Annotated in this window: 53 protein-coding genes (1 of these 53 running past the window's edge); 27 read left to right on the forward strand and 26 right to left on the reverse strand. The window is 58.1% G+C overall.

Annotated features, from left to right (window positions below):
- Positions 1 to 221: 221 nt before the first annotated feature.
- The 3 genes from hrpB to ACQZ5Y_RS14635 all read left to right on the forward strand — a co-directional run bounded on the left by hrpB (position 222) and on the right by ACQZ5Y_RS14635 (position 4,697).
- Positions 222 to 2,708, forward strand: a complete 2,487-nt coding sequence (hrpB, locus tag ACQZ5Y_RS14625; RefSeq protein ID WP_174050264.1) for an ATP-dependent helicase HrpB — start codon at positions 222 to 224, stop codon at positions 2,706 to 2,708.
- Between the two features lie 29 nt (positions 2,709 to 2,737).
- On the forward strand, positions 2,738 to 4,045 hold the full coding sequence (locus ACQZ5Y_RS14630; protein WP_211380936.1) for an ActS/PrrB/RegB family redox-sensitive histidine kinase: 1,308 nt from the start codon (positions 2,738 to 2,740) through the stop codon (positions 4,043 to 4,045).
- A gap of 67 nt (positions 4,046 to 4,112) precedes the next feature.
- Entirely contained in the window at positions 4,113 to 4,697 is a 585-nt protein-coding gene (locus ACQZ5Y_RS14635; protein ID WP_003516258.1) for an ActR/PrrA/RegA family redox response regulator transcription factor, read from the forward strand.
- Positions 4,698 to 4,756: 59 nt separating this feature from the next.
- On the opposite strand, the gene ACQZ5Y_RS14640 is transcribed toward ACQZ5Y_RS14635, so the two are convergent.
- Positions 4,757 to 5,242 carry an MmcB family DNA repair protein gene (locus ACQZ5Y_RS14640; RefSeq protein WP_013635204.1) on the reverse strand — a complete coding sequence of 162 codons (486 nt, stop codon included), beginning with the start codon at positions 5,240 to 5,242 and terminating at the stop codon, positions 4,757 to 4,759.
- Positions 5,243 to 5,425: 183 nt separating this feature from the next.
- Between ACQZ5Y_RS14640 and ACQZ5Y_RS14645 the strand changes: the two genes are divergently transcribed.
- Positions 5,426 to 6,127, forward strand: a complete 702-nt coding sequence (locus tag ACQZ5Y_RS14645) for a L,D-transpeptidase (protein ID WP_003516268.1) — start codon at positions 5,426 to 5,428, stop codon at positions 6,125 to 6,127.
- A gap of 152 nt (positions 6,128 to 6,279) precedes the next feature.
- Here the strand turns inward: ACQZ5Y_RS14645 and ACQZ5Y_RS14650 are convergent, their stop codons facing one another.
- The 4 genes from ACQZ5Y_RS14650 to hslV all read right to left on the reverse strand — a co-directional run bounded on the left by ACQZ5Y_RS14650 (position 6,280) and on the right by hslV (position 11,643).
- Positions 6,280 to 8,448: a malate synthase G gene (locus ACQZ5Y_RS14650; protein WP_174050260.1), complete on the reverse strand. Its 2,169-nt coding sequence runs from the start codon at positions 8,446 to 8,448 to the stop codon at positions 6,280 to 6,282.
- Positions 8,449 to 8,569: 121 nt separating this feature from the next.
- Positions 8,570 to 9,535, reverse strand: coding sequence for a DUF1402 family protein (locus tag ACQZ5Y_RS14655; RefSeq protein ID WP_003516272.1), 966 nt, complete (start codon positions 9,533 to 9,535; stop codon positions 8,570 to 8,572).
- A 188-nt stretch (positions 9,536 to 9,723) separates the two neighbouring features.
- On the reverse strand, positions 9,724 to 11,031 hold the full coding sequence (gene hslU / locus ACQZ5Y_RS14660) for an ATP-dependent protease ATPase subunit HslU (RefSeq protein ID WP_003516274.1): 1,308 nt from the start codon (positions 11,029 to 11,031) through the stop codon (positions 9,724 to 9,726).
- A gap of 87 nt (positions 11,032 to 11,118) precedes the next feature.
- A complete protein-coding gene (gene hslV, locus ACQZ5Y_RS14665; RefSeq protein WP_019565925.1) occupies positions 11,119 to 11,643 on the reverse strand; it encodes an ATP-dependent protease subunit HslV in 525 nt (174 codons plus the stop codon).
- A 203-nt stretch (positions 11,644 to 11,846) separates the two neighbouring features.
- Between hslV and hisB the strand changes: the two genes are divergently transcribed.
- Genes hisB through coaA form a run of 7 tightly spaced genes read left to right on the forward strand, consistent with a single transcriptional unit; the run spans position 11,847 to position 16,469 of the window.
- The gene (gene hisB, locus ACQZ5Y_RS14670; RefSeq protein ID WP_003516285.1) at positions 11,847 to 12,443 is read left to right on the forward strand and encodes an imidazoleglycerol-phosphate dehydratase HisB; all 597 of its coding nucleotides are present in this window, start codon (positions 11,847 to 11,849) and stop codon (positions 12,441 to 12,443) included.
- Between the two features lie 23 nt (positions 12,444 to 12,466).
- The gene (locus ACQZ5Y_RS14675; RefSeq protein ID WP_174050258.1) at positions 12,467 to 12,961 is read left to right on the forward strand and encodes a DUF2628 domain-containing protein; all 495 of its coding nucleotides are present in this window, start codon (positions 12,467 to 12,469) and stop codon (positions 12,959 to 12,961) included.
- Between the two features lies 1 nt (position 12,962).
- The gene (gene hisH, locus ACQZ5Y_RS14680; RefSeq protein WP_003516289.1) at positions 12,963 to 13,613 is read left to right on the forward strand and encodes an imidazole glycerol phosphate synthase subunit HisH; all 651 of its coding nucleotides are present in this window, start codon (positions 12,963 to 12,965) and stop codon (positions 13,611 to 13,613) included.
- 1 nt (position 13,614) lies between these two features.
- Positions 13,615 to 14,358 (forward strand): 1-(5-phosphoribosyl)-5-[(5-phosphoribosylamino)methylideneamino]imidazole-4-carboxamide isomerase, encoded by a 744-nt coding sequence (hisA, locus tag ACQZ5Y_RS14685; protein ID WP_013635199.1) that lies wholly within the window; start codon positions 13,615 to 13,617, stop codon positions 14,356 to 14,358.
- On the forward strand, positions 14,355 to 15,131 hold the full coding sequence (gene hisF, locus ACQZ5Y_RS14690) for an imidazole glycerol phosphate synthase subunit HisF (protein WP_003516294.1): 777 nt from the start codon (positions 14,355 to 14,357) through the stop codon (positions 15,129 to 15,131). The genes hisA and hisF overlap by 4 nt, the downstream gene beginning before the upstream one ends.
- Positions 15,132 to 15,147: 16 nt before the next feature.
- Positions 15,148 to 15,471 carry a phosphoribosyl-ATP diphosphatase gene (locus ACQZ5Y_RS14695; RefSeq protein WP_003516295.1) on the forward strand — a complete coding sequence of 108 codons (324 nt, stop codon included), beginning with the start codon at positions 15,148 to 15,150 and terminating at the stop codon, positions 15,469 to 15,471.
- Positions 15,468 to 16,469, forward strand: coding sequence for a type I pantothenate kinase (coaA, locus tag ACQZ5Y_RS14700; protein WP_019565929.1), 1,002 nt, complete (start codon positions 15,468 to 15,470; stop codon positions 16,467 to 16,469). The genes ACQZ5Y_RS14695 and coaA overlap by 4 nt, the downstream gene beginning before the upstream one ends.
- Before the next feature lie 48 nt (positions 16,470 to 16,517).
- On the opposite strand, the gene lysM is transcribed toward coaA, so the two are convergent.
- The 3 genes from lysM to ACQZ5Y_RS14715 form a co-directional block, all read right to left on the reverse strand.
- Complete coding sequence (gene lysM / locus ACQZ5Y_RS14705) at positions 16,518 to 16,967, reverse strand: peptidoglycan-binding protein LysM (protein WP_003516300.1); 450 nt, start codon at positions 16,965 to 16,967, stop codon at positions 16,518 to 16,520.
- Between the two features lie 85 nt (positions 16,968 to 17,052).
- Positions 17,053 to 17,487 (reverse strand): alternative ribosome rescue aminoacyl-tRNA hydrolase ArfB, encoded by a 435-nt coding sequence (gene arfB, locus ACQZ5Y_RS14710; RefSeq protein ID WP_019565930.1) that lies wholly within the window; start codon positions 17,485 to 17,487, stop codon positions 17,053 to 17,055.
- Between the two features lie 112 nt (positions 17,488 to 17,599).
- Positions 17,600 to 19,210 (reverse strand): phosphoenolpyruvate carboxykinase, encoded by a 1,611-nt coding sequence (locus tag ACQZ5Y_RS14715; RefSeq protein WP_003516305.1) that lies wholly within the window; start codon positions 19,208 to 19,210, stop codon positions 17,600 to 17,602.
- Between the two features lie 339 nt (positions 19,211 to 19,549).
- Between ACQZ5Y_RS14715 and chvI the strand changes: the two genes are divergently transcribed.
- From chvI to trxA, 12 genes are all read left to right on the forward strand, one after another.
- Positions 19,550 to 20,278, forward strand: a complete 729-nt coding sequence (gene chvI, locus ACQZ5Y_RS14720) for a two-component system response regulator ChvI (protein WP_003516307.1) — start codon at positions 19,550 to 19,552, stop codon at positions 20,276 to 20,278.
- 52 nt (positions 20,279 to 20,330) lie between these two features.
- A complete protein-coding gene (gene chvG / locus ACQZ5Y_RS14725; RefSeq protein WP_013635194.1) occupies positions 20,331 to 22,121 on the forward strand; it encodes a two-component system sensor histidine kinase ChvG in 1,791 nt (596 codons plus the stop codon).
- Positions 22,111 to 22,575: an HPr kinase/phosphorylase gene (locus ACQZ5Y_RS14730; RefSeq protein ID WP_013635193.1), complete on the forward strand. Its 465-nt coding sequence runs from the start codon at positions 22,111 to 22,113 to the stop codon at positions 22,573 to 22,575. Before chvG ends, ACQZ5Y_RS14730 begins: the two co-directional genes overlap by 11 nt.
- A gap of 125 nt (positions 22,576 to 22,700) precedes the next feature.
- Positions 22,701 to 23,102: a PTS sugar transporter subunit IIA gene (locus tag ACQZ5Y_RS14735; protein ID WP_003516318.1), complete on the forward strand. Its 402-nt coding sequence runs from the start codon at positions 22,701 to 22,703 to the stop codon at positions 23,100 to 23,102.
- A 12-nt stretch (positions 23,103 to 23,114) separates the two neighbouring features.
- Entirely contained in the window at positions 23,115 to 23,390 is a 276-nt protein-coding gene (locus tag ACQZ5Y_RS14740; protein ID WP_003516321.1) for an HPr family phosphocarrier protein, read from the forward strand.
- Positions 23,391 to 23,519: 129 nt separating this feature from the next.
- Entirely contained in the window at positions 23,520 to 24,920 is a 1,401-nt protein-coding gene (ahcY, locus tag ACQZ5Y_RS14745) for an adenosylhomocysteinase (protein WP_003516323.1), read from the forward strand.
- A 208-nt stretch (positions 24,921 to 25,128) separates the two neighbouring features.
- Entirely contained in the window at positions 25,129 to 27,711 is a 2,583-nt protein-coding gene (locus tag ACQZ5Y_RS14750) for a sensor histidine kinase (protein WP_003516327.1), read from the forward strand.
- The gene (gene tsaE, locus ACQZ5Y_RS14755) at positions 27,708 to 29,213 is read left to right on the forward strand and encodes a tRNA (adenosine(37)-N6)-threonylcarbamoyltransferase complex ATPase subunit type 1 TsaE (protein WP_174050256.1); all 1,506 of its coding nucleotides are present in this window, start codon (positions 27,708 to 27,710) and stop codon (positions 29,211 to 29,213) included. Before ACQZ5Y_RS14750 ends, tsaE begins: the two co-directional genes overlap by 4 nt.
- Positions 29,214 to 29,236: 23 nt before the next feature.
- Positions 29,237 to 29,974, forward strand: a complete 738-nt coding sequence (locus ACQZ5Y_RS14760; protein ID WP_174050254.1) for a nucleotidyltransferase family protein — start codon at positions 29,237 to 29,239, stop codon at positions 29,972 to 29,974.
- Entirely contained in the window at positions 29,971 to 33,156 is a 3,186-nt protein-coding gene (addB, locus tag ACQZ5Y_RS14765; protein ID WP_174050252.1) for a double-strand break repair protein AddB, read from the forward strand. Before ACQZ5Y_RS14760 ends, addB begins: the two co-directional genes overlap by 4 nt.
- Positions 33,146 to 36,703, forward strand: a complete 3,558-nt coding sequence (gene addA / locus ACQZ5Y_RS14770) for a double-strand break repair helicase AddA (RefSeq protein ID WP_174050250.1) — start codon at positions 33,146 to 33,148, stop codon at positions 36,701 to 36,703. Before addB ends, addA begins: the two co-directional genes overlap by 11 nt.
- Before the next feature lie 77 nt (positions 36,704 to 36,780).
- Positions 36,781 to 37,101 carry a thioredoxin gene (gene trxA, locus ACQZ5Y_RS14775; RefSeq protein WP_003516334.1) on the forward strand — a complete coding sequence of 107 codons (321 nt, stop codon included), beginning with the start codon at positions 36,781 to 36,783 and terminating at the stop codon, positions 37,099 to 37,101.
- Between the two features lie 49 nt (positions 37,102 to 37,150).
- On the opposite strand, the gene ACQZ5Y_RS14780 is transcribed toward trxA, so the two are convergent.
- The 8 genes from ACQZ5Y_RS14780 to ACQZ5Y_RS14815 form a co-directional block, all read right to left on the reverse strand.
- A complete protein-coding gene (locus tag ACQZ5Y_RS14780) occupies positions 37,151 to 38,530 on the reverse strand; it encodes a bifunctional folylpolyglutamate synthase/dihydrofolate synthase (RefSeq protein WP_174050248.1) in 1,380 nt (459 codons plus the stop codon).
- Between the two features lie 85 nt (positions 38,531 to 38,615).
- Positions 38,616 to 39,509: an acetyl-CoA carboxylase, carboxyltransferase subunit beta gene (gene accD / locus ACQZ5Y_RS14785; RefSeq protein WP_013635186.1), complete on the reverse strand. Its 894-nt coding sequence runs from the start codon at positions 39,507 to 39,509 to the stop codon at positions 38,616 to 38,618.
- A 27-nt stretch (positions 39,510 to 39,536) separates the two neighbouring features.
- Positions 39,537 to 40,376, reverse strand: coding sequence for a tryptophan synthase subunit alpha (trpA, locus tag ACQZ5Y_RS14790; protein WP_112153941.1), 840 nt, complete (start codon positions 40,374 to 40,376; stop codon positions 39,537 to 39,539).
- A 4-nt stretch (positions 40,377 to 40,380) separates the two neighbouring features.
- On the reverse strand, positions 40,381 to 41,601 hold the full coding sequence (trpB, locus tag ACQZ5Y_RS14795; protein WP_019565940.1) for a tryptophan synthase subunit beta: 1,221 nt from the start codon (positions 41,599 to 41,601) through the stop codon (positions 40,381 to 40,383).
- A 1-nt stretch (position 41,602) separates the two neighbouring features.
- The gene (locus ACQZ5Y_RS14800; protein WP_065688736.1) at positions 41,603 to 42,265 is read right to left on the reverse strand and encodes a phosphoribosylanthranilate isomerase; all 663 of its coding nucleotides are present in this window, start codon (positions 42,263 to 42,265) and stop codon (positions 41,603 to 41,605) included.
- A gap of 102 nt (positions 42,266 to 42,367) precedes the next feature.
- On the reverse strand, positions 42,368 to 43,135 hold the full coding sequence (locus tag ACQZ5Y_RS14805) for a M48 family metallopeptidase (protein WP_174050246.1): 768 nt from the start codon (positions 43,133 to 43,135) through the stop codon (positions 42,368 to 42,370).
- Positions 43,136 to 43,203: 68 nt separating this feature from the next.
- A complete protein-coding gene (locus ACQZ5Y_RS14810; protein ID WP_019565942.1) occupies positions 43,204 to 44,436 on the reverse strand; it encodes a polyhydroxyalkanoate depolymerase in 1,233 nt (410 codons plus the stop codon).
- A 125-nt stretch (positions 44,437 to 44,561) separates the two neighbouring features.
- Positions 44,562 to 45,404 carry a fumarylacetoacetate hydrolase family protein gene (locus tag ACQZ5Y_RS14815; RefSeq protein WP_038489218.1) on the reverse strand — a complete coding sequence of 281 codons (843 nt, stop codon included), beginning with the start codon at positions 45,402 to 45,404 and terminating at the stop codon, positions 44,562 to 44,564.
- A 127-nt stretch (positions 45,405 to 45,531) separates the two neighbouring features.
- Here ACQZ5Y_RS14815 and ACQZ5Y_RS14820 point away from each other — a divergent pair, with 127 nt between their 5' ends.
- On the forward strand, positions 45,532 to 46,134 hold the full coding sequence (locus tag ACQZ5Y_RS14820) for a nitroreductase family protein (protein WP_013635180.1): 603 nt from the start codon (positions 45,532 to 45,534) through the stop codon (positions 46,132 to 46,134).
- A gap of 103 nt (positions 46,135 to 46,237) precedes the next feature.
- Here ACQZ5Y_RS14820 and gyrB read toward each other — a convergent pair whose 3' ends face one another.
- From gyrB to ACQZ5Y_RS14845, 5 genes are all read right to left on the reverse strand, one after another.
- Positions 46,238 to 48,673 (reverse strand): DNA topoisomerase (ATP-hydrolyzing) subunit B, encoded by a 2,436-nt coding sequence (gene gyrB / locus ACQZ5Y_RS14825; RefSeq protein WP_112290200.1) that lies wholly within the window; start codon positions 48,671 to 48,673, stop codon positions 46,238 to 46,240.
- Positions 48,674 to 48,828: 155 nt separating this feature from the next.
- Positions 48,829 to 49,194, reverse strand: a complete 366-nt coding sequence (locus tag ACQZ5Y_RS14830) for a helix-turn-helix domain-containing protein (protein WP_003516346.1) — start codon at positions 49,192 to 49,194, stop codon at positions 48,829 to 48,831.
- Entirely contained in the window at positions 49,191 to 49,760 is a 570-nt protein-coding gene (locus ACQZ5Y_RS14835; RefSeq protein ID WP_013635178.1) for a Smr/MutS family protein, read from the reverse strand. Before ACQZ5Y_RS14835 ends, ACQZ5Y_RS14830 begins: the two co-directional genes overlap by 4 nt.
- A complete protein-coding gene (gene mltA / locus ACQZ5Y_RS14840; protein ID WP_111796797.1) occupies positions 49,757 to 50,869 on the reverse strand; it encodes a murein transglycosylase A in 1,113 nt (370 codons plus the stop codon). Before mltA ends, ACQZ5Y_RS14835 begins: the two co-directional genes overlap by 4 nt.
- The gene (locus tag ACQZ5Y_RS14845) at positions 50,866 to 51,564 is read right to left on the reverse strand and encodes a Tim44/TimA family putative adaptor protein (RefSeq protein WP_003516349.1); all 699 of its coding nucleotides are present in this window, start codon (positions 51,562 to 51,564) and stop codon (positions 50,866 to 50,868) included. The genes mltA and ACQZ5Y_RS14845 overlap by 4 nt, the downstream gene beginning before the upstream one ends.
- 141 nt (positions 51,565 to 51,705) lie before the next feature.
- Between ACQZ5Y_RS14845 and ACQZ5Y_RS14850 the strand changes: the two genes are divergently transcribed.
- Together ACQZ5Y_RS14850 and secB are read left to right on the forward strand one after the other, a co-directional pair.
- Positions 51,706 to 52,263, forward strand: coding sequence for an FxsA family protein (locus ACQZ5Y_RS14850; RefSeq protein ID WP_111796796.1), 558 nt, complete (start codon positions 51,706 to 51,708; stop codon positions 52,261 to 52,263).
- Positions 52,264 to 52,362: 99 nt separating this feature from the next.
- Positions 52,363 to 52,845: a protein-export chaperone SecB gene (gene secB, locus ACQZ5Y_RS14855; protein ID WP_003516359.1), complete on the forward strand. Its 483-nt coding sequence runs from the start codon at positions 52,363 to 52,365 to the stop codon at positions 52,843 to 52,845.
- A 120-nt stretch (positions 52,846 to 52,965) separates the two neighbouring features.
- On the opposite strand, the gene dnaQ is transcribed toward secB, so the two are convergent.
- From dnaQ to ACQZ5Y_RS14880, 5 genes are read right to left on the reverse strand one after another with little or no spacing between them, the layout of a single operon-like run.
- Positions 52,966 to 53,667 carry a DNA polymerase III subunit epsilon gene (gene dnaQ, locus ACQZ5Y_RS14860; RefSeq protein ID WP_003516361.1) on the reverse strand — a complete coding sequence of 234 codons (702 nt, stop codon included), beginning with the start codon at positions 53,665 to 53,667 and terminating at the stop codon, positions 52,966 to 52,968.
- Complete coding sequence (coaE, locus tag ACQZ5Y_RS14865) at positions 53,660 to 54,268, reverse strand: dephospho-CoA kinase (protein ID WP_174050244.1); 609 nt, start codon at positions 54,266 to 54,268, stop codon at positions 53,660 to 53,662. The genes dnaQ and coaE overlap by 8 nt, the downstream gene beginning before the upstream one ends.
- A complete protein-coding gene (locus ACQZ5Y_RS14870) occupies positions 54,268 to 55,128 on the reverse strand; it encodes a shikimate dehydrogenase (protein WP_025594718.1) in 861 nt (286 codons plus the stop codon). The genes coaE and ACQZ5Y_RS14870 overlap by 1 nt, the downstream gene beginning before the upstream one ends.
- Positions 55,121 to 55,720 (reverse strand): Maf-like protein, encoded by a 600-nt coding sequence (locus tag ACQZ5Y_RS14875; RefSeq protein ID WP_174050242.1) that lies wholly within the window; start codon positions 55,718 to 55,720, stop codon positions 55,121 to 55,123. Before ACQZ5Y_RS14875 ends, ACQZ5Y_RS14870 begins: the two co-directional genes overlap by 8 nt.
- 31 nt (positions 55,721 to 55,751) lie before the next feature.
- Positions 55,752 to 56,573 (reverse strand): pyruvate, water dikinase regulatory protein, encoded by an 822-nt coding sequence (locus tag ACQZ5Y_RS14880; protein WP_003516369.1) that lies wholly within the window; start codon positions 56,571 to 56,573, stop codon positions 55,752 to 55,754.
- A gap of 407 nt (positions 56,574 to 56,980) precedes the next feature.
- Here ACQZ5Y_RS14880 and hemE point away from each other — a divergent pair, with 407 nt between their 5' ends.
- On the forward strand, positions 56,981 to 57,671 hold the 5' portion of the coding sequence (gene hemE, locus ACQZ5Y_RS14885) for a uroporphyrinogen decarboxylase (protein WP_174050240.1). It continues 344 nt past the right edge of the window; 691 of the gene's 1,035 nt are visible here — the first part of the coding sequence; the start codon lies at positions 56,981 to 56,983; the stop codon falls past the right edge of the window.

Here is a 57,671-nt window from a genome sequence, read left to right on the forward strand (position 1 = left end):
CCGCAAGGGAGGCATAGAAAGGACGGAATCCTCGTCTCTTTTGGCGGCGCATGCGGGAACCCCTTCCCACCCTTCACGACAGATAGCTTGCGAAGAACCGCAATTTTGCCGGAAGAGCTCTTGCGAAACCCTCTCCGCCGGCTGTCAAAGCACCGGGCCGTGCTTTAGAAACGGCAAAAGAGACGCTTAGACATCAACCCGATTGCCCCAGGCCTGTTTGCATGACCAGAACGCCAGCCCATATAAAGATCGATCTGCCCGTACTTCCCGTCAGCGACGTTCTGGCCGAGATTGCCCAAGCGTTGGACGGGTCAAAGCGTGCCGTTCTCTCGGCTCCTCCGGGTGCGGGCAAAACGACGCTGGTGCCGCTTCATCTCCTGCGTGAGGAATGGCGGGGCGACGGCAAGATCATTCTTCTCGAACCACGCCGGCTTGCCGCCCGGGCCGCGGCTGGACGCATGGCTGATCTTCTTCAGGAGAATGTTGGAGAAACCGTCGGCTATCGTATGCGGCTCGACAATCGCATCTCCTCAAGAACCCGGATTGAAGTGGTGACTGAGGGTGTCTTTGCCCGGATGGTTCTGGACGACCCGGAACTTGCCGGCGTTTCGACGGTGATTTTCGACGAGTTTCACGAACGTTCACTCGATGGCGATTTCGGACTGGCACTTGCGCTCGACGTTCAGGAGGGACTGAGAGACGATCTGCGCATCCTCGTGATGTCCGCCACCCTTGATGTGGAACGCATCAGTGCGCTGATGGGCGATGCCCCTGTCATTCAGAGCCTCGGCCGCACATATCCAATCGACATCCGCTACGAGGACCGCTGGCAGGGTGTGCCTGTCGAAGAGAAAGTCACAAAGGCGATTACCGAAGCTCATGCATCGGAAACCGGCTCCATTCTCGCCTTCCTTCCGGGGCAGGCAGAAATTACTCGCACGGCCAACCGGCTGGAGGGGCGTTTTTCCGACGATACAGATATCATCCCGCTTTACGGCAATCTTTCGCAAAAGGAGCAGGATGCGGCGATCAAGCCGGCACCGGCCGGACGGCGCAAGATCGTGCTTGCCACATCGATCGCAGAAACATCGATCACCATAGACGGCGTGCGTGTGGTGATTGACAGCGGGTTGCAGCGACTACCGGTTTTCGAACCGGCAACGGGAATCACGAGACTGGAGACAGTGCGGGTTTCGCGCGCCTCCGCCGACCAGCGGGCGGGCCGAGCCGGACGAACGGAACCCGGCGTTGCGATCCGCCTGTGGCATCCGGGACAGACGGCAGCGCTCAACGCCTTCACGCCACCGCAAATTCTGGCGAGTGATCTTTCCGGCCTTGCACTCGACCTTGCCCATTGGGGCGTTCATGATCCTTCCGCGCTTTCATTTCTGGATGCCCCTCCCGAAGCGGCATTGAAGGAATCGATCGCGCTTCTCAAAAATCTGGGCGCACTCGATGAAAGCGGCGCGCTCACACGACGCGGCCACCTGATGCGCAGCCTCTCACTACCGCCACGGCTTGCGGCAATGGTAATTGCAGCGGGGAGCGAAGGTGCGGGAAAAAAGGCGGCGATGCTCGCCGTCATGCTGACGGAACAGGGACTGGGCGGAACCGACATTGATCTCGATGAAAGATTGCGGCGCTTTCTTTCCGAGAGAAGCGAAAGGGCGCAAGCGGCGCGCAAGCTGGCGTCTAGACTTCTAGATGCGATCGGCGATGCGCAAACTATGAACGAACAGCCAAGCGAGGCTGGCCCCTTGCTGCTGCACGCCTATCCGGACAGGATTGCGCTTCAGCGAGGAGCGCGCGGTCGTTATGTGATGGCGAACGGCCGGGGTGCAGAACTTGCCGAAACCGAACGGCTGGCGGCGAGCAGGATGCTGGTGGTTGCCGATATTACCGGGCGTGCGGCACAGCCGCGCATCCTTTCGGCAGCAAGCATCGAGCGCACCGATATAGAAGAGCGGATGCCGCATCTTATCGTGCAGCAGGACCAGCTGCTGTTTGACAAGGCAAGCGGTCAGGCGCGTGCACGCCGTGTCACGCGCCTAGGCGCCATCATCCTCGACGAAACGCCCCTGCCCCGCCCGGAGGGTGAACAGGCGGCGCAGGCACTTGCCAACGGCGTTCGGGAATTTGGTGTCGGAATTCTTCCGTTCAAAAAAGAAACCCAGCAGTTGCGCGACAGGATAGGCTTTCTGAATGCCAGCATCGGCGACCCCTGGCCGGATGTCAGCGATGCTGCATTGCTTTTACGGCTGGATGAATGGTTCGTGCCCTTCCAGCACGGCGCCCGCAGCCTTCAGGATATCCGGCCCGGCAGCCTTTCCGAGGGACTTTTAGCCCTGGTGCCTTATGAGGTCGCACGCGATCTGGGCAGGCTTGCGCCGACGCATTTCGAAGCGCCGACGGGCCAGCGGCATCCTATTCGTTACGATGCCAGCGAACCGACGCTTTCCATTCGTGTGCAGGAGCTTTTCGGGCTGACGGCTCATCCCGCCATCGCGCAGGGGCGGTTGCCGCTGCTGCTGGAATTGACCTCGCCGGCGCACAGGCCGATACAGACGACACGCGATCTTCCGGGTTTCTGGGCAGGATCGTGGAAAGATGTACGGGCGGACATGCGCGGGAGGTATCCGCGCCATCCATGGCCTGAGGACCCGGCATCGGCATTGCCGACCAGCCGCGCAAAACCGCGCGGAACGTGATGACGATGAAAAGCACAAAGGAGATGAAGGTGGCTAGCCATCCGATCGAAACAACAAGGCTTGGCCGCGCCAGCCGCAGGATAAGGCTGCAAACCATCGTATGGTTGCGCTGGCTGGCGGTGGCCGGGCAAAGTGCGACGATCCTGCTTGTTGCTTTCGGCTTGAACTTCCCCCTGCCACTTCTGGCTTGCAGCCTTTTGATCGGTGCACTGGCGCTTGCCAACCTGTTTCTCACTGCGCGTTTTCCCTCCACCTATCGTCTGGAGCCTTGGGAAGCGACATTGCTGCTGGCATTCGACCTGCTGCAATTGACGGCGCTCATCTACATCACCGGTGGTCTTTCCAATCCTTTCGCACCGCTGATCTGCGTGCAGGTCATCATCGCCTTCGCGTCGCAGCCCCTTCGGCACTCGCTAATTCTGCTCGCATTTGCCGTCATCTGCTCGACGGCAATCGCTTTTTCGCCGTTTCCAGTTCCGTGGTATCCCGGTGAGGTGCTGCCGATCCAGCTTCTGCTGCATGTGGGCACCTGGGTCGCGATCATTGCCACGACCTCTTTCGCGGCCTTTTATGCCTATCGCGTTTCACACGAGGCCAATCAGCTGGCCGATGCGCTGGCTGCGACCGAACTGGTGCTGGAGCGGGAAAAACATCTCTCGCAGCTAGACGGTCTGGCCGCCGCTGCGGCACACGAGTTGGGCACGCCGCTGGCGACAATCAGCGTCGTCGCCAAGGAAATGGAACGGGAACTCGGAAATGATGAAAGGTTTGGCGAAGACATAGCGCTGCTGCGCAGCCAGAGCGAAAGATGCCGTGATATTCTGCGCCGCCTTACATCGCTTTCCACCGATGATGAGGAGCATATGCGCCGCCTGCCGCTCTCCTCGCTGATTGAGGAGGTGATGGCGCCGCACCGGGAATTCGGAATCCGTCTCGATCTCGTCGAAAAGAACAACCGGATCGACGAGCCGGTTGGCATCCGGAATGCCGGCGTAATTTACGGGCTGGGCAATCTCATCGAAAACGGCGTGGACTATGCGCGGGAAAAAGTGACCGTGACCGTGGAGTACGATTCGCAGAATGTCGCCGTCACCATTGAGGATGATGGACCGGGTTATGCCCATGACGTGCTTGCCCGCATTGGTGAACCCTATGTGACCGAACGTCACAACGATACCCGGGCGGGAGGGCTGGGACTCGGGCTTTTCATTGCAAAGACATTGCTGGAACGCTCCGGCGCCACCGTTACCTTCGAAAATCGCGGTTTGAGCGGAACCGGAGCGCGGGTCACAATCGTCTGGCCTCGAGCGCTTATGGACGATAAAAGAGACCGTTGACTTTACCATTCACGTGGAAGCGGCGATAAGAAGAAAAAGCCGACTAAGTTGCCGAAAGGCCTGAGACATGACGACAGAAGACCAGACCCCCATCAGCGCGACAACGGATGACGACGACCCGATCGGAGCTGACAGATCGCTGCTGATCGTCGATGACGACGGTCCCTTCCTGCGCCGGCTTGCCCGGGCCATGGAAACACGCGGATTTATCGTCGATACCGCCGAGACGGTTAGCGAAGGCATTGCCCGTTCCAAGGCTGCGCCGCCCAAATATGCGGTCGTTGATTTGCGGCTTACGGATGGCAATGGTCTCGAGGTCATCGAAGCCATCCGGCAGTACCGGGACGATACGCAGATTGTCGTCCTGACCGGCTACGGCAATATCGCAACCGCCGTTACCGCCGTGAAGCTTGGGGCGCTGGATTATCTTGCCAAACCGGCCGATGCGGACGATGTCTTCAATGCGCTGACGCAGCGCAAGGGTGAAAAGACTGAAGTGCCCGAAAACCCGATGTCGGCCGACCGGGTGCGTTGGGAGCATATTCAGCGCGTTTATGAAATGTGCGAGCGCAACGTCTCGGAAACCGCCCGCCGGCTTAACATGCACCGGCGAACGCTGCAGCGCATTCTGGCGAAACGCGCGCCGAAGTAGAGCATTTACAGTACAAGTGAGAAGCGGTTTTACATCCGGATACGGTCTGGAACCGGGCATTACTCTCCGAAGCTGCGCCCGGTCGTCCACTCCGCCAGCATCAGCCGGGTTGCAGCGGTTCTCGAGAAATCCAGCATCACCGATTTGCGGGTTGCGGGCGGTAATTTATGCTCCGGCGCATCGCGAAGCATATGGGCGCCATAGCCATCCGACAGGATAAGCCCACATTCTTCCGGAAAGATTTCGACCGGCACTTCCGGATGGGTGGCAAAAAAAAGCCGGTCGCAATGCAGGCGGTATTCCGGCCATTTGCGATCGACGCGGAAGTCCTCGATCGAGGATTTGATTTCGATAATCCAGATTTCACCCTTTGCCGAAAGGCTGATGAGATCGGCCCGTCGTCCGCTTGCAAGCGGCAGTTCCGGCAAAACCGAATGTCGCATCTCGTGCAAAAGCACCTGAACGCCGCGGCGCACCAGCATCGCCTTGTCCGACTGGCGACCGTCGATTAACGGATTATTGTTGGTAAGCGAAAGAATAGTCATGGATAAAGGCTACTGAGGCGTTTGGCCTATTGTTGCAAAAAGGCAATCAACCGGCAATTTTAAAGTCACATTCGTCCTGCAGCAGCGTATCGGCTTGCCAAGAACGGCTTAATGGAAAATAACCGATTTATCCAATTAAGCCTACTCCTTCGCACAATTTGGCGAATTTTCCGCGAGAACGATATGCGCATCCGTACCTCATTGACTGCACTCGGTCTGACGGCAGCACTGGCTCTGGCCGGCTGCGCCGAAACCACATCCCAATCATCCGGCCAGGTAGCGGCGTCAGTGCCGGTCGCTAACCCGGTTCCGGCAAAGGTCGAAACCGTCCAGATCTTCAACGATGTTTACGGCCCTGTGACCGACGCGGGCTATGCGCTGCCCGCCATCCCGATCAATCGTGTGAACGAGAAGTTCCGTCGTCAGATCGTCGAATTCCAGAATAACGAACGGCCGGGCACGATCATCGTCAATACGCGTGAGCGTTTCCTTTATTATATCCTGCCCGGCAACCGCGCAGTTCGTTACGGCATCGGCGTTGGCAAGGCTGGTTTTGCCTGGGCCGGCGAAGCCTATGTCGCCTGGAAGCAGGAATGGCCGATGTGGCATCCGCCGAAGGAAATGGCCGACCGCAAGCCGGAAGTCGCAAAGTATGTCGAGGCAGGCATGGGTCCGGGTCTTTCCAACCCGCTCGGCGCGCGCGCCATGTATCTCTTCAACGAAAAGGGACAGGACACGCTGTTCCGTATCCACGGTTCGCCTGAATGGGCATCGATCGGCACCGCCGCCTCTTCAGGCTGCATCCGCATGATCAACCAGGACGTCATCGACCTTTACAGCCGCGTCCGTCCCGGCCGCAGCACCAAGGTTGTCGTGATCCAGTAAGATCAGATACCAGACAAAGAAAAAGCCGCCGTGGAATTCCCGGCGGCTTTTTTGTTTCTGGAGCATTCCCAGTAAAAGTGCATAGCGGTTTTAAGGTAGAGCACGTCGAACATTGCGTTCAGACAAGACGTGCTCTGGAGTGCCTGTCGGCCTCAAGCCGCCTGCTTCGCCTTCAGTTCGAGGCGACGGCGGTGCAGAACCGGTTCCGTATAACCGTTAGGCTGCTCCCGGCCTTTCAGCACAAGTTCGACGGCGGCCTGAAAAGCGACCGATCCTTCAAAGTTGGACGCCATCGGCAGATAGGCCGAATCTCCGGCATTTTGGCTATCGACCACGGCGGCCATGCGTTTCATGGTCTCAACGATCTGCTCTTGCGTAACCACGCCATGGCGCAGCCAGTTTGCCATATGCTGCGCGGAGATGCGCAGCGTGGCGCGGTCCTCCATCAGTCCGACATTGTTGATATCAGGCACCTTGGAGCAGCCGACGCCCTGATCGACCCAGCGCACGACATATCCCAGAATGCCCTGCGCGTTGTTGTCGAGTTCGCGCTGGATTTCCTCGGGCGTCCAATTGGGACGCGGCACGACCGGCACCGATAGAATATCGGAGAGTTTTGCCCGGCCCCGGCTTTTCAGGTCGTCCTGAACGGCTGCGACATCGACCTTGTGATAATGCGTGGCATGCAGCGTCGCAGCCGTGGGTGAAGGTACCCAGGCGGTGTTGGCGCCTGCCTTCGGATGCGCGATCTTCTGCTCCAGCATGGCGGCCATCAGGTCAGGCATTGCCCACATGCCCTTACCGATCTGCGCATGGCCGGAAAGGCCGCATTCCAGACCGATATCGACGTTCCAGTTCTCGTAAGCCGCAATCCAGGCCGCCTGTTTCATATCGCCCTTGCGGATCATCGGACCCGCTTCCATCGAGGTATGAATTTCGTCGCCCGTGCGGTCGAGGAAGCCGGTATTGATGAAGACGACCCGGTCTTTTGCCGCGCGAATGCTTTCCTTGAGGTTGACCGTGGTGCGGCGTTCCTCGTCCATGATGCCCATTTTCATGGTGTTCGGCGCCATGCCGACAAGCTTTTCGGCCCGCGTGAAAATCTCGTTGGCGAAGGCGACTTCCTCCGGCCCGTGCATCTTCGGCTTGACGACATACATGGAACCGGCGCGGGAATTCTGGCGACGGCCGGAGGGGCCGACATCGTAAAGCGCAATCAGCGCTGTGACGACGGCGTCCATGATACCTTCCGGCACCTCGCGGCCATCCTTGTCGAGGATCGCCGGATTGGTCATGAGGTGACCGACATTACGCACCAGCATCAGGGAACGCCCCGGCAGAGTAAGTGCTCCACCATCGGGGGCGGTGTAATAACGATCCGGGTTGAGACTACGGGTGAAGATGTTACCGCCCTTGGAAACCTTCTCCGTCAGGTCGCCGCGCATCAGGCCAAGCCAGTTGCCATAAACCAGCACCTTGTCCTCGGCATCAACAGCGGCAACGGAATCCTCGCAGTCCATGATGGTTGTCAGCGCCGATTCGAGAATGACATCCGAGATGCCCGCCTTGTCACCCTTGCCGATTTCCGTCGAGGGATCGATGACGATCTCGGTGTGCAGACCATTCTTGCCAAGCAGGATCGTTGCCGGCTTTTCCGCATCGCCGGTAAAGCCCTTGAATTGCTCGGCATCTTTCAGGCCCGTTTTGCTGTCACCGATTGCAAGCTGCAAGAGGCCGTCAACGATCTTGAAGCCGGTCACATCCGACCAGCCTGCCGTTTCGAGCGGAGCTGATTCGTTGAGGAAGTTCCGCGCCCAGGCAATGACCTTTTCGCCGCGTTTCGGATTATAGCCCCTGCCCTTTTCCGCACCATCGGCGTCAGAAATGGCATCCGTGCCGTAAAGCGCATCGTAAAGCGAACCCCAGCGGGCATTGGCGGCGTTCAGCGCATAACGGGCATTCATGACCGGCACGACAAGCTGCGGGCCTGCGACAGCGGCAATTTCCGAATCGACGTTGCTGGTTTCGACCTTAAAGCCGGGTCCTTCCGGCAGCAGATAGCCGATTTCCTTCAGGAAGCCCTCATAGACATCAAAATCCGTCGGGGCGCCATTCTGCCGGTACCAGCCATCCAGTTTTTCCTGCAAGGCGTCGCGCTTTGCGAGCAATTCACGATTCTTAGGGGAAAGCTCGTGGACGATGGCGGAAAAGCCTTCGAAGAAGGTTTCTGCATCAAGACCCGTGCCCGGCAGAACGTCATCCGTCAAAAAAGCATAAAGCCTGTCATCAATGGAAAGACCGAATTTATTGGTGCGGCTCACATGCGCCTCCTCTTTATCTTAAGGGCGCAGATTGGACGCTGAGGCAGGCGCTCGTCAATTGCGAGAGGCAACCAAATATTATTTCCGTTTTGGAAAGAATGCCGACGATAATCGTCTTTTTCTACAAAAGCGCCTGCAAATCCTTGATGCGATCGTTCACCAGCCAGCCGTAATAGTTTTCTTCCGGCAAAAGCGGCTGTTCTCCACCTGCGGCGCGCTGACGATTTTTCTGGGCGAGAGCGGCAGCGCGCTGCGCGGATCCGCCGACATTATAAAGCGTGGACGTTACACCAGGATTTTTGGAAACATCCATGTCGGCAATCGACCTGTAGTCGTCGATCGATTTGCGGATGGAAGCTGCCATGAAGGCGAGCGAGCGATCCGGGTCCATGATCGCGGTATAAACGGCGGTCGCATCGTTTTCGTCGAGCTTCTCATAACCTGAGGTTTTCGACACCATGTCGGACAACATCAATGCCGTGAGCGGATTGATCTGGCCGAGACCGAAGGTCTGTCCGGCATAAAAGGGCTGGAAAAATACAGCGCTGAAACGATTGTTCGGATAGGCAACGCCATCTACCGTCTTGCCGCGGAAGCTGTCGTCCCAGACGTCTTCCCGACAGTTCCAAAGGCTATAGGAATCCTTTTTCGACTGGCACCTGGCGAATTGCGAATGCGTCAGAAACTGCGCGATGGTTTCGTCCTTGTAGCCGAAACGGAAGCTGCTGCCGGCATAGGAGGCGGCCTTGACGTAGTAGGATTGCAGGCGGTCATAGGCGTCGACGTTATAGGTATGCTCGCCGACAATCGCCCCGATCATGTGGATCGGATCGATACCGTAGCGCCCGGCGGTAGACTTGATCTTGCCGATCAGTGCCTTGTCGGAAGACAGGAGGTCGATCACCTTCTGGTATTTACGCTCGAAAGACGTATTGGAACCCTTGGTTCGACGTGCGGAAGCCCCCGGAATGCCCGGCTGTTCGGCATTGCGATTGCCAGGCGGGACGACCGTCGCGGCCTCGGCATAAGAAGACGAGACGACGGTGAACGTCAAAGCGGCGGCAAATGCCAGAAGAGTTTTGCGCACGAGCGAATGCCTTTTCTCAAGCCGACCTCTCCCGAACCAAGAGAAAACCGGACCATTCCATAAAGCGGTTCCAACCGGAATGCAGCCTTTCCCATAAACAAAAAGGGGGCTGAATGCGAGACAAGGCCGTAAAATAAAAGAGTGCGGCAAATGTGGCCGCACTCTCGTGTCTTTGCTCTCCAAGATATTCAGAGAATATAGCGGGACAAATCCGTATCGGCGGCAAGATCGCCGACGTGCTTTTTGACATATTCCTGATCGATCTTGACGGCAGAGCCACCACGATCGGGTGCGTTGAAGGAAATCTCGTCGAGAACACGCTCCATCACTGTCTGAAGGCGGCGCGCACCGATATTCTCGACCGACGAGTTGAGATGAACAGCCACGTCGGCCAGAGCGTCGATCGCATCGTCCGTGAAGTCGAGATCGAGTTCTTCCGTCGCCATCAGCGCCTTGTACTGGCGGATGAGGCTTGCTTCCGTCTCGGTCAGGATACGGCGGAAGTCCTCCTTCGTCAGCGGCTTCAGCTCGACACGGATCGGCAGGCGGCCCTGAAGCTCCGGCAGAAGGTCGGACGGCTTTGCCACATGGAACGCGCCGGATGCGATGAACAGAACGTGGTCGGTTTTCACCGGCCCGTATTTCGTCGAGACGGTCGTGCCTTCAACGAGCGGCAGAAGATCGCGCTGCACGCCTTCACGCGAGACGCCGGCACCCATGCCGCCGTCGCGGGCGGCAATCTTGTCGATCTCATCGAGGAAGACGATGCCGTCATTTTCCACCGACTTCACCGCTTCACGCTGGATCATGTCATTATCGAGCAGCTTGTCGGATTCGTCGCGAACGAGATCGGTATAGGATTTCGAGACGGTGGTGCGCACCTTCTTGGTACGTCCGCCCATCGCCTTGCCGAACATTTCCGACAGGTTGAGAACGCCGATATTGGCGCCCGGCATGCCAGGGATTTCAAAGCCGGGCATTCCCGAACCGCTGTCGGCCACTTCGATGTCGATTTCCTTGTCGTCCAGCTCGCCGTCGCGCAGCTTCTTGCGGAAGCTCTCACGTGTCGCGGGTGACGCGGTCGATCCGACCAGTGCGTCGAGCACCCGCTCTTCGGCGCTCTGATGCGCCTTGGCCTGTACTTCCGCGCGCTTCTTTTCACGCACGAGGCCAATGCCGATCTCGACCAGATCGCGGATGATCTGCTCGACATCGCGACCGACATAACCGACTTCGGTAAATTTGGTCGCTTCGACCTTGATGAAGGGCGCGCCGGCAAGCTTGGCGAGACGGCGGGAAATCTCCGTCTTGCCGACACCGGTCGGTCCGATCATCAGGATGTTTTTCGGCATCACTTCGTCGCGCAGGCTCTCATCGAGCTGCTGGCGACGCCAACGGTTGCGCAGTGCAATCGCGACCGCACGTTTCGCATCATGCTGGCCGATGATGTGGCGGTCCAATTCCGAGACAATTTCCCGGGGAGAAAAAGTGGTCATTCTGTCCTCTCGGCTTTCCTGTTCCGGCCGGCCATTCTGGCCCGGCCCACAGGACCCTTGGGTGAGAAATGGGGGTGAGAAATATGCTTACTCGGCGTCGAGGCTTTCGATGACGAGGTTATGGTTGGTGTAAACACAGATATCGGCGGCGATATCGAGCGACTTGCGCGCCACCTCCTCTGCCGACTTGTCCGTATCCATCATGGCGCGGGCAGCCGCAAAGGCGTAGTTGCCGCCGGAGCCGATGGCGATCGCGCCATGTTCAGGTTCCAGCACGTCACCATTACCGGTGATGGCGAGTGTCGTGGATTTGTCGGCCACCAGCATCATGGCTTCGAGGTTGCGCAGATATTTATCCGTGCGCCAGTCCTTTGCAAGCTCTACGGCCGCGCGCATGAGCTGACCGGGATATTGCTCGAGTTTCTTTTCGAGACGGTCGAGCAGCGTGAAGGCATCCGCCGTTGCGCCGGCAAAACCGGCAATCACTTCACCCTTGCCAATGCGTCGAACCTTGCGGGCATTGCCCTTCATGACGGTCTGGCCAAGACTTACCTGACCATCGCCAGCCATGACGACCTTGCCGCCCTTCCTGACTGTAATAATCGTTGTCATCAAACACCTGTCTGCCCTACCGGGCCTGCGGTTAACGGGCCGGCATCCGGCCCTTCTGGGCATCTATGTAAGTTTGCTTTTCACGATTGCAAATCCTGCCCGCACTGCACTGTTTTGCGCAGATCATGCAAGACGATGGAACAACTGGATATTTGTGTCTCGTGCTGATAAGGAACGGCGACATTTTCACGGAGCGGCCACAGATGGCAGAACGTAAAGGCGAGATCATCCGCAAGACCAACGAAACCTCGGTTTCGGTGCGCGTGGATATCGACGGCACCGGCAAGTCGACAATTTCCACCGGGGTGGGATTTTTCGATCATATGCTGGACCAGCTGAGCCGCCATTCGCTGATCGACATGGATATCGAGGTTCAAGGTGACCTGCATATCGATGATCACCATACGGTCGAAGATACCGGCATCGCCATCGGCCAGGCCATCGCGAAGGCGTTGGGTGACAGGCGCGGCATTACCCGCTACGCCTCGCTCGATCTTGCCATGGATGAGACGATGACCAAGGCTGCCGTGGATATTTCCGGCCGTCCCTTCCTTGTGTGGAATGTCAACTTCTCCGCGCCGAAGATCGGCACATTCGACACCGAGCTTGTGCGCGAATTCTTTCAGGCGCTGGCCCAGAATGCCGGCATCACGCTGCATATCCTGAACCATTACGGCGCCAACAACCATCATATCGCCGAAACATGCTTCAAGGCCGTTGCCCGCGTTCTTCGCGCGGCAACCGAGATCGACCCCCGGCAGGCAGGCCGCGTTCCCTCGACAAAGGGCATGCTGGCCTGACCGCCAAAGCTGTCAGGAAGCCCATGACAAGCTATCTCGTTCTGGAAGCCCCCAACGGGCCGGACAGGGACCACAAGACGACCCGCTTCATAGCAGACCGTTTCGTCTGGCTGGCACTTATTGCGCCCTGGCTGTGGCTGGCCGTAAACCGGCTGTGGCTGGCCGCGATCGTCGTATTTGCAGTTCTCGTTCTGGCCGGTTGGGCATCAATGTTACTCGGATTCGAACCGGTGGGCATTTTGTGCAGCGTCGCCATTGCCCTCATCACTGCACTGGAGGGGCGCGATTTTCTCGTCCGGCACCTGATAGGCAAGGGCTGGAAGATGACCTCGGTCATTTCCGCCCCTGACCTTTCGAGTGCCGAAGAGATATATTTCTCCGATCTTTCCGAAAATACCGAGCCGTCGGGACAGCTGTCGCAGCCGGTATGGACACCCTCGCCGCAGAAGAGCGGTGACAAAAACTTCGTCAACGATCCCTCCGGATCGTTTCTTTTCGACTTGAATGGAAGGCGCTGACATGCGCGTCGCGATCATCGACTACGGTTCTGGCAACCTGCGTTCGGCCACCAAGGCTTTCGAGCGCGCCGCCCGCGAAGCCGGCATTAATGCAACCATTGACCTGACCGATAAGCCGGATCACGTCGCATCTGCGGACCGCATCGTACTGCCAGGCGTCGGCGCCTATGCCGATTGCCGCGCCGGTCTCGAAGCTGTGCCCGGCATGCATGAGGCGCTTATCGAAGCCGTCGAGAAAAAAGCTCATCCCTTCCTCGGCATCTGCGTCGGAATGCAGCTGATGTCTTCGCGCGGTCTCGAAAAGACTGTCAGCACGGGGCTTGGCTGGATCGAAGGCGATGTCATTGAAATGACGCCCTCCGATCCGACGCTTAAAATCCCGCAGATTGGCTGGAATACGCTGGAAATCCGGCATCAGCATCCCCTGTTCGACGGTATCAGGACCGGCGCTGACGGCTTGCATGCCTATTTCGTGCATTCCTATCATCTGGCGGCGAAACATCCGGCGGATGTCATCGCCACCACCAATTACGGTGGCGCGATGACGGCTTTCGTTGGTCGCGACAATATGGCTGGCGCGCAGTTCCACCCGGAAAAAAGCCAGACGCTCGGCCTCGCCCTGATTTCCAATTTCCTGCGCTGGAAGCCCTGACATGATTCTTTTTCCCGCAATCGATCTTAAAGACGGCCAGTGCGTTCGCCTGAAACTCGGCGATATGGAGCAGGCAACCGTTTACAATACGGACCCCGGCGCGCAGGCGAAATCCTTCGAGGACCAAGGCTTCGAGTGGCTGCATGTCGTCGATCTCAACGGTGCCTTCGCTGGCCAGACGGTGAATGGCGAAGCGGTAGATGCCATTCTCAAGGCCACGACAAACCCGGTGCAGCTTGGCGGCGGCATCCGCACTCTCGATCATATTGAGGCGTGGCTCAGCCGTGGGCTTGCCCGCGTCATTCTCGGCACCGTGGCGGTACGCGATCCCGTTCTGGTTATCGAAGCCTGCAAGCGTTTCCCCGGTCAGGTCGCTGTCGGCATCGACGCCAAAGGCGGCAAGGTTGCTGTTGAGGGCTGGGCGGAAGCCTCAGAACTCGGCGTCATCGAACTTGCCAAACGTTTCGAAGGTGCCGGCGTTGCCGCCATCATCTACACCGATATCGATCGCGACGGCATTCTGGCTGGCATCAACTGGGCCTCGACACTCGAACTGGCAGATGCCGTGTCGATCCCGGTCATCGCCTCCGGCGGCCTTGCTTCCATCGAAGACATCAAGCGCATGTTGCAGCCGGATGCCGCAAAGCTAGAGGGCGCAATTTCAGGCCGCGCGCTTTATGACGGGCGCATCGATCCTGCCGAGGCGCTCGCCCTCATCAAGGCTGCCAAGGAGATAAGCGCATGACCCTCAAAGCCCGCGTTATTCCCTGCCTCGATGTAAAAGACGGCCGAGTCGTCAAGGGTGTGAACTTCGTCGATCTTATCGACGCCGGCGACCCAGTCGAGGCGGCGAAGGCCTATGATGCGGCGGGAGCGGACGAACTCTGCTTTCTCGACATCACTGCCTCGTCCGACAATCGCGACACGATTTTCGACGTGGTATCGCGCACGGCCGACCATTGCTTCATGCCGCTGACCGTCGGCGGCGGCGTCCGCGCCGTGGCTGACATCCGCAAGCTGCTTCTCTGCGGTGCAGACAAGGTCTCCATCAATTCCGCAGCGGTGAAAGATCCTGATTTCGTCGCGCAGGCTGCCGACAAATTCGGCAACCAGTGTATCGTCGTCTCCATCGACGCCAAGCGGGTTTCGAAGGACGGGGAAGACGGGCGCTGGGAGATCTTCACGCATGGCGGACGTCAGCCAACCGGAATCGACGCCGTGGAATTTGCCATCAAGATGGTCGAACGCGGTGCCGGCGAATTGCTCGTCACCTCGATGGACCGCGATGGCACCAAAAGCGGATACGATATCGGCCTGACACGCAGCATTGCCGATCAGGTTCGCGTGCCCGTCATCGCCTCGGGTGGCGTCGGAACGCTGGATGATCTGGTAGCCGGCGTTCGCGATGGCCATGCGACTGCGGTGCTTGCCGCTTCCATCTTCCACTTCGGCACCTATTCGATCGGGCAAGCCAAGAGCTACATGGCCGAGCATGGCATCGCCATGCGTCTCGACTGATTGCAGGAACCTTTCCATGAGCGCATTTTCCCTTTCCGATCTGGAACGCATCGTCGCGACACGCGCCGCCGCCTCTCCCGATGAATCCTGGACGGCCAAACTTGTTGCGGCGGGCCAGGAACGTGCGGCGAAAAAACTGGGCGAAGAGGCTGTTGAGGCCGTGATCGCCGCCATCGCGAAAGACCGCGACGGGCTGAAAAACGAGGCCGCCGATCTGCTTTATCACCTGCTGGTGGTGTTGAAGATCGCCGACATTCCCCTTGCCGACGTCTTTGCCGAGCTGGAGCGCCGGACCGGACAGACCGGACTTGCGGAAAAGGCAGCGAGGCCGACATCATGAATGTCAAGGCAGGCAGCGGGGAGAGAGGCATGCCGAGCACACTCGATCATTTCCGCCCGGATGAATATTCGCCCTATCACTTCTTCAGCTCGGAAGAATGGGCAAAGTTTCGCGCCGACACACCACTCACCCTTTCCGCCGACGAGGTCAAAAGACTGCGTTCGCTGGACGACCCGATTGATCTGGACGAAGTGCGGCGTATCTATCTGTCGCTGTCGCGCCTCCTGTCATCGCATGTGGAAGCATCGCAGCTGCTGTTCGAACAGCGCAACCGCTTCCTGAACATGGCGGATGTCAACAAGACGCCCTTCGTCATCGGCATTGCCGGGTCGGTGGCGGTTGGAAAATCGACAACGGCGCGTATTTTGAAGGAGCTTCTGGCCCGCTGGCCCTCCAGCCCGAAGGTCGATCTCATCACCACCGACGGGTTTCTTTACCCGAACGAGGTGCTGCGGCGCGAAAACCTGATGGAGCGCAAGGGCTTTCCGGAAAGCTACGACATCGGTGCGCTGCTGCGTTTCCTCTCGGCGATCAAGGCGGGCCAGCCGAATGTGAAGGCGCCACGCTACTCGCATCTGACCTATGACGTGCTGCCGAACGAATTCACTGTCATCGACCAGCCGGATATCCTCATCTTCGAAGGCATCAACGTGCTGCAATCACGCGACCTGCCGGCGGGCGGGCGGATCGTGCCGATCGTTTCCGACTTCTTCGATTTCTCGATCTACATCGATGCGGATGAGGACTTCATTCACAACTGGTATGTGAACCGGTTCATGAATCTGCGGCAAACCGCCTTCCGAGACCCGAATTCATTCTTCAATCGCTATGCGTCGATCAGCGAAGAGGCGGCGCTCAGCATTGCCGAGGGCCTCTGGCAGAACATCAACCTGAAGAACCTGCGCCAGAACATCGTGCCCACGCGTCCACGCGCCGATCTTATCCTGCGCAAGGGCAAAAACCACCTGATCGACACGGTGGCGCTTCGCAAGTTGTGAACGATGCCGCAAAAGCGGCATCTCCATCGCAGCGGTTAAAATCCGTTATTAGGCAAGGTCAGGAATGCGCAAAACCTGACCGGGATAGATTTTATCGGGATGGGTCAGCATCGGCTTGTTGGCTTCGAAGATGATGTTGTTCTTGCCGCCATTTGCCTTGCCGTACTGGGCTTCAGCGATCTTCCAGAGATTATCGCCCTTCTTGACCGTGTAGAAAACGGGTTCCTTCGCCGGCGCTTCTGCCACCGTCAGCTCGCCGGCCTCGACCTTGGAAATGCCGAGCGTATTGCCAACGGCGATGACCGCTTTTTCGAAAATCGACTGGTCGGCCACTTCGCCCTTCAGAACGACCTTATCGTTCACCACCTCGACCTGAACCTTGTCGGTGCCGAGATCGTGGGAAGCGAGTTCTTTTTTGACGGCTTCGACATCGGGGGCATCATCTCCACCGATACCAAGCTTCTTTCCCGCTTCCTTGATGAAATTGAACAGACCCATAGCACCCTCCTTGGTTGTAGGAGATTTACCAGACGATATCTGAAGGTCTATGACAAGTGCGAAACATTTTGCCGTCCAGCGCGACCTAGTCGCCTGATGGCTTGCCACGCATTTTCTTGACATCCGACCGGCCGGATTTTGCCTTGAGGCGGCGCTCGACGGAACCCTTGGTCGGCTTGGTGGCCTTGCGCACCGGCGGCGGCGGCGCTGCCGCTTCAAGGATCAGTTCCTTCAGCCGTTCACGCGCGTCTTCGCGATTGCGCTCCTGGCTTCGAAACCGGCTCGCCTCGATCATGAGCACGCCTTCTTTCGAAACACGCCGCCCGCCCAGACGCAGCGCATTCGCCTTCACCCGTTCCGGCAGGGAGGGAGAATTGGCGATGTCGAAAAACAGCTGAACCGCCGTCGAGACCTTGTTGACATTCTGGCCACCCGGCCCGCCGGCCAGCACGAATTGCTCCGTCAGCTCCCAGCCGGCGATGGTAATTCGGTTGCTGATGTAAAGCGGGGCGCTGGCCATGTTTTTTCTCCGCGCCGGTGATGCCACAGATCGAGAAAAATGAAAACAAGGCACGAAACGAAAGAACCCGGCACAAGGCCGGGTTCCCCTCCTCCTCATAAACGAGGCTTATTCATTCTGCCGCGAGCAGCAGTCCCGGTGCTGCATCGCGCACCTTGCTGTCGACGTGATCTTCGAACTTGGTGAAGTTCGTAACGAACATCGACACAAGCTTCTTCGCCTGCGCGTCGTAAGCTGCGCCGTCGGCCCAGGTCGAACGCGGGTCGAGGATCGCGGCATCGACGCCTTCCAGCGACAGCGGCACGGCGAAACCGAAATTCGCATCGGTGCGGAATTCGGCGCCCTTCAGCTCGCCGGTGAGGGCTGCCGTCAGAAGCGCGCGGGTCGCCTTGATGGGCATACGCTTGCCGATGCCGTAAGCACCGCCGGTCCAGCCGGTGTTGACCAGCCAGCAGTCCACGCCATGCTTGCCGATCAGCTCACGCAGCAGGTTGCCGTATTCCGCCGGGTGGCGCGGCATGAAGGGTGCACCGAAGCAGGTGGAGAATGTCGCTTCCGGCTCAGTCACGCCCTTTTCCGTCCCGGCAACCTTTGCCGTGTAGCCGGAAAGGAAGTGGTACATGGCCTGTTCCGGCGTCAGCCGGGCAATCGGCGGCAGCACGCCGAAGGCATCCGCCGTCAGCATGATGATCGTCTTCGGATGACCGGCAATGCCCGTTTCCGATGCATTCGGAATGAAGTGCAGCGGATAGGCACTGCGGGTGTTTTCCGTCAGCGAATTGTCGTTGAAATCCGGAACACGGTTTTCGTCCAGCACGACGTTTTCGAGAACGGTGCCGAAACGGCGGGTCGCGGCATAGATTTCCGGCTCAGCTTCGGCCGACAGCTTGATCGCCTTGGCGTAGCAGCCGCCTTCGAAATTGAAGATGCCGTGCTCGCCCCAGCCGTGCTCATCGTCGCCGATCAGCGTACGCGACGGATCAGCCGACAGCGTGGTCTTGCCGGTGCCGGACAGGCCGAAGAACACGGCGGAATCACCCTCGGGACCGACATTGGCCGAGCAATGCATCGGCATGACGCCCTTGGCCGGCAGCAGGTAGTTCAGCACCGTGAAGACCGACTTCTTGTTTTCACCGGCATAGGAGGTACCGCCGATGAGGACGAGACCATTGGTGAGATCGCAGGCGATGACGGTTTCCGAACGGACGCCGTGACGCGCCGGATCAGCCTTGAAGCTCGGCAGATTGATGATGGTCAGCTTCTGTTTGAAGCCTGCCAGTTTCTCCCGCTTCGGGCGGATGAGCAGGTTGCGGATGAACAGCGAATGCCAGGCAAGCTCAGTGACGACACGGGTCGACAGGGCGTTTTCCTCATCGGCACCGCCGATCAGATCCTGAACATAGAGCGTCTTGCCGGCGGCGTGCGCAAGCATGTCCTGACGCAGCAGCTCGAAGTTTTCCGGCGACAGCGGCTTGTTGTTGTCCCACCAGATAGTGTCTTCGGTGGAAGCGTCGCGGACGACGAATTTGTCCTTCGGAGAACGGCCCGTATGCTGACCGGTAACGGCACGAAGTGCGCCATCCGCCGTCAGCTCGGCTTCGCCGTTGCGGATCGCCTCTTCGTACAATTCGCTTTCGTTGAGGTTATAAAAGACACGGGAGGCCTCGCCCAGTCCGAGTTCCGCAACTCCATTGGCAGGATTATGAACCCCAAGCTCGTTCATGACGCGTTCCTTGTAAATGACGATAAGGCCGTTGAAATTTTCACGGAAAATACGTGGCGGCTTTTAGAAACGCAAGAGTGAAACTTTAAATAACTTAGTGATTTCAATATATTAATCGATTTAAAAGATTTTATTTCTTTTTAAATCGGTTGAAGACGCATTAGAATCCAGCTGCGGCGTTTTCCCGGAATTGGCCTAGTCACACCAGGCGATTTGGTTGTGAGTTTTCCTTTGCCACAATTTGTTCCACCTTTATACTCATGAGAGTGGCTCGCGGCGCGCAACCTTGGCTGGGTGGATGTCGGGAGTTACGAGAAAATGACGATGGAGACCAACTACATGCAGACGATCGCGCTTGTCGACGACGACCGGAATATTCTCACTTCGGTATCGATCGCGCTCGAAGCCGAAGGCTACCGGGTCGAAACGTATACGGACGGCGCCTCCGCGCTTGACGGACTGATTGCCCGTCCGCCGCAGCTCGCCATTTTCGACATCAAGATGCCGCGCATGGACGGCATGGAGCTTTTGCGGCGTCTTCGCCAGAAATCGGATATTCCGGTTATCTTCCTGACCTCCAAGGATGAAGAGATCGACGAATTGTTCGGCCTGAAGATGGGTGCTGACGATTTCATCACAAAACCCTTCTCGCAGCGCCTTCTGGTGGAACGCGTCAAGGCCATCCTGCGCCGCGCCAGCAGCCGCGAGGCTTCCGCTGCGACCGGCGGCAGCACGCTGAAGCCGACGGCTGATCAACAGGCGCGTACGCTCGAACGCGGCCAGCTGGCCATGGATCAGGAACGCCACACCTGCACCTGGAAGGGCGAGCCGGTGACGCTGACCGTTACCGAATTCCTTATCCTGCATTCGCTTGCACAGCGGCCAGGCGTGGTGAAAAGCCGCGACGCGCTGATGGATGCGGCCTACGACGAACAGGTCTATGTTGACGACCGCACGATCGACAGCCACATCAAGCGGCTTCGCAAGAAGTTCAAACTGGTCGATGGTGACTTCGATATGATTGAAACGCTTTATGGCGTAGGATATCGCTTCCGCGAAGCGGCTTGAACGAGCCGCAATCGGGAGAGACCACCGGAATTGTGGTGGCGAGGACATAGACTTGTTGAAGAAAACGCCGGAAACCGTCTCGGACAGTGACGATGCCGAAGATCGCGGCAGCGAACGCCGCCATCGTATCCATCCGCTGACGATCGTCCGACGCATTTTTGGCAATGCGGTGTTTTCCAGCCTCACGCGCCGCATCCTTTTCTTCAACGTGGCCGCGACGGTCGTTCTGGTCGGTGGCATTCTCTACCTCAACCAGTTCCGCGAGGGGCTGATCGATGCGCGGGTGGAAAGCCTTTTGACGCAGGGCGAGATCATCGCCGGCGCCATCTCGGCCTCCGCCTCGGTGGATACCAACTCCATCACCATCAATCCGGAAAAGCTGCTGGAATTGCAGGCGGGGCAAAGCATCACGCCCGCCCCCAATGACGAGGACTTGAGTTTCCCGATCAATCCGGAACGGGTGGCGCCGGTGCTGCGCCGGCTGATTTCGCCGACACGGACCCGCGCTCGGCTTTTCGACGCCGATGCCAACCTGCTTCTCGATTCTCGCCATCTCTATTCCCGCGGCCAGGTCCTGCGCTTCGATCTGCCGCCGGTGACGCCGGAAACCCAGACCTGGGGTGAATGGTTCACCAGCATGTTCAACCGCATGCTGCAACCGAGCAGCCTACCGCAATACAAGGAAGCGCCAGGTGGCGACGGCTCGATCTATCCGGAGGTGATGAATGCGCTGACCGGCGTGCGCGGCGCAGTCGTTCGCGTTACGGAAAAGGGTGAGCTAATCGTTTCGGTCGCCGTTCCGGTGCAGCGCTTCCGGGCCGTGCTCGGGGTTCTGCTCCTGTCCACGCAGGCCGGCGATATCGACAAGATCGTGCATGCGGAGCGCCTCGCCATCATGCGCGTGTTCGGCATCGCCACGCTCGTCAACATCGTACTTTCCCTGCTGTTGTCCTCCACCATCGCCACGCCGCTCCGGCGGCTTTCGGCGGCTGCGATCCGCGTGCGTCGCGGAGCGAGAACCCGCGAGGAGATACCGGACTTTTCGGCGCGTCAGGATGAAATCGGCAACCTTTCCATAGCGCTTCGTGAAATGACGACGGCGCTCTACGACCGTATCGACGCAATCGAAAGTTTCGCCGCCGATGTCAGCCACGAGCTCAAGAACCCGCTGACTTCGCTGCGCAGCGCCGTGGAAACCCTGCCGCGTGCCAAGACGGAAGAGTCCAAACAGCGGCTGACAGAGATCATCTTCCACGATGTCCGCCGCCTCGACCGCCTGATCAGCGATATTTCGGATGCCTCGCGGCTCGATGCCGAACTGGCGCGTGTCGATGCATCGCCGCTGGATCTCGACGTTCTTATGAAGGGTCTGGTGGATATCTCCCGCCAGATCAGCACAAAGAAAAAGAGCGTGGCGATCGACTATGTCGCCGACCGGAAGGCGGGAGCCAAAACCTCCTTCGTCGTGAACGGTCACGATCTTCGCATCGGGCAGATTGTCACCAACCTGATCGAGAATGCGCGCTCTTTCGTTTCCGAGGAAAGCGGCCGCATCACCGTGCGCCTTTCCCGTCACAAGGACCGCTGCATCGTGCAGGTGGAAGACAATGGCCCCGGCATTCAGGCCGAGGATATCGACCGGATTTTCGAGCGCTTCTACACCGACCGACCGGCAAGCGAAGGTTTCGGCCAGAATTCCGGCCTTGGCCTTTCCATCAGCCGCCAGATCGCCGAAGCCCATGGCGGCAGCCTCAGGGCAGAAAATGTCGTCGACAAATACGGCGTGATATCAGGCGCGCGCTTCACCCTGTCGCTGCCGGCGGCCGAAACCCATGAACGCTGAACGCTTCAACCTGCACGCAACCGCCATTGTCGTTGACAACACCGGCATTCTCTTCACCGGACCGTCCGGCAGCGGCAAAAGCGAGCTTGCTTTCAGCTTTCTGACGGAGGCGCAACGGTGCGGATTGCCGGCGGCACTGATCGCGGATGATCAGATTTTCGTGTATCGCGACGGCGAAAACATTATCGCCGAGCGGCCGGAAGCGATTGCCGGACTACTGGAATTGCGCGGCAGCGGCATCGTTAACGTCAACAGCGTCCCGAGCGCCGGACTAAATTTCGCCGTTACGACAGTTCTTTCACCGGAAAATCCAAGACTTCCGGAAGATGACGAGGTGTTGTTGCTGCCCTGCGGCGGGCATCTTCCGCTTCTGCGTATTCCGCTTTCCAGTCTTACGCCCTATGGAAAATTTGCTGCACTTGCTCAAAATCTTTTTAAAACGAACGTGAAGTGACCACGATTCAGGCGATTTTAGGCTTGCGATTCGCATTTTCCTCATCAAGATGAAATCCCACCGATGGACAGGATTGCCGCGTTGCGATAGTCGGCAATGAGAGTGCGTGTGCAAGGGAGCATTTCATGATCGGACTAGTGCTTGTCACCCATGGCAAGCTGGCTGAGGAGTTTCGCCATGCGTTGGAGCATGTCGTCGGTCCCCAGAAATTGATCGAGACGGTTTGTATCGGTCCCGAAGACGACATGGATCAGCGCCGGCAGGATATCATCGACGCCGTTACGCGCGTCAATGATGGAAATGGCGTCATTATTCTGACGGATATGTTCGGTGGCACACCGTCCAATCTTGCCATCTCCGTCATGAACAACGGTAATGTCGAAGTCATCGCCGGGGTCAATCTTCCCATGCTGATAAAACTCGCAGGCGTTCGCAGCGAAGACAACATGGACAAGGCGCTCCAGGACGCATCCGACGCCGGTCGCAAATACATCAACGTCGCCAGCCGCGTTTTAAGCGGCAAATAAGAAGTCAGCCCCATGTCGCCTCACTCCCGGGAATTGCCGATCATCAACAAGCGCGGTCTCCACGCCCGGGCATCTGCGAAATTCGTGCAGATGGTCGAGGGTTTCGACGCGACGATTACGGTGTCGAAGGACGGAATGACCGTTGGCGGCACCTCCATCATGGGTCTGATGATGCTGGCGGCCAGCCCGGGATGCAGTGTCTATGTCGAGGCGAGCGGCAACCAGGCGGAAGAGGCGCTCGCCGCACTTGAGGCACTTGTTGCCGACCGCTTCGGCGAAGAAGCCTGACCCCACCGCCATATAAAGACATAAAGACTTCTTTATATCGTTATTGCCAGATCGTTTTTGGCCTGCTAAACCGCTGCTACGTTTAAAAGCCGGGCCAATAGGCATGGCATTTCTGATCTGGAGAACTTCATGAGCCTTGAGAAGGACTACATCATCGCCGATATCAACCTTGCCGCATTCGGCCGCAAGGAACTGGACATCGCCGAAACCGAAATGCCTGGCCTTATGTCCTGCCGCAAGGAATTCGGCGAGAGCAAGCCCCTGAAGGGCGCACGTATCACCGGTTCTCTTCACATGACGATCCAGACCGGCGTTCTGATCGAGACGCTGAAGGAACTGGGCGCGGACATCCGCTGGGCGTCCTGCAACATCTTCTCGACGCAGGACCATGCCGCAGCAGCCATTGCAGCGGCCGGCATTCCTGTTTTCGCGGTCAAGGGTGAGAGCCTGACGGAATATTGGGAATATACCGACAAGATCTTCCAGTGGACCGATGGCGGCCTCTCCAACATGATCCTCGATGATGGCGGCGATGCCACCATGTACATTCTGCTCGGCGCGCGCGCCGAAGCCGGTGAGGACGTTCTTTCCAACCCCGGTTCGGAAGAAGAGGAAATTCTTTTCGCGCAGATCAACAAGCGCCTCAAGGCTTCCCCCGGCTGGTTCACCAAGCAGCGTGACGCGCTGAAGGGCGTGACGGAAGAAACGACGACAGGCGTTCATCGTCTTTACGATCTCGCCAAGAAGGGCCTCCTGCCCTTCCCGGCCATCAACGTCAACGACAGCGTCACCAAGTCCAAGTTCGACAACAAATACGGCTGCAAGGAATCGCTGGTAGACGGCATTCGCCGCGCAACAGACGTGATGATGGCTGGCAAGGTTGCCGTGGTCTGCGGTTACGGCGATGTCGGCAAGGGTTCCGCCGCCTCGCTGCAGGGCGCTGGCGCCCGCGTGAAGGTCACGGAAATCGACCCGATTTGCGCGCTTCAGGCCGCCATGGACGGTTTCGAGGTCGTTCGCCTGGAAGACGTTGTGTCTTCCGCTGACATCTTCATCACCACCACCGGCAACAAGGACGTTATCCGCATCGAGCACATGCGCGAGATGAAGGACATGGCCATCGTCGGCAATATCGGCCATTTCGACAATGAAATTCAGGTCGCTTCGCTGCGTAACCTCAAGTGGACAAACATCAAGCCGCAGGTCGACATGATCGAGTTCCCGAAGGGCAACCGCATCATCCTGCTGTCCGAAGGCCGCCTGCTGAACCTTGGCAATGCCACAGGTCACCCTTCCTTCGTCATGTCGGCGTCGTTCACCAACCAGGTGCTGGGCCAGATCGAGCTTTTCACCAAGCCGGGTGAATACAAGAATGAAGTCTACGTGCTGCCGAAGCACCTCGACGAAAAGGTTGCACGACTTCATCTCGAGAAGCTTGGCGTGCGCCTGACCGAACTTTCCGACCTTCAGGCTGATTATATCGGCATCTCGAAGCAGGGTCCGTTCAAGGCAGAACACTACAGATATTAATTTCATAGTTAATATCCACTGAAATTACACAATATGTAGATGCCGTGCGCTTGACAAAGCGCGCGGCATCTTTTTTGCGCACTCCCTTTCCGCAAATTTATGAAGACGGTATTGTCATCGAACTTGATTCGGACACGCCAAAGGGCGGCGGGGACGAAATGGGATGTCTTGTCGAAGATGCGGCACATAGGACGGAGACAGACCGGGGATGACGGTTCACAATTCGGATCTGCGCGAGCAGACAGTTCAACGCGTTGAAAACACGCATGCTGGCGTGGCATTGGGCGCGGCCATGGCGCGTTGCCGGCTGGCGATCAGTGCTGTGCGGACAGGCTTTTCACGGCTTCCCGTCCTGATGTCCGGCACGGTTCTCGCCGGTTCTGCAAATGTGGCGCTGGCGCAGGACGGTCTTGTCGCAAAGACCGGCGCGCGGCTGTTTTCATCCGGAGAAACCATCACCTATTCGCTTTTTGTCGGCATGCTTTCGGCAACGCTGTTTTCCGTCGTCTGGCTGGTGCGCCAGCGCGGTAATATCGAGGCGGAGAGCGGTGAATACCGCAAGGCGCTGGCAGAATCCCACCACAAGATCGCGAAATACGAGGCGCTTATCTCCGACAAGAGCCGGCGCATCGTCATCTGGGACGGCGTGGACAAGCGCCCCGAATTTCTGGGGCAGCTGCCCGTAGAGACGGGCGCACCGCAGGCGGATCACGATTTTCTGGCCTTCGGGCGCTGGCTGAAGCCATCATCCGCGAGCCAGCTTGAAAAATCCCTCGAAAAACTTCGCAGCCACGCACAGAGTTTCGATCTGACCATCGAGACGCAGCGCGGCGAAGTCATTGAAGTTCAAGGCCGGGTTTCCGGCGGCAATGCCTTCGCGCGTTTCGTCGCCCTCAACAACCTGCGCGCCGAACTGGCCGAATTGCAGGTGGAGCGCGAGCGCCTGATCGCCTCGGTCTCCACGTTTCAGGAACTTCTCGATTCAATCGAACAGCCCGTCTGGCGGCGCAATGGCGAAGGCGAACTCATATGGGTGAACCACGCCTATGCGCACGCTGTGGATGCGCGCGATGCCGAACAGACCATTCAGGAGAAACGCGAGCTTCTGAACACCGTTACCCGGCAGAAGATACGTGCGGCCGCGACGCCGAGTTCCCCCTACCATGATCGCATTTCGACGGTGGTTTCCGGAAACCGTACCTTCTTCGACGTTGTCGATATCAAGACGGCGGGCGGTTCTGCAGGCATCGCCATCGATGCTACCGAGGCGGAAACCACCCGCGAGGAAATGAAGCGGGTTCTGAAAAGCCACGCCGAAACGCTGGATCATCTCGCAACGCCCGTCGCCATTTTCGACGGCCGGCAGCGGCTGCAATTCTACAATCAGGCCTTTGCCACCCTGTGGGGCTTCGATTTGGTTTTCCTGGAATCCGGCCCCGATAATTCCGAGCTTCTCGATAGGCTGCGCACCGCCGGCAAATTGCCCGAGCAGCTGAACTGGAAAAACTGGAAAGAGACGGCACTCTCCGTTTACCGCTCTCTCGATACCAAGACCGATCTGTGGCATCTGCCCAACGGCCAGACGTTGCGGGTTATCGCGACCGCCCACCCGCAGGGTGGCGCGACATGGGTCTTCGAGAACCTGACCGAACAGGTCGATCTACAGATGCGTTACAACACCTTGGTGAAGGTGCAAGGCGAAACCATCGACCATCTGGCCGAAGGTGTCGCCGTGTTTGGTGCGGACGGACGTATTCGCCTTTCCAACCCGGCATTCAGGGCCCTATGGGGCGTTACCGCCGAGCAGGCGGAAACTGGAACCCACATCCGCGCCGTGGAGGCCGCCTGCACGCAATCCTACGACAAGCCGGATGGCTGGCGCTCTTTCAGCCAGTTTATTACCAGCTTTGACGATGAACGCCCGTCAAGACAGGGAACGTTGGAGCTACTTTCCGGCCTGGTCCTCGACTACGCCATTATTCCGCTGCCGGATGCGCAGACCATGCTGACATTCGTCAACATGACTGACAGCGTGCGGGCCGAGCGGGCGCTCAAGGAAAAGAACGACGCACTGCTCAAGGCCGACGAGCTGAAGAACGATTTCGTGCAGCACGTCTCTTATGAGTTGCGCTCGCCGCTGACCAATATCATTGGCTTCACCGATCTCCTGAAGACCCCGGGTATTGGAGAATTGACGGACCGGCAGGCAGAATATCTCGACCATATTTCCACCTCTTCCTCGGTTCTTCTGACAATCGTCAACGACATCCTCGATCTCGCGACCGTCGATGCTGGCATCATGCAGTTGAACTATTCGGAAAACGATCTCAACGAATTGCTCGATGACGTTTCGGTGCAGATTGCCGACCGGCTACAGGAAAGCGGTATTTCGCTCGAGATCGTCGCACCCGCGCATCTCGGCAGTCTGGTGGCGGATCACCAGCGCCTGAAGCAGATCCTCATCAAGCTCCTCACCAATGCAATCAATTTTGCGCCGGAAGGGTCTTCCGTTCAGCTTTCATGCCAGCGCAGCGAGGGTGACTTCCTGTTCTCGGTGGCAGACAAGGGACCGGGTATCCCCGAAGACATGCTCAAGGCCGTGTTTGACCGCTTCGAGACGCGCGGCAACGGCGGACGGCGGACCGGCGCTGGCCTTGGCCTTTCTATAGTGGAAAGCTTCGTCAGCCTCCATCACGGCACTGTCAGCATCGACAGCCGGCCCGGCAACGGCACCATCGTCACCTGCCGCATTCCTTCGGGCGTGCACCCGCATTCCATCGCCGCAGAATGAGTGACGATATCCTGCCGATCACCCTTTCCCTCAATGGGGAAAAGGACACCATCCGTTTAGGCGAAGATCTGGCGCTGGCTTTGGGAGCTGGCGATTGCCTCGCGCTGATCGGAGATCTCGGCGCGGGCAAATCCACCCTCGCCCGCGCCTTTATCCGGGCGATGGCGGATGCACCTGATCTTGAAGTTCCAAGCCCCACATTCACGATCATCCAGACCTATCCAACACGTATTCCCGTTGCCCATCTTGATCTGTACCGACTGTCTGACGTCTCGGAACTGGACGAACTCGGCATCGACGAGATGCTGGAAGACGGTATCTGCCTGATCGAGTGGCCTGATATCGCCGCCGAAATCCTACCGCCAAACCAGACCATCAGCCTGCGGCTGGAACACTCCGGTGACGGGCGTCGGGCTGTAATCGATGCTCCCGCGAAACAGAAAGCACGCCTTGAGCGCGTTTTTGCCATTCGCGATTTTCTTGCGAAAAATGGCAAGGGCGATGCGACCCGCCATTTTCTAAGCGGCGATGCTTCCACACGCGCCTATGAGACCATTTCCACCGATGGTCCGGACCTTATCCTGATGGACTGGCGACGCCCTTTGAGAGGTGCGATCGTTGCTGATGGCAAGACCTACGCGGAAATCGCCCATCTTGCCCAGGATGCCCGTTCCTTCGTGGCGATCGGCAATTATCTGCGAAATAGCGGCTTTTGCGCGCCTGAAATACTGGCGGCGGATACCGATCAGGGCATTCTCCTCCTGGAGGACCTCGGGCGGGATGGGGTGCTTGCGCTTGACGGAACGCCGATAGAGGAACGTTATCTGCAAAGCGTCGCCTGCCTCGCCGCCCTTCATAAAGCTCCGGCACCGCGCAAGCTGCCGGTCGGTGACGGCAGCACCTACGAAGTGCCTCCTTTCGATCGACAGGCGATGAAGATCGAGGTGTCGCTGCTGGTTGAATGGTATCTGCCCCACAAACGCGGCAAATCACTATCCGATACCGAGAAGCGTGACTATTATGCTCTCTGGGACGGCCTGATAGACGCGCTCAGTGGCTGCGAAAGCGGGCTACTGCTGCGCGATTTCCATTCGCCGAACATTCTCTGGCGAGAGCATAATGCAGGCATCCGACAAGTCGGACTGATCGATTTTCAAGACGCGATGATCGGCCCGACGGCCTACGATCTCGCCTCCATCGTGCAGGATGCGCGGGTTACCATTTCGCCCGAACTGCAGGAACGCCTCCTTTCGCACTATCTCGACATTAGACGAGACGAGCCATCCTTCGATAAGGCGTCCTTTCTCAAGGCTTTAGCCATCATGTCGGCGCAGCGCAACTGCAAGCTGGCCGGTATCTGGGTAAGGCTGTTGGAACGCGATGGCAAACCCGGTTATATGAAACATATGCCAAGGACGTTTCGCTATCTTTCCGCAGCGCTTTCGCATCCCGAACTGGCACCGCTCAAAGACTGGTGCGTCCATATGGGCATGGAATTTTAAAGACTGAAAGACGGTTGACCACGATGACGATCAAGAACGCGATGGTGCTGGCCGCCGGGCTCGGCACCCGGATGCGCCCGATCACGGATACGATCCCGAAACCGCTCGTCAAGATCGCCGGCAAACCGATGATCGACTACGCGCTCGACGCCCTTGTCGAGGCCGGCGCCGAGAAGATCGTCGTCAACGTCCATCACCATGCCGATCAGATGATCGCCCATCTTGAAACCCGTACCGACGCCGAAATCCTGATTTCCGACGAGCGGTCGCAGCTGATGAATTCAGGTGGCGGACTTGCCAAGGGCCTGAAACTTCTGGAGCCAGGTCCCGTCTTCGTGATGAATGCCGATCTTTTCTGGATTGGCGAACAGCTGAATGCCGTCAGCAACCTGCGCAAGCTTGCGCAATTCTTCGATGCCACGCGCATGGATATGGCGATGCTCTGCGTCGATATGGACCGTACCACCGGTCATAACGGCAAGAGGGATTTCAACCTCTCGTCGGATGGTAGACTGGCGCGGTATCGCGACGGGGACACGAACCCGGTGGTTTATGCCGGGGCCATAGCCATGGATTCGCACCTGCTGGACGATGCGCCGGGGGATGCTTTCAACCTGAATATCTATTTCGACAGCGCCATCGAGAAAGAACGGCTTTTCGGGCTTTCACTGGATGGCCACTGGATCACCGTCGGCACTCCCGATGCGATAGACGATGCCGAAAGTATCATCCGGCAATACAGGGAAAAGCGCTCTGCATGACTTTGACCCATCACGCAAAGCGCGTCCTGACGATCGCTGCGGGAACACCGTTCCTCAAAACGCTCGCGGAAACGCTGTGTGACGGGACACTGACAGCCGGCTATAAATACGACCCTGCGGATCCGCTTTCGCTTGCCAAGGTGACGATCTATGTTCCGACCCGGCGCTCCGCCCGCGCGCTGCGCTCAGAGTTTGTCGATCTTCTGGGCGGCCGTTCCGCCATTTTGCCACTGATCCGGCCGCTCGGCGAAACCGATGACGACAGCGGCTTCTTCGAGATCGAAAATCCTGAGATCATGGATCTGGCGCCGCCGATTTCCGGCACCGGCCGGCAAATCGAGCTGGCACGCCTCATTCTGGCATGGCGCAACAGCCTGCCGGACGCCATCAGGGCCATCCATTCGGACTCACCACTTGTCGCACCAGCCAGCCCTGCCGACGCCATATGGCTGGCGCGCGCGCTTGGCGAAGTGATCGATGCGATGGATACGGAAGAAAAGGAATGGGAGGCGCTCGCGCATCTCGATACCGGCGATCACGCCCAATGGTGGCAGCTGACGGCGGATTTCCTGAAAATCGCCAGCGTGTTCTGGCCCGCCCGTCTTGCCGAACTCAATCGAACTTCCGCAGGCCGACATCGCAACGGCATCCTGAGGGCGGAGGCGAACCGGCTTGCCAACCTGCCGGACACCGGACCAATCATCGTTGCGGGCTCCACGGGCTCAATTCCGGCAGCAGCAGACCTTATCGCCTCTGTCGCCTCCCTGCCCCAGGGCGTCGTCGTGCTTCCGGGCCTCGATCTTACGATGCCGGAGGAACAATGGGAGGCTATTGCCGAGGACCCTACAGATCCTTCAAGCCGCACCCATTCGCAATACGGGCTCTACATGCTGTTGCAGAAGCTCGATATCATGCGAGACGATGTCGTTCAGATTGGCGCTATCGATAGCGATCTTGAAAAACGCGCGGCGGTTTTTTCGGCAGCACTTGCTCCTGCCAAATCCACCAGCGACTGGAACCGCTGGCGTGAGGACAAGCAACCCGGATTTTTCGACGATGCTTTTGCGGCAGCGACCCTGATAGAAGCTGCCAACGAACGCGAAGAGGCAACCGCAATTGCGGTGGCGCTGCGGCTGGCGCTTGAAGCGCCGGGCGCTGGCCGCCCGTCTCAGGCCGCGCTGATCACGCCCGATCGCGGACTGGCCAGGCGCGTGGCGACGGAATTGCAGCGCTTCGGTATCGAAGCCGACGATTCCGCCGGTACGCCGCTTTCCGCCACGCCGCAGGCCGGACTGACGCAACTCGCACTGGAAGCGACCCTCAGGCCCGGAGATCCGGTGCCGGTCATTTCCCTTCTGAAACATCCGCTCAGCCGTTTCGGGCTTTCGCTGGAGGCTTTTACAAAAGCATCAAAGGCGCTGGAATTGATCGCACTTAGAGGCGGCCGCGTCGAAACCGAAATCGGCAATCTGGAGGCGGTTCTCGATGCGCAACTGGCGGCGCAGCGCGATGACCGGCATCCGCCTGCCTGGAGGCTGGCGCTGCCCGAGGGAAGCGTAGACGCCGCGCGCGATCTGGCACGCCGGATCGCCGTTTCGACAGAGCCGCTTGGCAGCGCATTCGTGCGTCGCGACCGCTCAGGCCGGTCTTTCACGGACAAATTGCCGCTTTCCGATTGGGCCGAGCGGACGGGCCGGGTGATCGAAGCCATCTGCGCGGATGACAACAACGATCTTGCCACTCTCTGGTCCGGCGAGGCAGGCGACAAGCTTTCCGGCCTGTTTGGCGAATTGATGGAAAGCGGCGAAATCCTTGATGCGGATGGTCCGCAATGGGCTGATATCTTCGCGGCACTGGTGGCTGGCGAATCGATCAAGCCGCGATCCATGCGCCATCCGCGCATTTTCATTTTCGGTGCCCTTGAGGCAAGACTGCAAAGCGTCGACACTGTCGTGATCGGCGGTCTCAATGAAGGGCTTTGGCCGGGCCAGACGGCAAACAACCCGTTTCTGTCCCGCAACATGAAGACAGCCATCGGTCTGGAACCGCCGGAGCGGCGCATCGGCCAGCTGGCGCACGATTTCGAGATGGCGAACGGGACACGGCAGATTTTCTACAGCCGCGCGCTCAGACAGGGCTCGACACCCGCAGTCGCATCGCGCTGGCTGCAGCGATTGCTGGCACTCGGCGGCGAGGATTTTGCCGACCAGCTGAAGAAGCGCGGCGAGACCTATCGCCACTGGGCGGCACTGATGGATGCGAGCATCGACCAGGAAGCAGCAAAGCGCCCTGCCCCCAAACCGCCGGCCGACTTGCAGCCGAAGAGCTATTCCTTCAGCGAAGTGGGCAGGCTGCGCCGTGACCCCTATTCGATCTACGCGCGGCGTATCCTGAAGCTCAACCCGCTTGATGGCTTCAACCACGATCCCAATGCCGCCGACCGTGGCACGCTCTATCATGCAATCATCGAGCGCTATTCCCGCGAGGGGCATATTCCCGGCACGCCGGCATCGCTCGAGGCCATGCAGCGTATTCTGGATGAAAGTTTCGACGCGGAAGATCTTCCTGCACATGTCGATGTCATCTGGCGCCCGCGATTCGAGGCGGTGGCACGCGCCTTCATCGACTGGGAGAAAGAACGACATCCATCCATCCGCCGCAGCTTTTTCGAGGCGCGTGCCGGACAGGAAATCCCCGAGGCAGGAATAAGGCTGACCGGCATCGCCGACCGCATAGATATCAAGACCGGCGGTCAGGCGGATATTATCGACTACAAAACGGGGCTTGCGCCTTCAGTCAATCAGGCGCGCGCGCTGCTCGACCCGCAGCTCGCGCTGGAAGCGGCAGCACTGATGCGGGGCGCCTTCCGCGAGGCGGGTTCGCAGACACCGGAAAACCTTATCTATGTGCGCCTGCGGCCGGGTACCCGTTTTTTTGCCGACCAGGTGAACAACGAACACTCCAACCGGGGTGGCAAAAAAGCACCGAAATCGGCAATCGAGCTGGCAACCGAATCAATCGATCAGCTGGCCAAGTTCGTGCGTTCGCTGCGTGATGGCGAAAACGGCTTTGCCTCGCGGCTGGTGCCGGAGGAGCAGCAATCCTACGGTGGGGAATATGACCACCTCGCCCGGGTTTCGGAATGGTCGACGGCAGAACCGGGAGATGGCGATGATGATTGACCCTATCGATCACGGGCCTGCCACGGACACCCCGCAAAGCTGGATAGACTGGACGAGCGACCGGCAACGGCTCGCCTCCGATCCGGCAAGTTCTGCCTGGGTTTCGGCCAATGCCGGTTCCGGCAAGACCCATGTGCTGACCCAGCGCGTCATCCGTCTGCTTCTGGCCGGGTGCCGACCCTCCGCAATTCTGTGCCTCACCTATACCAAGGCAGCGGCGTCCGAAATGTCGAGCCGCGTCTTCGACCGTCTGGCGGAATGGGCTACGTTGCCGGATAACGATCTTGGGGATCGCGTCGCTGCCATCGAAGGAAAGATGCCGGATCGCATCAAGCTGGCCGAAGCGCGGCGGCTGTTCGCCAAGGCGCTGGAAACGCCCGGTGGGCTGAAGATCCAGACGATCCACGCCTTCTGCGAAGCCTTGTTGCATCAGTTCCCGCTGGAGGCCAATGTCGCCGGCCACTTCTCCGTCCTTGATGACCGCGCCGCAACAACCCTGCTGGCCGAGGCACGTCGGTCGCTTTTAACGGCGGTTTCGACGGAGGGAGACACCGATCTCGCGCAGTCTCTCGCCTATGTGCTTGATTTGGCGGACGAAAGCGGGCTCGAATCGCTACTCACCGCCATCATCGCCAATCGCAGCGCCCTTCGTGCCTTTTTGATCGATGCAAAACAGGCTGATGGCATCGATGCCCAATTGCGGCAGGCAATGCAGATAGACGCGGGTGAAACCGAAGAAACGGCAGCGGCGGCATTCTGGCCCTTGCCAGGTCTCTCGGGGCTTTCCCTCGATACCTATCTGACGCTTGCCGATGAAGTGGGCGGATCGCGCGTCATAGATGTCGCTTATGCCCTGCGGGAAGCGAAACGGCAGACGGATTCCGTGCGGCGCATGGAATTCATCGAAGCTGCGCTGTTGACAGCCAAGGGCGAGAAAAAATCCGATGCCTATGTCATCAACAAGGGCATGCAGAAATCCGCACCCGATCTCGTCGACGCGCTGACGCTTGCGCGGGACCATGTCGTGGCCTGTCGCAACCGCTATCGTCTGGTGCGAATGCTGGAGGCGACGAAATGCGCGCTTGTTCTGGCTGAGAGACTGATCGGCGATTTCGAGGATCTGAAAAAGCAGCGAAGCCAGCTCGATTTTGAGGATCTGATCGAGCGCGCCGCCAATCTCCTCAACCGCGATACGGCGGGCGCCTGGGTACATTACAAGCTAGATCAGGGTATCGACCATATCCTCGTCGATGAGGCGCAGGATACCAGCCCTGTGCAATGGTCGATCATCCAGTCGCTGGCGGCGGACTTCTTCAGCGGCGAGAGCGCCCGCATGGGGCGGCGCACGCTTTTTGCCGTGGGTGATGAAAAGCAATCGATCTATTCGTTCCAGGGCGCACGACCGGAGCGGTTTTCGCAGGAGCGTGACGAGACCAAAAGGCGTGTCGATTCGGTGGAGCAGGCATTTCACCGCATCCGCCTGCCGCTGTCCTTCCGTTCCACGGAAGATGTGCTGGCCGCCGTCGATCAGGTCTTTTCGGACCCTAAAAATGCCAGCGGCCTCAGCGCCGATAACGAGCCAGTCGAACACCGCTCCAACCGCGCCGGCCACCCCGGCACCGTGGAAGTCTGGGATATGGTGGCGCCGGAAACCGCCGAGGACGAAGAAGACTGGACGGCACCTTTCGATGCACTTCGGGAAAGCGCGCCGGCCACAATCGTTGCCCGCCGGATCGCCGCGCGCATTGCCGGCATGATCGGCAACCAGACAATCATCGAAAAGGGCGTGGAACGCGCTATTGAGCCCGGCGATATTCTTGTGTTGGTCAGAAAACGCCATGCTTTCGTCAATGCGCTGACCCGTGAGCTGAAACGGCGCAAGAACATTCCCGTCGCCGGTGCCGACCGTCTTCGCCTGACCGATCACATCGCCGTGCAGGACCTTCTGGCGCTTGGCCGTTTTGTCGTGCTGCCTGAGGATGACCTTTCTCTGGCCGCGCTGTTGAAAAGCCCGCTTTTCAATCTCTCCGAAGACGATGTTTTCGACGTCGCTGCCACGCGATCCGATACGGAGAGCGTGTGGCAAAGATTGCAGACGCTTTCGCAAGACGAGAACAGCCGCTTCTTCGCAGTCGCCAACAAGCTCAAGAACTTCATCGCGCTTTCAAAAACGGCAACGGTGCATGATTTCTTCGCTGCGGTTCTGACCCTGCATGACGGGCGCAAAAAGTTCCTGGGTCGTCTCGGCAACGAGGCGAGCGATGTCCTGGACGAGTTCCTGTCCTTTGCGCTTGACCATGAAAGGACCGGCTTGCCCGGCCTGCAAGCCTTCCTATCCGTTCTGGAAACGGATTCGCCGGAGGTGAAACGCGAACAGGACAAGGATCGCGGTGAAGTGCGGATCATGACCGTGCACGCCTCCAAGGGTCTAGAAGCGCCGGTTGTTTTTGTGGTCGATGGCGGTTCGAGAGCCTTCAACCACAGTCATGTCCCGAAACTGCGCTTCGTTGAAGCAGACGGGGATGCCTTCCCCGTCTGGCTGCCTGGCAGCGGTTTTTCCAATCATCTCATTCGCGCCGATGAGGAACGCCTGAAGACGGCCGCGGAAGACGAATATCGCCGGCTGCTCTATGTGGCGATGACACGTGCCGCCGATCATCTCGTCGTTTGCGGTTATCGCGGCCAGAAGGAAAATCCCGAATGCTGGCACGCCATCGTCAAGGCAGCACTCGCCGACAATGAAAAGCACTGCCAACCGCAACAGTTTATGGCCGATGGTGAAGAGTGGCAGGGGCTTGTCTGGCGCAAGTCCGATGCTCGTTCGACCCCCGCTCCGCAAAGGCTGCCTGAACCACAGACGCAAGAAGAATATGCTCTTCCGGCGGGGCTTCTTACCCCCTTGCCCGCCCTGCCATCATTGCCGAGGCCACTCAGCCCTTCCGGCGCGGGCACCATCATTGATGACGGTGCGGACGATCTTGCCGTGCGTTCGCCGCTTTTTGGCGAAAAAGCCAATGTCTCCTCGCTGGCATTGCAACGCGGTCGGTTGGTGCATCGCATGCTGCAGGCCCTACCGGATTTTGCCGAGAGTGAGCGGGAAGAGGCAGCCCGCCGTTATGCCGAACGTGCCGCACGGTTCTGGCCGTCTGCCGAGCGCGAACATCTGATACGGGCGGTTTTGCGGGTCATGTCAGAACCAGCGGTGCAGCCGGCATTTTCGCCCAATAGCCGCGCAGAAGTTTCCATTATGGGGACCATGACGATCGGCAGGCAGCATTATGCGGTTTCCGGCCGTATCGACCGGCTGGCAGTGGATGGCGGCCGCGTCATACTGGTCGATTACAAGACGAACCGAGTTCCGCCGCGCGACGCGCGCGAGATACCCTTCTCCCACACGGCACAGCTTGCCATCTATCGCGAAATTCTGTCACCGCTTTATCCCGGCAAGGAATTTGTCTGCGCGCTGATTTATACGGAAAATGCCGCTTTTATGACGGTTGGTGACGATGCCATGATGCAAGCCCTTGCCGCAATAAAGACAAAGTGAGATACCGGGGCATTGAAATTTCGACGCGCCCGCATCACATCGATAGTGGAAAAGATTCACTGAAAGGAGAGCCAGATATGGCTACCGTAAAAGTCGACGCCGCCAACTTCCAGTCCGAAGTCCTCGAATCCTCCGAACCCGTCGTGGTGGATTTCTGGGCCGAATGGTGCGGTCCGTGCAAGATGATCGCGCCGAGCCTCGAAGAAATTTCGTCCGAGCTTGCCGGCAAGGTCAAGGTCGCGAAGCTCAACATCGACGAAAACCCGGAACTGGCTGCCCAGTTCGGCGTTCGCTCCATCCCGACTCTTGCCATCTTCAAGAGCGGCGAAGTGGCTGACATCAAGGTCGGCGCTGCGCCCAAGACAGCGCTTTCGGCCTGGATTTCCGGCGCCGCGTAAGCGACTTTCCATGGAATAAAGAAAAGCCCGGCAGCGATGCCGGGCTTTTTTATTCGGGAGCCGTACCGTTCAATGCAAGCGCGTTTCCGGCAAGATAAAGCGAGCCGCCGATCAGGATGCGCGGCGGCGGCCCTTCGGGATCGAAGCGACGCGATAGCTCGTCCAGCGCCTCGGTCAGCGAAGATGTAGGCGCCGCAACCAGACCGGCATCAAAGGCCGCATGGGCAAGCACGACGGGATCGATTGCGGCATCAGTGCCGCCGATTGGAACCGTGAAGACATACTCCGCGATATCGGCGAAAGCCTTGAAATAGCCCACCGGATCCTTGGTGTTGATCATGCCGGCAATGATGAAGAGCGGGCGCGGTGTCTTTTCTTCAAACCCCGCCATTGCCTCGGCAATGACTTCGCCCGCGCCTGGGTTGTGACCACCATCGATCCAGATTTCCGCATCCTTCGGAGCGATTTCAGCGATTTTTCCGGTTAGGACACGCTGAAGACGGCCGGGCCATTCCACTGTTGTCATGGCCTTTTCGATCATCCGCTCCGTCACCTCAAAACCGGCAGCCTTGACGGCCCGGATCGCGGCAGCGGCATTGGCAAGCTGGTGGCGACCGGGAAGACGTGGCAGCTGCGCATCGGTCAGGCCGAATTCATCCTGGTAGACCATACGGCCGAATTCTTCATGGGCGGAAAAATCCTGCCCATAGACTGATGCCGGGCAACCAAGACGCTCAGCCGTGGAAACGAGGGTATCCAGCGCCGCATCATACTGCTGATGACCAATGACGACAGGGGAACCCGACTTCATGATGCCGGCCTTTTCAGCGGCAATCAATTCCACCCGGTCGCCGAGATAGGCCTGATGATCGAGCGATATCGGCATGATAACGGAAACGGCCGGGTTGTTGATCACATTGGTCGCATCGAAGCGCCCACCGAGTCCAACCTCGACCACGGCAGCATCTGCCGGATGCTCCGCGAAGAGCAGAAACATCGCGGCGGTCAGAATTTCGAAAACCGTTATCATCTGGCCGCCGTTGGCAGCTTCGATGCGGCGCAGCGCATCCGCAAAGACGGCATCATCGACATAGCGGCCTTTTTCGCCGGAAACGCCGATGCGATAACGTTCATGCCAGTTCACGAGATGCGGAGAGGTGTGAACGTGCACGGAAAGTCCTGCCGCCTCCAGTAATGCGCGGCAAAAGGCCGTAACCGAACCCTTGCCGTTGGTGCCTGCGACATGAATAACCGGCGGCAACCTTTTCTGAGGGCTGCCTAGTTTTTCCAGAAGACGGGAAATTCTGTCCAGTGAAAGATCAAAACCCTTGGGGTGAAGCTGCATCAGCTTTTCGATGATCTGTTCGGCCTCGCCGATTGCGGGCTTCGTCATATCTTCTGTTCGCCTTTCAGGCGTTGTATTAGCCATTTGTCCGCCGCACCCGAGATGAAATCATGCAACGTGTAACGTCATCCCGAAGGCGCTTCCCGCCTCCGGGCGACATATTTTTCCGTCAGGCCGAAGCCGCAAGCGGAATGACCGCGTTTGCTTCTGCCGGAGCCTTCGTCATGATCTTGAGAAGGCTTGCCAGCGTATCGGGAATTTCGCGGCGATCGATCACCATATCCACCATGCCGTGCTCCAGCAGGTATTCCGATGTCTGGAAGCCTTCAGGCAGCTTTTCGCGAATGGTCTGTTCGATCACGCGCTTGCCCGCAAAGCAGATTTCGGCGCCCGGCTCGGCGATATGCACGTCACCCAGCATGGCGTAGGAAGCAGTGACACCACCCGTCGTCGGGTTCGTCAGAACCACGATGTAGGGCATGCCTGCTTCTTTCAGCATGTTGACAGCAACCGTGGTGCGCGGCAGCTGCATCAGTGACAGAATGCCTTCCTGCATGCGGGCGCCACCGGAGGCCGGGAACATGACCAGCGGGCAACGCTCTGAAATGGCGCGCTCGAACGCCTTGACGATGGCTTCGCCGGCCGCGATGCCGAGAGAACCGCCCATGAACTGGAATTCATGCACAACGGCAACGATCTTCAGGCCTTTCAGGAGGCCAACGCCAGCAAGAATGGTATCTTCCTGCTCGGTCTTCGTGCGGCTGTCGCGCAGACGGTCGGTGTATTTCTTGGAATCGCGGAACTTCAGCGGATCCTGCGCCACCTTCGGCTGCGGCAAGGCCTCATAGACGCCACCATCGAAAAGATCGACGAGACGCGCCTTTGCCGGCATCTTCATGTGGTAACCGGAAGCCGGAATGACCCACTTGTTATCTTCCAGATCCTTGTGGAAGACCATCTCGCCCGTTTCCGGGCACTTGATCCACAGGTTCTCAGGAACCTCCGGGCGGCGGCCAAGCATGGAATTGATCCGGGGCCGTACGTAATTGGTGATCCAGTTCAACTGACTACTCCTGACTGGGCCGCGCACTTATTCCGCAGCGGCAAGGCGCGACGCACGCACGCCCGTTGAAAGTCCTTTTACCAGCGTCGTGACGGATGGCACGGTATCGGCGGTTGCCTGCCCGTCCTTCGTCAGACTGCCGGCAATCTGGTTGACGATGGCCGAACCGACCACCACGCCATCCGCCACGGCACCGATCGCTTTGGCATGATCGGCCGTCTTGACACCAAAACCGACGCAAACCGGCAGTTCCGTATGCGCCTTGATACGACCGACCGCGCCAGAGATCAACGAGGGATCGGGCAGTGCGGAACCGGTAATACCGTTCATCGATACGTAATAAACGAAACCTGAGGTATTTTTAAGAACGGTCGGCAAGCGCTTGCCATCCGTCGTCGGCGTGGCGAGACGGATGAAATTCACGCCGCGCGCCAAGGCGGGCACGCAAAGCTCATCATCCATTTCAGGCGGCAGATCGACCACGATCAGACCATCGACGCCAGCCGCCAACGCATCGTCAAGAAATTTGTCGACGCCGTAGATGTAGATCGGATTGTAATATCCCATCATCACGATCGGGGTCGCGTCGTCGTCCTTGCGGAACTCGCGGGCGAGATCGAGCGTGGTTTTCAGCGTCTGGCCACCTTTCAGCGCGCGCTGTCCTGCCAGCTGGATCGCCGGGCCATCCGCCATCGGGTCGGAAAACGGCATGCCGAGCTCGATAACGTCGGCGCCTGCTTCCGGCAGGGCCTTCATGATGCCGAGCGAGGTTTCGAAATCCGGGTCGCCGCCCATGAAATAGGTAATCAGAGCCGGGCGGTTTTCAGCGCGCAGATCGGCAAAGCGCTTGTCCATACGTGCAGTCATGGTCTTACATTTCCATTCCGAGGAACTTGCTGACGGTGTGGACATCCTTGTCCCCACGACCCGAGAGATTCATCAGGATGATCTCATCCTTGCCCATCTTCGGTGCGCGCTTGATGACTTCCGCCAGTGCGTGGCTTGGCTCCAGAGCGGGAATGATGCCTTCGAGGCGCGTCAGCATCTGGAAGGCGTCCAGCGCCTCGTGGTCCATGATCGGTACATATTCCACGCGGCCGATATCATTCAGCCAGGAATGCTCAGGGCCGATGCCGGGATAATCGAGACCTGCGGAGATGGAATGGCCTTCCTTGATCTGGCCATCCGCGTCCTGAAGCAGGTAGGTGCGGTTTCCGTGCAGAACGCCTGGCGAACCGGCCGTGATCGAAGCGCAATGCTCCTCGCCCGAAAGACCCCTGCCGCCAGCCTCGACGCCGACGATACGGACACTCTTGTCATCAAGGAAAGGATGGAAGATGCCGATGGCATTCGAGCCACCGCCGACAGCCGCAATGACCATATCCGGAAGACGGCCCTCCGCCTCCAGCATCTGTGCCTTTGCTTCCTCACCGATGACTGCCTGGAAATCGCGAACCATTTCCGGATAGGGATGCGGGCCGGCAGCCGTGCCGATCAGGTAATAGGTGTCATCGACATTGGTGACCCAGTCGCGCAGCGCCTCGTTCATGGCATCTTTCAGAGTGCCGTGGCCGGCCGTTACCGGCTTTACCTCAGCGCCCAGAAGCTTCATGCGGAAAACATTCGGCGCCTGACGGGCAACATCCGTCGCGCCCATATAAACGACGCAGGGCAGGCCGAAGCGTGCGGCGACGGTCGCCGAGGCAACACCGTGCTGGCCGGCACCGGTTTCGGCAATGATACGGGTCTTGCCCATACGCTTGGCAAGCAGGATCTGGCCAAGGCAATTGTTGATCTTGTGCGAGCCGGTGTGATTCAGCTCTTCGCGCTTGAAATAGATCTTGGCGCCGCCCAGTTCGGCCGTCAGGCGTTCCGCGAAATAAAGCGGGCTCGGGCGGCCAGTGTAATGAGCGCCGAGATATTTGAGTTCTGCCTGAAATTCGGGATCGGTCTTTGCCTTCTCCCACTCCGCCTGCAAATCCAGAATAAGCGGCATCAGCGTTTCGGCAACGAAGCGGCCTCCGTAAATGCCAAAACGGCCGTCCTCATCGGGACCGGCGCGGAAAGAATTGGGTGTTGGCGCGTCGTTCACTTCAAGCTCCCTTTGGGCCTTTCGACCAATCATTCACCACATCGAAGAATGCATCAATCATCGCAAGATCCTTGACGCCCGGCGCGCTCTCCACACCGGACGACAAATCCAGTCCACCAGCTCCGGTTTCGGCCAGAGCCTCCGCGACATTGTCCTTGTTCAATCCCCCGGAAAGCATGTAATCGATACTTCCGTCAAGAGAGCGCAGGATGGTCCAGTCGAAGGATACTCCGTTGCCGCCCGGCAAATCGGAACCCGCAGGCGCCTTGGCATCCAGCAGGAAACGGTCGGCTATGCCTATATAGGGATCAATCTTGGCAAGATCAGTGGCGTCGCGAACGGAAAGCGCCTTCATTACCGGAAGGCCGTAGAGTGCTTTGATGTTCAGCACCCTCTCCGGGCTTTCACTACCGTGCAATTGCAGAATATCCGGTCTCAGCAGATCAACGATCTCGTCCAGATCATCATTGTCGGCATTGACGGTAACGGCGACCACCTTTGCGGCGCCACGGACGGCTTCCGCCAGTCTGCCGGCGATATCGGGCTCGATGTTGCGGGGGCTCTTTTCAAAGAAAATAAAGCCGACATGGGAGGCGCCGCGCCTGACGGCACGCTCCAGCGCTTCCGGTGTCTTCAATCCGCAAATCTTGATATCCGGTTTCATACCCGCGACCTGACACGAAATGCGACAAGAGTCGAGCCAAATCGCACCCGTTTTCCATGGAATGTTTCACGTGAATCCAGATGGCGATGCACGCCTCCACTTTCAATCAAAATCGATGGCGTGGAGTTTAGAGCCGTGACGTTTCAGCCATTCCTTGGCTTCCTGCGTATGCGGGCAGAGTTTTTCGCACAGGGCCCAGAATTTCGGGCCGTGGTTCATTTCCCGCAGATGCGCGACCTCGTGGGCTGCGAGATAATCGATGACCTTTTCCGGAGCCATGACGATACGCCACGAGAAACTCAGATTTCCATCATGGGAACACGAACCCCAGCGGCTGCGGGTGTCCTTCATGCTGATGGATCGCACGGGCTTTCCGGCCGCGCTCGCGTGAACCGCAACAAGCCTCTCCAGATCAGCCTTCGCTTCCTTTTTCAAAAAAATGGCCACCCGTCTGCGCAGGTGTTCGGGCGCTCCGCTGACTTTCAATACCGTCGTGCCGTCCTCGTCTTTGGAGATATGAGTCAGGCCACGCAGGCTGCCAGTGTGATGGATGCGATGGGATACGCCGCGAATATCAACCGACGCACCATGACGCAAACCGTCAACTGGGCTGATTTTCGAAAGCTTGCCTTCAATCCAGCCCTGATGTCTTTCGAGAAAATCATCCACCTGGCCATGGTGAAGCCCCATCGGGATCGTCAGCTTCAGAGCCCGGCCGCCGGGTTCGATGCGCAAGGTGATGCGCGTGGCGCGCGGGTTTTCCTTCACCGTAATGGGCACATGACGGCCAGCCACCTCGACGGTGCGCTGGCTGGGCGCTACCTTTTTCTGCGCCGGCGAATTCACGGATTTTCTGAGGAACGAAAACATGGACTGTTCATAGCCGATTCGACACCGGCTTGGCCACGCAAATGCGCGGCATCGCCTGGCTTCCAGCGCTAGACAGTCTGGTTCTTGCGGATGAATTCCACCATGCGCGGCACAATCTCCTTGCGGAAACGCGACCCGTTGAAAACGCCGTAGTGACCGACGTCGGGCTGCATGTAATGCGCACGCTTTTCATCGGGGATGTTCCGGCAAAGATCGTGCGCGGCTTTGGTCTGGCCCACACCGGAAATATCGTCGTTTTCGCCTTCCACGGTGAACAGCGCAACGTTACGAATGGCAGCGGGATCGACCGCCCTGCCCCGATGCTGCATGTTTCCCTTGGGAAGCGCGTGTTCGATGAAGACGGTTTCCACTGTCTGCAGGTAGAACTCCGCCGTCAAATCCATCACGGCCAGATATTCATCGTAAAAATCGCGATGCTTCTCAGCGGAATCGCCGTCGTTCTTGACGAGGTTCAGGTAGAAATCCTTGTGTGCCGTCATGTGCTTGTCGAGGTTCATGGACATGAAGCCGGATAATTGCAGAAAGCCGGGATAGACATTCCGGCCAAAAGCCGGCTGCGGCCACGGTACCTGCATGACGACATTGTCGCGGAACCATTCGATTGGCTTGGCCGTGGCCAGACCGTTGACAGCTGTGGGATTGATGCGCGTATCGATCGGACCGCCCATGAGCGTCATGGATGCAGGCGCGAAACCGTCACCATCGGCTTCCATCAGGGACACTGCGGCCAGAACCGGAACCGAAGGCTGACAAACGGCGACCACATGGGCGCCGGGCCCGATCTCGCGCAGCATATCGATGACGTAGCTGATGTAATCGTCGAGATCGAATGTCCCTTCGGTGACTGGCACCATGCGGGCATCGATCCAATCGGTGATATAGATATCCGCCGATGGCAGCAGCGCCTCGACCGTTCCCCGCAGCAATGTGGCGTAGTGGCCTGACATAGGCGCCACCAGCAGCACCTTCGGATCTGGTTTGCGGGCCGCATCGAGTTCTTTTTTGAAATGAACGAGATTACAGAAGGGACGCGACCAGATGATCTCTTCAGTGACGGCAACGGTCCGGTCATCGACGGTGGTAGTCGCCAAACCGAACTCCGGCTTGATGTAACGGCGCGTCAGCCGCTCGAATACCTCAAAGCCTGCATCGAGGCTTCGCCCGAAGGCGGTGCTGGAAAGCGGATTCAAAGGATTGCTGCATGCTTGGCGCATCATATCGGCACCGGCGCGCAGTGGCGCCATCGCCGCATGGTTCATTTCATAGAGGTGGTAGAACACTGATTACGCCTCCTCGCGGATCAAGCTCTTTTTTTGACCATAGCAGCTTTTCGCAACTGCACAAAATCGAAGGCGCCGGTGGTTTCCCTCCGGCGCCTCAATTTCAGTTGAACGTTTGTTGATAATCAGATGTCGGCAACGAAGGTCTGTTTCTGGGAACCGAGGCCTTCAATGCCGAGTTCAACGACATCGCCGGTCTTGAGGTAACGCGGGGGCTTCTGGCCCATGCCGACGCCCGGAGGCGTGCCGGTGGAAATGACGTCGCCGGGATGCAGAGACATGAACTGGCTGAGATAGGAAACGACATGCGCGACGCCGTAAACCATGGTCTTGCTGGAGCCGTCCTGCATTGTCTGGCCGTTGACCTTCAGCCACATTCCGAGGTTCTGCGGATCGGTGATTTCGTCCTTCGTGACCAGCCAGGGGCCGATCGGACCGAAGGTGTCGCAGGATTTACCCTTGGTCCACTGTCCGGCACGCTCCGTCTGGAACGCCCGCTCGGAAACATCGTGCGAAACGCAATAACCGGCGACGTAGTCGAGAGCATCGGCCTCAGATACATATTTCGCGGTCTTGCCGATGACGACGCCGAGTTCGACTTCCCAATCGGTCTTCTCAGAACCGCGCGGAATGACAACATCGTCGTTCGGACCGACGATTGCCGAGGTCGCCTTCATGAAAATGACCGGTTCCGGCGGTACGGTCGCACCGGTTTCAGCGGCGTGGTCAGAGAAATTGAGGCCGATGCAGATGAATTTTCCGGTTCCGGCAACGCAAGCGCCAATGCGCTCTTCGGAGATTACGGGAAGAGTGCCGAGGTCGATGGCGGCAATCTTCTTCAGGCCTTCCGGAGAAATGGCTTCACCGCCGATGTCTTTGACATGAGCAGACAGATCGCGGACTTTTCCTTCCGCGTCGAGGATCGCAGGTTTTTCCTGGCCAGGCTGGCCAACGCGCATCAATTTCATGGAACTCTCTCCCGGTTGTCAGACAAGGTGATGCATATATGAACGATACATTCATACTTGTCACCCCTAGACTGCTTCGACTTTCGAAAAATACCTTTTCCCTCCCGACAATCAAAAGGACACGCCCGTGACGAACAGCAATTCCCGGCAATCCGAATATCCAGTCGATCCACTCTTCCTCGATCGGTGGTCTCCTCGCGCATTCGATGGAGATGCGATGCCAAACGAGCATCTGCTGACCATTCTCGATGCCGCGCATTGGGCGCCATCGGCATCCAACCAGCAGCCGTGGCGGTTTGTCTACGCGCACAAGGATAGCGAGGATTGGCCGCTCTTCGTGGAACTGCTGATGGAAGGAAACCAGCGATGGGCAAAAAATGCCTCGGTGCTGCTCTTCGTCCTTTCCCGCGACCACAATATTTCACGAGAGGGTGAGAAAAAGCCTTCAGCGACTCATTCCTTCGATGCCGGTGCGGCATGGTTTTCACTCGCCATGCAGGCGCATCTGCTCGGTTACCACGCCCATGGCATGGCAGGCATATTTAAAGACCAGATCGTGGAAAAGCTTGATGTTCCGGATGGATATAAGGTGGAGGCCGCAGTTGCCATCGGCACATTGACCGACAAGGCTGTTCTTCCTGACGATCTGGCAGAACGGGAAGTGCCCAGCAAGCGCCTCCCCCTTTCGGACGTAGCTTTCAAGGGGCGGTTCACCGGCAAGGCCGATTGATATCCGACAACACAGATGACAAAAGGCCCGGCGGAAATTGACCGCCGGGCCTTTCGTTAAAGTTTCGTTTCACGTGAATCGTCACGCGAGACGTCCCACAGGATTAAATGTCGAGATTGGCAACGCTGAGCGCATTTTCCTGAATGAAGTCGCGGCGCGGTTCCACCTCATCACCCATCAGGCGCGAAAACAGGCCGTCGGCATCCGTCGCATCGTTGACCTTGACCTGCAGCAGCGAACGTACATTGGCGTCGAGTGTGGTTTCCCACAGCTGCTCGGCGTTCATTTCACCGAGACCCTTGTAACGCTGCATGGAAAGACCCTTGCGGCCGGCGGCGAAAATAGCATCCAGAAGCGCACGCGGTCCGGCCAGTTCCATAGTGCCGTCTTTGCGTTGCAGAACCGGCGGAGTGACGTAAATATCGCGCGTGCGGGCCGCGAGCTGATCGATATGACGGGCATCGACGGAACCGATCAGGCCCATATCGAGCGTCGAGATTTCCTTGACACCGCGTACCATGCGCTCGAAGCGCAAGCCGCCATCTTCGAGCACCATGCCGGACCAGCCGCGTTCGGTTTCTTCCGCGATCATGTCCAGACGCCGGGCCACTTCGCCAACGGTTTCCTGGGCACGGGCAGCATCGGCCGAAAGCTCGGGGTTCAGGGCGCCGGCAATGGCGGCCTGTTCCACGATGGAGCGACTGTAGCGGGAATGCAGACCGTCGATCAGCGTGCGCATGCGCACCGCATCGAGAATGACCTCACGAAGGTCAGCGCCGATGCGTACTTCGCCGGAGCCGAGCGTCAGCGACGTATCCTCGATGCCCATCGAGATCAGATATTCTTCCAGCGCCTTCTCATCCTTGAGGTACTGCACGGATTTGCCGCGCGTCACCTTATAAAGCGGCGGCTGGGCGATATAGAGATGGCCACGCTCGATCAGTTCCGGCATCTGGCGGAAGAAGAAGGTCAACAGCAGGGTACGAATGTGGGCGCCGTCGACGTCAGCATCCGTCATGATGATGATCTTGTGGTAGCGCAGCTTGTCTGCGTTGAATTCGTCCTTGCCGATCGACGTGCCGAGCGCGGTGATCAGCGTGCCGATTTCCTGGCTGGACAGCATCTTGTCGAAACGGGCGCGCTCAACGTTCAGGATCTTACCGCGTAGTGGCAGGATGGCCTGCGTTTCGCGCGAGCGGCCCTGCTTGGCCGAACCGCCTGCGGAGTCACCCTCGACGAGGAAGAGTTCGGATTTCGCCGGATCGCGTTCGGAACAATCGGCGAGCTTGCCGGGCAGAGAGGCGATATCGAGCGCACCCTTGCGGCGCGTCAGTTCGCGCGCCTTGCGGGCGGCTTCACGGGCAATGGCCGCTTCCACCACCTTGCCGACAAGAATCTTGGCGTCGGACGGATGTTCCTCTAGCCAGGTGGACAGGGCCTCATTGACGAGACTTTCCACGACAGGGCGCACTTCGGACGAAACGAGCTTGTCCTTCGTCTGCGAAGAAAACTTGGGGTCGGGAACCTTGACGGAAAGAATTGCCGTCAGTCCTTCGCGGCAGTCCTCACCCTGCAAGCTGACCTTTTCCCTTTTCATGATGCCGGAAGTCTCGGCATAGGATGTCATCTGACGCGTGAGCGCCGCGCGGAAGCCAGCCATATGGGTGCCGCCATCGCGCTGCGGAATGTTGTTGGTGAAGCAGAGCACATTTTCATGGTAGCTGTCGTTCCACCAGAGCGCGACCTCAACCGTGATGCCGTCCTTTTCGCCATGAATGGCGACCGGCTTGTCCACCAGCGGTTTCTTGGCCCGGTCGAGATAACGCACGAAGGCTTCAAGACCACCATCGTAGAGCAACTCTTCCTGTTTGATATCAGAATGACGCTTGTCGGTGAGCACGATACGAACACCGGAATTCAAAAACGCCAGTTCGCGCAGGCGATGCTCCAGCGTACCAAAATCATAATCCGTCATGGTGAAGGTGTCGGGGCTCGCCAGGAAGGTGACTTCCGTGCCAGAGCGGCCTTCATATTCGCCAATGACCGAGAGCGGAGCATCGGCAACCCCATGGGTGAAGCCGATTTCGTGCAGCTTGCCATTGCGGCGGATTCTGAGCTTCAGCCAAACCGAGAGCGCATTTACGACCGAAACGCCCACGCCATGCAGACCGCCGGAAACCTTGTAGGAGTTCTGGTCGAATTTTCCACCCGCATGAAGCTGGGTCATGATGACTTCCGCGGCGGAAACGCCTTCGGAAGAATGGATATCAGTCGGAATGCCGCGTCCGTTGTCCGTTACCGTCACCGAACCATCGGCGTTGAGCGTCACCGTCACCAGATCGGCATGACCCGCAAGCGCCTCGTCGATGGCGTTGTCAACCACCTCGTAGACCATGTGATGCAGACCGGAGCCGTCATCGGTATCGCCGATATACATGCCGGGCCGTTTGCGCACAGCATCAAGACCCTTCAGGACCTTGATCGAATCGGCTCCGTATTCAGTGTTGGCGCCGACTTCGCTTGACGATGTTTCGGTCATAAGTACTCTTTCCAAAATTTCCTGGCCAAGTTTTCAGTGAGAAGGCCTGAAGCCCGCGAATCACTCAAATCCGACATACGACTATAGAAATTCTACACTCAATCCCAAAGGCCACATGCCTCAGAACGCTGCATAAAGCAGGGGATATAGGGGTTTCAATCGCAAGAACGGCTTTTTTGTAGCACCGCTGACAGTTCCTCTATCACACTCAGCGGCAGCTTGCGAATATCCCGCGCCAGCCGATTGGCAAAAGCCGTATATTGCGGCGGCAGACCGACCGTGTCGATCGCCACCTTGGGGTCGGAGGAGCCGGCGAGAAAGAACAATTCCTCCGCCTCATCCCAGATGATGTTGAAATATCCGGCGATGCGCTGGAGGAGATCGAAGCTCGGTTTGCCGCGTTTGCCGTGCTCCAGTGCCGAGAGATAAGCGGGGGAAACGCCGATTGCCGCCGCCATCTCCTTCTGTGTCACACCCTTGCGCTCACGAAGCAGCCGCACGGCTTCTGCAAAGGGCGTCATGATTTTTCACCCTTGCGGCGCGCCAACCGGACATAGAGAGCGCCATCGCCGCCGTGATTGGCGGATGCGTCCTCATAGGATGAAATCAAGTAACGATATTCCGGTTTGGCGAACCACATGGGCACGGCCCTTTTCAGCGCACCATCGCTGCCGATGGAGCGACCCTTGCCGGTGATGACGAGCACGTGCCGAAGGCCCCGTTCGTGCGCCCGCAATAGAAAGTCGAGCAAAACCGCATGGGCTTCGCTCTGAAACATGCCGTGCAGATCGATACGGCCTTCCAGCGGCAACCGCCCGCGCGTCAACTTGCGCTTAACCGGCTTTTCCATCGGTTGATGAATTTTTGGCTTCTTGTCCGGCGTAAAGGGCGAAACGTCCACCGGCTCCGCGAGCATCCTAGGGAAGACGGCGTTTGCCGTTTGCGGGACGACAGGTTCCGCCGCGGCTTCCTCGATATCGTCGAAAGCCAGCAAATCCTCCAGCCTGCCGGAGATGGGTCGGGCTGTTCTTGCGACCTTACCCCACAGAATGCGTTCTTCCTTGCCAAGCTTTCGACTGCCCTTCATCGCCGATACCTTTTCGCAGCAACATGCGGCAACAGCATATAGAAATCGGCGTCGTTGCGCACTGTGCCTGCAAGTTCTCCAGCTTCGAAACCCGAGCCGGTGAAAATGTCGCCGCGTGCCGGGCCAACGATGGCCGAGCCGGTATCGAGCGCCAGCATCAACTGCGCGAAGGGCTTGCCATTATCCAGGTGGGTCAATGACGGCGCATGTATAAAGAAGGGAAAACCGAAGGTGTGGATGAGCCTGTCCACCGCAAGCGCCCGCCCCGCGACCAGCGGCACCTTGGCGGCGGCGATCGGTCCCATATCCAGGCCGGCAACATCAGCCTCCCGGAAAAAAATATAGGAGCGATTATGCCATAGCACCCCATCCACCTCATCCGGATGGTCGGCGAGCCATTTGCGAATTGTCTGCATCGAGATCGTTTTCGGATCCAGTTCCCCACGATCCAGAAGCAACCGACCGATCGGCGAGAACGGATGCCCGGCCTTGGCGGCATAGGTGATGCGTTTCACCTCTCCATCAGGAAACAGAAGACGGGCAGCACCCTGAACGTGGACGAAAAACAGATCGACCTTCGATCTCGCCCAGGCAATCTCAAGCCCCCTGCCCTGCAGATATCCTTCGTCGATCGCGCGGCGATCGGGAAAATAGGAAATGCCGTCCTCGCCCTCTCTACCAAAAGCATAGGACAGATCAAAACCGCTCGGGCGATTTTCGTCGTCGATATCCACCAGCTCCGGTGGGCGGCGGTAGACCGGATACTTCCAGACATCGTCGCGGACTGACGATACCTCAAGCTCCGGTTCATAAAAGGCAGTTACAAAACCGCGTTTTCCGCCGGGTGGTGAAATTTTGAAAGGCACACAATTCGTCTCGAAAAACCGGCGGGCCTGCTGGGGACTATCCGCTTGTTCCTCATCGGCCAGTTCCAGAAGCGAGGCCAGTTCGCCGGCGGTGAGACCCAGCGCGCCGGTCCTATAGGGTTTTGAATTCCGAAGATGTGACAGGATCGTCCGCATCGCCGGAAACAGCTTACGCGGATCGTCGTCCTGCCATCCCGGTAGATCACCGAAAGAAACTTCTTCGAACGAAAAGGGCGTGTTCATTGCTCGGATTCAGTGGCGATCAGCTTCCAGTTGGGATCGCGCGAGCGGACATCACGCGAGAAGGTCCAGATGTCGTCCACTTCCGCAACCGCATCGGGATCGCCGTCCACCAGCTTGCCATCCTTGTCATAGGTGGCCGAAATCAGCTGGCTGACTATTCTGAGCGTGATCTGCTCTTCGGAATCGCGGATACCGGCCTGGGTGATATCGGCCTTCTCTATTCCCACGAAAGTGGACTTAACCACCTCGCCGCGACTTTCCCGCTCGGAAATGGCCGCCTCGAACCCGTCGAAAACTTCCTTCGACAGAAGGTTCTTCAACGTCTTGCGGTCACCATCGGCAAAACCCATGACGATCATCTCATAGGCCATGCGGGCGCCGTTCAGGAATTCCTTGGGGCGGAAGGTCGGGTCCTTGGTCATCAGCTCGCGCAGAGATGTATTCAAGGCAGTATCGACGGGTGCCAGAGCATCCGCCTCGGCAAAGCGGTTTTCGTCCTCCGCCTCAGAGCGTTTGGGCAGGGTCACGACCTTGTTATCGTCCGTGACGGGGCCTTTCGCGACATCGCGCGGCGTGTAAGGGTCGAATGGCGGCTTCTCGTTGCCGGTTCGGCGACCAAGAACGCTGCGCAGCTGAAGAAAGATCAGCACCGCTGCAACGAGAAAAAACAATGTGATAAAGTCGCTAAAGCCCATCTTTTACCAAAACCGCCATTTAAATTCAAAAACCTGAACATCATATAGTCTGCATCTTATCATCATTCAAATGTGCAGATTCAATCATCGGTGTTCTCGGGAACCGGCAATCTGCCAGAGATGCACACGCAAGGCTAGAAGATGCGTTTTTCCTTTCTCCCCATTGTCATCCTGATGATGCCAATCCTGGAAATTGCCGGTTTCATCATCGTCGGCAAGACAATCGGTCTGTGGCTGACATTGGCGCTCGTCCTGTTCACGTCGTTTCTGGGGTTGCTGATCCTGCGGCTCGGCGGCATCGGCATGGTGAGAAATCTTCAGGCCGCAGGGCGCACCGGCGCCCAGCCTGCCGATGAGCTGGTCAATGGCGCCATGCGCGTCGTGGCGGGCATCCTGCTGTTCATCCCGGGTTTCATCACCGATATACTCGGTCTCCTGCTTCTGTCGAAAACGGTGAGACGTTTTTTCTGGAAGATCCTCGGACCTCGCGTCGTCGTGGCCGGTTCTTTTCGCCAGTCGGGTCAACCCGGCGGCCATACCGGCCCGCAACCCGGTGACTTTTCCGGGTTCAGCAATGGTCAGGGAAATAAGGGTAGCTCCAAGGTCGTGGACCTCGACGAAGAGGAGTTTCACCGCGAAGGGCCCAAGGATTCTCCCTGGTCCCAAAAGCCGGATGATCGCAACCTGCCCAAACCCTGAAGCACGGCAAAGGGTTAGAGAGGCGAGAGCACGAGGGTTGTAAGGCTCAAGTCGAAATGATAGACCGCCTTCCACGAAATCACGCCGCGAGGAAACGTAATGACCGCTGAAAATGGCGCACAGGGCGCAGTTAGTCCTTCCCTCAACATTCTTACCCAGTACATCAAGGATCTTTCTTTCGAAAATCCGGGTGCTCCTCGTTCGCTTCAGGCTCGTGACAATGCGCCGTCGATCAACATCAATGTCAATGTCAACGCAAACCCGATTTCGGGTTCGGATTTCGACGTTGTGCTGACGCTGAATGCCGAAGCCAAGGATGGCGACAAGGTTCTGTTTGCAGCCGAGCTGGTTTATGGCGGCGTGTTCCGCATTGCCGGTTTCCCGCAGGAACATATGCTGCCGGTGCTGTTCATTGAGTGCCCGCGCCTGCTGTTCCCCTTCGCACGCCAGATCATCGCCGATGTCACCCGCAATGGTGGCTTCCCGCCGCTGATGATCGATCCGATCGATTTCGCGCAGATGTTTTCGCAGCGCGTTGCCGAGGAACAGGCCAGAGCCAAGGTTCAGGCCGTACCGAACTGAATTGTACGCGACGCCGCTCTTTTTAGAGTTCAGAAAAAACAAAACCCGGGTTCATCGCCCGGGTTTTTTATTTGACGGTTCTCGTCATTTTTCAACGGCGCATCTAAGCGCCAGGCGCACTTAATTCTGGTAACGGTTCCAGATCGCCTTGTCGCCCATACCGAGAACGAGCTTGCCGTGCGCCGCGATGGTCTCCGCATCCAGTCTTGATGGTAGAGGATGCGGCCTTTGCAACGGCTCATTCGGGACATCATCATCCTCGATAGTGACCGCTTGCTGTTTGGAGCCGGAACCGAAACCGAGCGCTGTCTGGCGCCCACCAATCATTTCTATGTAGACTTCGGCGAGCAGTTCGGAGTCGAGAAGCGCGCCGTGTTTGGTGCGGTGGGAGTTGTCGATCCCGTAACGCCGGCAAAGTGCGTCGAGGGAATTCGGACCCATCGGGTGCTTGCGGCGTGCAAGCGAAAGCGTATCCGTCACCAATTCAGATGAGACCGGCGCAATGCCGAGGCGGGCAAATTCCGCATTGATGAAACCCATGTCGAATGTCGCATTATGCGCCACCCAGCGGGCACCTTCAAAAAACTCGCGGATTTCGTCGACGACTTCGGCGAATTTCGGCTTGTCTTTCAGGAAGTCGTCGGTGATGCCGTGCACCGCAAGCGCGTCCGGGTGAACCTTGCGATCTTCCGGGTTGATATAAATATGCAATGTGCGGCCGGTCGGAAAATGGTTGTTGAGCTCGATTCCGCCGATTTCGATCACGCGGTCCAGTTTCGATTCAAGGCCTGTGGTTTCCGTATCGAAAATGATCTCACGCATTTTTCTCTCCGTTGCCCGAACCGGCACTTAGTCTCTGCAGAATTTCTCTTACCTGATCCCGTGCAGCTTCGACACCATTTCCGCTATCGATGATAAAATCGGCCCGCCGGCGCTTTTCGGCATCGGGCATTTGCCGGGCCAATATCATTTCGAATTTCTCTTCCGTCATGCCGGGACGGGACAAAACCCGCTGGCGCTGTATTTCCGGCGCGCAACTAACAACGACTATTTTATCGACCCTCGTTTCCGCGCCGGTTTCAAACAGCAGCGGGATATCGAGAACGGCGAAATTTTGATTTTCCTCTCTCGCCTTACGGAGAAAAGCTTCCTGTCTTTCACGAACAAGCGGATGGACGATTGCTTCCAGCTTGCTAAAATTAGCCGGATTCTCCCTGAGGATATTACCGAGTTCAAGACGGTCGACCCTGCCGGAAATGGTCGTGCCCGGAAAGGCGGCTTCGATCATCGGCACGGCATCTGCAGAATAGAGGTCGTGCACAACCGCATCAGAATCGAGAACCGGTATACCTTCCGCGGCAAACAGTTTCGCCGTGGTCGTTTTTCCCATTCCGATCGAGCCGGTGAGACCGATGACGATCATCAATGTTTCTCCATATCCTCAATGATGAGGGAACGAAGAGTGTCATCAACTTCCGGCGTTTTGCCGAACCATTTTTTAAAGCCGGGTTTTGCCTGATGAAGAAGCATGCCAAGCCCATCAACCGTCGCAATACCCTGCGTCTGCGCCATCTGGAGGATGGGGGTTCTCAACGGCACATAGACGATATCGGTTACAACAGCACTTGCAGCCAGCGGCGAAAAATCAATCTCGGGCGCTTCCGTTCCGTCCATACCCAGCGATGTCGTGTTCACAAACAACCCGGCGTCCTGCATGACTTCATGAAGCGCGCCCTGAGGATGAGAAAAAACCCGTGCACCGAAACGGTCGGCCATTTCACGGGCACGTTCGACCGTGCGGTTCAGGACATGGATTTCGGCAATGCCGCGGTCCCGCAGCGACTGAACGACGGCCCTGCTTGCACCGCCGGCTCCGAACACGACCGCCCGGTCGGTTTTCTCCCATCCGGGATGGCGCTCATCGAGATTGGAAACGAAGCCATAGCCATCCGTGTTGGTGGCATGCAGCCTGCCCTCTTCCATCCAGACGGTATTGGCTGCACCCAGTTCCTCCGCCAGCTCGTCGGGACTATCCGCCAACTTAAAGGCCGCTTCCTTGTGCGGAATGGTGACATTGCCACCAACCGCTGCACCAGGTCCCTGTTCCTTTAGTGCCGTGATGAAATCGGGGAAGTCATCGGGGGCAACCTCAATGGCCTTATAGGAGCCGGGTATCCCGAATTTCTTCAGCCAGTAGGAATGGATGATCGGCGACCGGGAGTGCTTGATCGGATAACCGACAACGAAGGCATTTATAGTTAATGTTTCACGTGAATCAGCCATCGATGACATCCATGTCGCGCAGTTTCATTAAGAGAGGCAGAAGCGGCAGGCCAAGAATGGTGAAATAATCCCCCTCTATCGAAGTAAATAGCTGGATTCCTTCGCCCTCGAGCTGATAGGCACCGACACTGGTCAAGGCCTTTTCACCCACGCGTTGCAGGTGGCGGGAGACGAATTCGGCGCTCAAATTTCGCACCGAAAGCTCGGCACTGGAGATCGTCTGCCATACGACATCACCCCCGCGGGCAAGAACGGCTGCACTGTTCAGGCGATGAACCTTGCCGGATAATGAGAGCAAATGTGCTTCGGCTTCGGCCATGGTTTTTGGCTTGTGGTACACCCGGGCACCGAGCGCCATCGTCTGGTCGCATCCAAGAACGAGTGCTTGCGGATGCAGGGCACTTACCGCGAGCGCCTTGGCCTTGGCCAGTTCCAGCGCAACCTCTTCCGGCTTTGCGCCATTTTTTTCCAGCTGCTCGTCGAGCGCGCGCTCGTCAATATCCGCCGGGATGGCCGAAAATGTCAGCCCCGCATTGCGCATCAACATCTGACGGGATGCGCTGGACGAGGCGAGGATCAACTCTTGTTTCATCGACTATCTGCTCCGAATGGTGCGATCCGGATTATCGTGTCCTCGGGCGAAGGGCAAGGATTGCCGCGGCCGTTTCCTCTATGGAGCGGCGTGTAACATCGATCAGCGGCCAATTGTTACGGGCACAGAGCGCACGCGCATATTTCAGCTCTTCCATGATGGTGGCGCGATCCGTGTAGCGCCCGCTGTCAAACCCACCGGTCGTGCCGAGTTCCCGGTTTTCACGTACCTGCGATATGCGGTCCGATGTCGCGACGAGACCAACGATCAAAGGACGGGTGGCGGCGTAAAGGCTTTCCGGCAACGGCACGTTTGGAACGACCGGTATATTGGCGGTCTTTATGCCTCTGTTGGCGAGATAGATGCTTGTCGGTGTTTTCGACGTTCGACTGATCCCAATGATGACGATATCGGCTTCGTCATAGCTTTCCGGCATTTGCCCGTCATCATGGTCCATCGCAAAATTGAGCGCTTCGATCCGCGCGAAATAATCCGCGTTCAGCGCGTGCTGCGCCCCGACCCGCCGTCTCGAAGGTGCGCCGAGATAGGTCTGGAAAATGCCGATGATCGGCTCGAGGACGTTGACGCAGGGCACCCCGATCGCGTGACAGCGCAAATCCAGGAACTCGGCCAGCTGCTGATCCACGATCGTATAAAGAACGATGCCCGGTTCCTTGTCGATCAGATCCACCACCTGGGCGAGCTGCTTCTGGTTCCTGATCATCGGATAAACATGTTCTACCGGCATCGAAGCGTGGAACTGGGCCGAGACGGCACGACCGGCCGACATGAGAGTCTCTCCTGTTGAGTCCGAAATCAGGTGCAAATGGAAGAAACTTTTTTTGTTCTCCACGCTGTTTTTCTCTCGCTGTTGATAAACCGGGACAAACTTCCGAATTGTTCCGCGGGCCGAGCCGCCTCGTGGATAAAGTGGGTTTTTTCCACAATCCGCAAGTGGCGTCCTTGCTATCAGGCATGCCTGTGAATTGTCTGGAAACTCTGAACTTGTTCAAAACTGTCCACAGATGATCCACAGGCAACGGCTTCAGAGGATAGAACTTAAATATCTGAAAATATTATATAAATATCTATTATCCCATTTATTGCGATGAAGCGATGAAATGTCGTGTTCAGGTCTTGGCGCTTACACCCGACTGCGGCATATCGACTGGAAAGATTTTAATCCTTGCTACTCACCGACTCTAAGAAATAGAAAATCTTTTAAATCTCTTAGATTTTATTTTTTGGAAGTTGGGTGGCATGAGCGAGCGCAAGGTTTTAAAGGTGTTGAACGGGCAGACGGTCACACCTCCGCCCATATGGCTGATGCGGCAGGCAGGGCGTTACCTTCCGGAGTACAGGGAAACGCGAAAGAACGCCGGCAGTTTCCTCGATCTCTGTTATAATCCCGAACTGGCAACCGAAGTGACCCTTCAGCCCATTCGCCGGTTCGGTCTTGATGCAGCTATCCTCTTTTCCGATATTCTGGTGATACCGGATGGGTTTAATCGCAATGTTTCCTTCAGCGAGGGAAAGGGTCCGGCCATGGATCCGATCGATGTGGATGGCATCGACAGGCTGGATGCGAGCAATGTGATTGCGCATCTTTCACCCGTTTTCGAAACCGTCTCACGTTTGCGCCATACCTTGCCGGATGAGACGACGCTTCTCGGTTTTTGCGGTGCGCCCTGGACGGTCGCAACCTACATGATTGCCGGCCACGGAACGCCTGATCAGGCGCCGGCGCGGTTGTTCGGTTATCGGGAGCCGGCAGCTATGGAAAAGCTTCTTGCCTTGCTGGCTGAGGTTTCCGCCGACTACCTTGTGGCGCAGATTGATGCCGGCGCCGATGCGGTGCAGATTTTCGATTCCTGGGCCGGGGTGCTCGGCGAGAAGGAATTCGAGGAATATGCGGTAAAACCCGTCGCCAGTATCATCGCTTCGGTGCGCG

The organism is Agrobacterium sp. A3-95, from assembly GCF_053521785.1.

Bases quoted from the DNA above. Each gene is read 5' to 3' on its own strand.
- hrpB (WP_174050264.1), top strand. From the start codon at position 222: ATGACCAGAACGCCAGCCCATATAAAGATCGATCTGCCCGTACTTCCC.
- ACQZ5Y_RS14635 (WP_003516258.1), top strand. From the start codon at position 4,113: ATGACGACAGAAGACCAGACCCCCATCAGCGCGACAACGGATGACGAC.
- ACQZ5Y_RS14640 (WP_013635204.1), bottom strand. From the start codon at position 5,242: ATGACTATTCTTTCGCTTACCAACAATAATCCGTTAATCGACGGTCGC.
- ACQZ5Y_RS14645 (WP_003516268.1), top strand. From the start codon at position 5,426: ATGCGCATCCGTACCTCATTGACTGCACTCGGTCTGACGGCAGCACTG.
- hslU (WP_003516274.1), bottom strand. From the start codon at position 11,031: ATGACCACTTTTTCTCCCCGGGAAATTGTCTCGGAATTGGACCGCCAC.
- hslV (WP_019565925.1), bottom strand. From the start codon at position 11,643: ATGACAACGATTATTACAGTCAGGAAGGGCGGCAAGGTCGTCATGGCT.
- hisB (WP_003516285.1), top strand. From the start codon at position 11,847: ATGGCAGAACGTAAAGGCGAGATCATCCGCAAGACCAACGAAACCTCG.
- ACQZ5Y_RS14675 (WP_174050258.1), top strand. From the start codon at position 12,467: ATGACAAGCTATCTCGTTCTGGAAGCCCCCAACGGGCCGGACAGGGAC.
- hisH (WP_003516289.1), top strand. From the start codon at position 12,963: ATGCGCGTCGCGATCATCGACTACGGTTCTGGCAACCTGCGTTCGGCC.
- hisA (WP_013635199.1), top strand. From the start codon at position 13,615: ATGATTCTTTTTCCCGCAATCGATCTTAAAGACGGCCAGTGCGTTCGC.
- hisF (WP_003516294.1), top strand. From the start codon at position 14,355: ATGACCCTCAAAGCCCGCGTTATTCCCTGCCTCGATGTAAAAGACGGC.
- ACQZ5Y_RS14695 (WP_003516295.1), top strand. From the start codon at position 15,148: ATGAGCGCATTTTCCCTTTCCGATCTGGAACGCATCGTCGCGACACGC.
- coaA (WP_019565929.1), top strand. From the start codon at position 15,468: ATGAATGTCAAGGCAGGCAGCGGGGAGAGAGGCATGCCGAGCACACTC.
- lysM (WP_003516300.1), bottom strand. From the start codon at position 16,967: ATGGGTCTGTTCAATTTCATCAAGGAAGCGGGAAAGAAGCTTGGTATC.
- arfB (WP_019565930.1), bottom strand. From the start codon at position 17,487: ATGGCCAGCGCCCCGCTTTACATCAGCAACCGAATTACCATCGCCGGC.
- ACQZ5Y_RS14715 (WP_003516305.1), bottom strand. From the start codon at position 19,210: ATGAACGAGCTTGGGGTTCATAATCCTGCCAATGGAGTTGCGGAACTC.
- chvI (WP_003516307.1), top strand. From the start codon at position 19,550: ATGCAGACGATCGCGCTTGTCGACGACGACCGGAATATTCTCACTTCG.
- ACQZ5Y_RS14730 (WP_013635193.1), top strand. From the start codon at position 22,111: ATGAACGCTGAACGCTTCAACCTGCACGCAACCGCCATTGTCGTTGAC.
- ACQZ5Y_RS14735 (WP_003516318.1), top strand. From the start codon at position 22,701: ATGATCGGACTAGTGCTTGTCACCCATGGCAAGCTGGCTGAGGAGTTT.
- ACQZ5Y_RS14740 (WP_003516321.1), top strand. From the start codon at position 23,115: ATGTCGCCTCACTCCCGGGAATTGCCGATCATCAACAAGCGCGGTCTC.
- ahcY (WP_003516323.1), top strand. From the start codon at position 23,520: ATGAGCCTTGAGAAGGACTACATCATCGCCGATATCAACCTTGCCGCA.
- ACQZ5Y_RS14750 (WP_003516327.1), top strand. From the start codon at position 25,129: ATGACGGTTCACAATTCGGATCTGCGCGAGCAGACAGTTCAACGCGTT.
- tsaE (WP_174050256.1), top strand. From the start codon at position 27,708: ATGAGTGACGATATCCTGCCGATCACCCTTTCCCTCAATGGGGAAAAG.
- ACQZ5Y_RS14760 (WP_174050254.1), top strand. From the start codon at position 29,237: ATGACGATCAAGAACGCGATGGTGCTGGCCGCCGGGCTCGGCACCCGG.
- addB (WP_174050252.1), top strand. From the start codon at position 29,971: ATGACTTTGACCCATCACGCAAAGCGCGTCCTGACGATCGCTGCGGGA.
- addA (WP_174050250.1), top strand. From the start codon at position 33,146: ATGATGATTGACCCTATCGATCACGGGCCTGCCACGGACACCCCGCAA.
- trxA (WP_003516334.1), top strand. From the start codon at position 36,781: ATGGCTACCGTAAAAGTCGACGCCGCCAACTTCCAGTCCGAAGTCCTC.
- ACQZ5Y_RS14780 (WP_174050248.1), bottom strand. From the start codon at position 38,530: ATGGCTAATACAACGCCTGAAAGGCGAACAGAAGATATGACGAAGCCC.
- trpA (WP_112153941.1), bottom strand. From the start codon at position 40,376: ATGACTGCACGTATGGACAAGCGCTTTGCCGATCTGCGCGCTGAAAAC.
- ACQZ5Y_RS14800 (WP_065688736.1), bottom strand. From the start codon at position 42,265: ATGAAACCGGATATCAAGATTTGCGGATTGAAGACACCGGAAGCGCTG.
- ACQZ5Y_RS14805 (WP_174050246.1), bottom strand. From the start codon at position 43,135: ATGTTTTCGTTCCTCAGAAAATCCGTGAATTCGCCGGCGCAGAAAAAG.
- ACQZ5Y_RS14815 (WP_038489218.1), bottom strand. From the start codon at position 45,404: ATGAAATTGATGCGCGTTGGCCAGCCTGGCCAGGAAAAACCTGCGATC.
- gyrB (WP_112290200.1), bottom strand. From the start codon at position 48,673: ATGACCGAAACATCGTCAAGCGAAGTCGGCGCCAACACTGAATACGGA.
- ACQZ5Y_RS14830 (WP_003516346.1), bottom strand. From the start codon at position 49,194: ATGACGCCCTTTGCAGAAGCCGTGCGGCTGCTTCGTGAGCGCAAGGGT.
- ACQZ5Y_RS14835 (WP_013635178.1), bottom strand. From the start codon at position 49,760: ATGAAGGGCAGTCGAAAGCTTGGCAAGGAAGAACGCATTCTGTGGGGT.
- mltA (WP_111796797.1), bottom strand. From the start codon at position 50,869: ATGAACACGCCCTTTTCGTTCGAAGAAGTTTCTTTCGGTGATCTACCG.
- ACQZ5Y_RS14845 (WP_003516349.1), bottom strand. From the start codon at position 51,564: ATGGGCTTTAGCGACTTTATCACATTGTTTTTTCTCGTTGCAGCGGTG.
- ACQZ5Y_RS14850 (WP_111796796.1), top strand. From the start codon at position 51,706: ATGCGTTTTTCCTTTCTCCCCATTGTCATCCTGATGATGCCAATCCTG.
- secB (WP_003516359.1), top strand. From the start codon at position 52,363: ATGACCGCTGAAAATGGCGCACAGGGCGCAGTTAGTCCTTCCCTCAAC.
- dnaQ (WP_003516361.1), bottom strand. From the start codon at position 53,667: ATGCGTGAGATCATTTTCGATACGGAAACCACAGGCCTTGAATCGAAA.
- coaE (WP_174050244.1), bottom strand. From the start codon at position 54,268: ATGATCGTCATCGGTCTCACCGGCTCGATCGGAATGGGAAAAACGACC.
- ACQZ5Y_RS14870 (WP_025594718.1), bottom strand. From the start codon at position 55,128: ATGGCTGATTCACGTGAAACATTAACTATAAATGCCTTCGTTGTCGGT.
- ACQZ5Y_RS14875 (WP_174050242.1), bottom strand. From the start codon at position 55,720: ATGAAACAAGAGTTGATCCTCGCCTCGTCCAGCGCATCCCGTCAGATG.